Consider the following 55,984-nt stretch of genomic DNA (forward strand, 5'->3'; position numbering starts at 1 on the left):
CCGAACGGGCAAGCGCGTATGTTGTGCGTGAGCACGACCCAGTCGCCATGGCGTCACGCTACCTGGCGCTGTACCAGGAAGTGCTGGATAGAAAATAAGTACAGCGAACTAAGCACCAAGCCGTTGAAAGACGAGTGCGGCACGCCAGAAAGGCTACCCGCGCACGCATAATTATGCCCCTGAAGGGCTGATCACCGTGCGCGTATCGAACTTTGCCCTGTGTACCGAAAAAAACGTTCGCACATTGCGGACATTGGCCTGTGACGTAAACACCCTGTGCGCCACAGCATGATAAGCAGGCATGTCGCGCACCTGCATAATCACGATAAAGTCAGGCCCAGGCGAAACCCGATAGCACTGAGTGACTTCGGCCACGCTGGCAATGCTGGCTTCAAAGGCATCCAGCTGCTCGGCGGTCTGCACATCAAGCGTAATTTCAATAATGGCCGTCAGGCTGTTGCCAACTTTGACGGGGTTGAGCACGGCAACCTGTTTTTCGATGACACCCTCTTGCACCAGCCGGCGTACACGCCGCAGGCAAGTTGGCGCCGAAGCATGCACCCTGCTGGCAAGCTCTTGGTTGGTGAGGCTGCTGTCGGCCTGCATTTGTTCGAGTATGCGCAGATCAAGGTCGTCAAGAGCAGGTAAAACAGATAAAGGTTGTGACATTTATATTAACAACTTCATTTTTAAATGAAATAATATTTCATGACTATATAGCGATGGAATAAATTACCATAATAAGGTTAATTTAGAAATCTAATTTCTTAGTATATTGCGCACAATAAAGCCTGTATTGAAACTTCACTAGGGCTTCTACATTATGTGTGGCATTGTCGGCGCTGTGGCGCAACGTAACATCACCCCTATTTTGCTCGAAGGCCTCAAACGCCTTGAGTACCGCGGCTATGACTCCTGCGGCATTGCTGTTCACGCCGGCGGCGAATTGCTTCGCGCCCGTAGTACTAAACGCGTAGCTGACTTGCAGCAGCAAGTCGACCAGGCTGGCATCGAAGGCTTTACCGGCATTGCACATACCCGCTGGGCCACCCACGGTGCCCCCGCCACCCATAATGCGCACCCGCACTTTTCGGGGCATGGCAAAAGCAAGGCGCGCATTGCGCTGGTGCACAATGGCATCATCGAAAACTATGAAGAACTGCGCACAGAGCTACAGGCCGCAGGCTATTTTTTCGAAAGCCAAACTGACACTGAAGTTATTGCCCATCTGGTCGACCACCTGTATGCTGGCGACCTGCTTGAGGCTGTGCAACAGGCCACAAAGCGCCTGCTCGGCGCCTATGCCGTCGCCGTATTCTGTCGCGATGAACCCCACCGTGTGGTTGGTGCTCGCCAAGGTTCACCCCTGGTCGTGGGCCTGGGCGAAAACGAAAACTTTCTTGCCTCTGACGCGCTGGCACTGGCTGGCACCACCGACCAGATCATCTATCTTGAAGATGGCGATGTAGTCGACCTGCAACTGGCCCGTGTCTGGGTAATCGATGCCCAAGGGCGTGAAGTTAACCGCGAGGTGCATACCGTACAAGCGTACACCGGCGCGGCTGAGCTTGGCCCTTATCGGCACTACATGCAGAAAGAAATTTTCGAACAGCCCCGTGCCGTTAGCGATACGCTGCAAAACATCGAGAACATTTCGCCCGAACTGTTTGGCGACAAAGCCTACAAGGTTTTTCAGGACATCGACAATGTACTGATCCTCGCCTGCGGTACCAGCTATTACGCCGGCCTCACCGCACGCTACTGGATAGAATCCATTGCGCAAATACCCGTCAATGTAGAAATTGCCAGCGAGTATCGCTACCGTGACAGCGTACCCAACCCGCGCACACTGGTCGTGACTATTTCACAATCAGGCGAAACCGCCGACACGCTATCAGCCCTCAAGCATGCCCGCAAGCTGGGCATGGACCACACGCTAACCATCTGCAACGTTGCCACCAGCGCCATGGTGCGCGAATGCAAGCTGCATTACATTACACGTGCGGGCATAGAAATAGGCGTGGCCTCGACCAAGGCCTTTACTACTCAACTGACGGCGCTGTATCTGCTGGCCATGGCGTTGGCACAAACCAAAGGCCGACTCGACGAGCAAAACGAAGCTGAAATGCTCAAAGCCTTGCGTCACCTACCTGTTGCCATTAGCGCCGTGCTGGCGCTCGAGCCACAGATTATGGCCTGGGCCGACCGTTTTGCCAGCAAAGAGAACGCTCTCTTTTTGGGTCGCGGCATGCATTTTCCTATTGCCCTTGAAGGTGCGCTCAAGCTTAAAGAAATCAGCTATATCCACGCCGAAGCCTACCCTGCCGGCGAGTTAAAGCACGGCCCGCTGGCGCTGGTAACAGAAGCCATGCCTGTGGTCACTATTGCACCACGCGATGAACTGCTAGAAAAGCTTAAGTCGAATATGCAAGAGGTACACGCACGCGGCGGTGAGCTGTATGTGTTTGCTGATGCCGACACAAAAATCATTAGCAGCGATGGCATGCACGTGATCCGCATGCCTGAAAACTACGGCAAGCTGTCACCTATTCTTCATACGATCCCATTGCAACTGCTGGCGTATCACACGGCATGTGCGCGGGGGACAGATGTGGATAAGCCGCGGAACTTGGCTAAGAGTGTGACGGTGGAGTGATGGGGGGGCTGATACCGAAGTGAAGTGCAGAAATAAAGTCCGCCTTTTCTAATTTTGTCTGATACTTATCTGGCTGAGGCTAAGCTGCCCGAAATATTACGATGTCGTAAGTTATTTAATTATTCACACGCCAATCGAATACTCAAAATTGGGACGACGTTGGTCAATAAAAGGCGCTTCTCAAGCCAAGGACGGGATGGCGTTTTGACATTGAAAGGTATGTCGGATATCAGTTAGTTTTGCGTCGGGAGTGTCATTCGCTCTATGGCGATTGTTATCAATGGCAGCCTCGACCCATTGCTGACGCTCGATTTCTGCCGACTAACGTCTGCTTCGTAGCGGTTGGTGAGAATCGTGCCCTCAACGCATGCTCTAGGCTGTATTACATTCATTGGTGACAAGTAATCTCTCGGACTCGGCAATAGAGGTCAAGCGCACTTTTGATCTTGTAAAGCCTCAGAGGCTACCCAGCAACGCAAGATACTTAATATCGTAAGGCACGCTGCACAGCGCAACGCCCTTGTGCGCTTGGCACAATGGGGCTTGAGCACGGTCATGGCTTCGAGGGTTTCCATTACGGTATTTATTAGAAAGATCATTAACGTACAAGCCCTCGACGTGAAAACGTTGGGAAAGTACTGATTTATAGTAGAGTGTCAGTTATAGTCTTAAAGCTCATGTGGTCGTTATCTTATGTATTAATTTTTAAATTCGACATGCAATTATGATAATCACCTAAGTGTCTGAAGCTGAGGGCTATGGGCGAGGAAAAGAGCGGTACACCACCATCTACCAATTGCTGTGCAGAAATCTAGATACAGCCCCGACATGGCCATAATAAAGGATAGAAACAATGGGTTCAGAAAAGTTTGCGCTGGTCACCGGCGCTGGTTCGGGAATAGGAAAGTGCATTGCGTTGGCGTTAATGCATGAGGGATACTCCGTAGCATTGGCCGGACGCCGCCAGGAGCCTCTTGAGGCTACTGCGCAAGAAGGCAAGGCCTTGGGCGTGCGCACTCTGGTTGTCCCGACCAACATTAGCGACCCTATTGCCGTCAAGCATTTGTTCGCGCAAATAAAAGAACACTTCGGCCGCCTCGATCTTCTTTTCAATAATGCTGGCATCTTCATACAAGCAATGTCGCTCGAAGAGCTGGACTTCGAAAAATGGAAGGCCGCAGTAGACACCAACCAGACGGGGGCCTTCCTATGTACTCAGGAAGCTTTCCGGCTGATGAAGGATCAGCAGCCGCGTGGTGGCCGTATTATCAACAATGGCTCACTTTCGGCATATGTCCCTCGCCCCGAGTCGGTGTCATACACCGTTACCAAGCACGCGATGACCGGCCTGACTAAAGCCACATCGCTGGATGGTCGCAAATATGATATTGCTTGCGGTCAAATCGACATCGGCAACGCCGCCAGCGAAATGACGGAAGTCATCGCCGACACGGGTGTGTTGCAAGCCGACGGTTCGGTCCGGCCAGAGCCCATAATGCAAACGGAGCATGTAGCTCGTGCCGTGGTTTATATGGCCAGCCTTCCGCTTGATGCCAACGTCCAGTTCATGACAGTTATGGCCACCAAGATGCCCTACATTGGCCGCGGATGACGCTCCACCACCATGGGCATAAGGCTGTCATCATCTGAGAAGGCGTAATCGTCCAAATGCAACCCGAAGCCACGGTCCGACTGCCAGAAGAAAACATACGAGAGTTGGTTGTCAAATTTTTTCTGGCACATCATTTAAACCAGCCGCAAGCTGAGTCGATGGCGAATATGTTGACCGCGGCACAAAGAGACGGCAGCTTATCGCACGGTTTGCAAAGGCTGCCCGGCACGCTGGACACGATGGCTCATCCTCATTTCAACAAGCAAGCCGAACCGGTTGCGGAACGCATAACGAGCGTATTTACTCGGGTTGACGCGCAAAATGGTTTCTCTTGTTTAGCGGTAGAACGCGGATTACCCAATCTAACTGAATCGGCACGGGAGTTCGGGGTTGGAATTTTGGCTATCCGTAACGGGTTTCACTCCACCGCTCTCTGGCCGTTGGTCGAAAAGGCAGCAAGCCTTGGCGTTGCGGTCATGTCGATGAATCCGACGCACAGTTACGTTGTACCCACCGGTGGTTCCAAAGCGCTGTTAGGAACAAATCCAATGGCGTTTGCTTGGCCTCGCCCAAATAAACGGCCTTATGTCTTTGATTTTGCGACCTCCGCAGCCGCCCGTGCTGATATCGCTATGCGTAAAAATGCCGGGCAACAGATTCCGGTCGGTTGGGGGGTGGATAAAGACGGGCAAGCGACAACCGATCCGGCAGCGGTCTTGGCTGGCGCCATGTTGCCCTTTGGCAGCCACAAAGGCTCAGCGATCTCAACGATGATTGAATTGCTGGCAGGGCCTATGATCGGTGGCCGAACAAGTCGCGATTGCATGCAGTTTGATCAGGGAGCTGACGCAGCTCCCTGCCATGGTGAATTATTCATCGCATTTTCCCCCGAGCTGATTTCCGGGCCAGAAGCCATGCAGAGCGCTGAGAACCTCTTTAGTGGTTTTAACGAGCAAGAGGCCCGCTTGCCTGGCGACCGGCGTTATGCGATACGCGATGTCAGTGCGCGTGAAGGGATTCCTGTATCGACCTCGTTGTTAAATCGTATTCTCGCGCTGATTCCTTAATACTTTAACTATATCTGCAGCGAGCATCTCCCACTACGGTGAAGTTTACTAACTACGCTCCGGGAAGCATTCCTCCGTCGATCAACAGATTTTGTCCATTGATGTATGACGCATGAATACTACAGAGAAATGCACAAAGTGCGCCGAACTCTTCGGGCGTGCCGAGTCGCCGGGTCGGAATCATTTGCTCATCCTCCGCACGTAACTGCTCGTCAGATTTTCCTGTCCGTTTAGACGCAAATGCTCGGGCCGATGCTAACCTATCAGTATCAAATTTGCCGGGAAGAATGTTATTGATCGTCACTCCCTTGGCCGCTATGGCCGAACGAGCCAATCCGGCAGTGAACCCTGTCAGCCCACTACGAGCACCATTGGATAGCCCGAGTATATCTATAGGTGACTTAACCGCGCTCGAAGTAATATTTATAATCCTCCCAAACTCGCGTGACGCCATTCCATCAACGGTAGATTTTATGAGCTCGATAGGTGTAAGCATGTTCGCATCGAGCGCATTGATCCAAGCAGCACGATCCCAATCCCTAAAGTCCCCAGCGGGAGGCCCACCAGCATTCGTTACTATGATGTCAAAATCGTACCCAGGTCCACCTGATGCGGAGAAAACAGCAGCTCTCCCCTCGATGGTGGTGATATCAGCAGCAACGCCGATTACGCTAATTGGAGCGTCATCGGGCGCGATGCCTGTCAGTACCTGACATGCCGCCTCTAGCGGACCCGAAGTTCTGGCGTTAACCACCAAATTGACACCTGCTTGGGCTAACGCTTTGGCACAGCCAAAACCCAAACCTTTACTAGCGCCAGCTACTAATGCCCATCTTCCTTGAATACCAAGATCCATACTATTTTCCTGTAACAACGATAATGAAAAGCGAACCACCTGGGTAAAATCCCATAAGGTTGGACGCTGCGCTGCAATTTCTGTTCAATGCGAGATCAATCTTTCGGAGTTTGTCGGATTCAACTTTTCAATGTTAGTTAAGGGGTGCCTTGACGGAAATCAGTGACCGAAATCGGATAAAGACTTCGGTTTCCAAGGAAAGCACCAATTTAGAATCGAACAAACCGTAAGCCGTGGTCTGTCCCCATTTAACCTAAAAACACGTAAATTCAAGTCAGCAGACCGCGCGCCGCTAGGTTGCGATATAGCGCCCGTACGCCAAACGTCCAGGGGTCGATTGTCGTGGACAGTTGCACCGTATTGACGAGAGTGCCCAGCGACGGGCTTCTAATGGAGACGCGATCGCCCAGGTGATGGGTAAACCCGCTACCGGCTACGCCACGATCCTTGACCGGCGAAAACATGGTGCCCAAAAACAACATGAAACCGTCGGGATATTGATGGTGCGCGCCACATGTTTGCTGCACCAAGTCAAGCGGATCACGGCTTATTTCACGCATATCGCTCACGCCTTCCAGGACGAAGTCGTCGTCTTCACCTTCGATCAGCAACGAAACTTTGGCTTCGCGAACCGTATCGATGGAAAAATCGTCGTCAAACAAACGGATGAAGGGCCCAATGGCGCATGACCCATTGTTATCTTTGGCTTTGCCCAGCAACAGCGCGCTAAGGCCTTCGATGTCGCGTAGATTCACATCATTGCCCAGCGTAGCCCCTACGCTGCGGCCGTATCGATCCACAGCCAGGACGATTTCAGGCTCCGGATTATTCCAGTTTGAATCGGGAAGCAGGCCGACCTGGGCACCGAAACCCACCGCCGACATCGGTTGCGCCTTGCTGAAGACCTCGGCATAAGGCCCTATGCCCACTTCCATGTACTGCGACCAGGCATTGCGCCGCTGCAGCGCTTCCTTAAGCGCCTCGGCCTTTGCCGACCCGGGCTTGATGCGGGATAAATCGTCGCCAATCAGTTTCTGGATTTCAGCACGGATTTCGGCGGCATGCGCAGCATTGCCGTGCGCCTGCTCCTCGATCACGCGCTCGAGCATACTGACTGCAAAGGTAACACCGCAAGCCTTGATGGCCTGGACATCGCAAGGTGCCAGTAACGAAAGCCCAGTGCCATCTGGATTGGTCAGCAATGACGAAACCGAACCTAACGATACGCCCGCAGCAGAGCGAGCTACCGCGATCGCATCGGACCGATCCAGCAAGTCGGCCATGGTTGGCGCATGCGCGGTGATGTCAACGACCTCCCCTTCACGCACAGCGATAATCGAAGGCCCCGGTATCGGCCCATCGCACCACACGCGCCCGACCAGCGTGGCCCGGTTCGCATCGACTGGCAGAAGTTCACTTACAGAAAAATTTTTCATGGCAAAAGTAAGAGTCATTAAAAAAAGCCAAAAAAGCGGTTTGTATCAAACGACCGAGCCACCGCGGCGATTGCGGCGTATTGGTCGGTGAAGCGGCTCTTGAATCTGCGCTACGGGGCAGTTCTTGACTTACGCGTTTTCGAGCCTGGGTATGGCAAACGGATTGGCGTTTTGCAGGGCCGCAGGCAGGAACACATCGGGGATGTCCTGGTACGACACGGGACGCAGAAACCGGTAGATGGCGGCGGTGCCCACCGACGTGCTGCGGCTGTCCGAGGTGGCCGGGAAAGGGCCGCCATGGACCATGGCATCGCAAACCTCGACGCCGGTTGGATAGCCGTTGGCCAAAATGCGCCCGACTTTCAGTTCCAGCGCGGCAATCAATGACAAGACCAGGTCTTCATCCTGGTCGGGCGCCATTTGCAACGTAGCCGTAAGCTGGCCTTCGAGGGCCTCGGTAATGGCCAGCATTTGCTGTGCGGTGGTACATTTTATGATCAGCGAACTGGATCCGAACACTTCCACGCCCAGGCCATGAGAGTCCTTCAGGAACGCCTCGGCGCTGGTGCACAGGAGAGCCGATTGGCACTGGTTGGGGGCGTCGGAATCTTTGCCGCGCGCCAACACGGTGATGTCCGGATTCAGCACCAACTGATTCAGGCCAGTTTCGTACGCTTTATGGATGCCGGGGGTTAGCATGGTGGCCGTCGGGCTGACGACCACGGCGGCTTCGGCCGCCTTGATGAAGGCATCGAGTTCGGGCGAGTCGACCCCGATGGCCAGCCCCGGGTTGGTGCAAAATTGGCCGGCGCCCATAAGCAGCGACGCTACAAATCCCTGGGCGATTTTTTCGGCATCGGCCTTGAGCGCGCCAGGCATAAGGAACACGGGGTTGATGCTGCTCATTTCGGCATAGACTGGAATCGGTTCGGGACGGGCGGCGGCGGTTTTCATAAGCGCTAAGCCACCTGCGCGTGATCCGGTGAAGCCGACCGCCTTGATCGAGGGATGGGATACCAGTGCCTGGCCAACATCTCTTCCTGTACCGAAAATCAGCGAGAACACGCCTTCGTGCAGGCCACATTCGACCACCGCCGCACGCACGGCGCGGCCAACCATTTCAGAGGTGCCGGGGTGAGCCGAGTGCCCCTTCACAATGACGGGTGCACCTGCGGCCAGTGCCGAGGCCGTGTCGCCGCCGGCTACGGAAAAAGCCAGAGGGAAATTGCTGGCGCCAAACACAGCGACCGGGCCAAGGGGGATGTAGCGCAGACGGATGTCGCTGCGCGGCATGGGCTTGCGATCCGGCTGTGCATGGTCAATGCGGGCATCGATCCAGCGGCCGGCCCGTACTACCGAGGCAAACAGCCTCAACTGACCCACGGTTCGACCGCGTTCGCCTTCGATGCGACCCTTGGGCAGGCCTGATTCCAGGCTGGCGCGTGTGATGAGATCGTCGCCCAGCGCCATGATCTGTTCGGCGATCTGTTCAAGAAATGAAGCACGCTGTTCAAGACTGGTTTCGCGATAGCTATGGAAAGCGGTGCGCGCCAGTTCGCAGGCTTGCTCGACCTGGGCCTTAGTGCCGCCTAGGTAAGCGGGCTCTAGGAACTCGCCTGTAGCCGGGTTGATGGCCTTGATTTCCTTTGTCATACCGACGATATCATTCGCGCCGATGAGCATACTTCCGGTCAGTTTCATTAAAGTGCCTTTGCATGTAGATAGGATTGCGCGTCTCTTCTCGCAATCGGATTGCGAAGCGCGGCCCTTTTCGTTAGATGATCAAACAGCTCAGACTCACATAAAGCATGTCTTGAAAGGGCAATTGTCTCGACAATGCAGTCATTGAGCGCTTCTAGCGGGTGCCTGAAGCAAGTAACCAACCAGGGAACGGTATGAAAAACCCGAAGCCCATCCTATGAGGATGGGCTGTCTCGGTTAATGGATTAGTCTTTGGCCAGACCAACTTTTTTCATGATTTCCCCGAATTCGGCGTCCGAATCGGCCATGAATTGCCCAAAATCCTCGGAGCCACGCCACTTCATGCCGTAGCCCTGCTTCTTCATGAAGTCTTTGTACTCACTACTGTTATAAACTTTCTCCAATGCCGCTTCCAAGGTGGATCGCGCTTCTTCCGGCATCTCCTTCGGACCCACAACACCACGCCACTCATTGAGCGAATAGTCGCTGCCCGTTGCTTCCTTATAGGTTGGAACGTCCGGAAACGCCAGATTCCGTTCAGCCGATACTACTCCCAAGCTCTTGGCTTTGCCCGCCTGGATCATGGCACGTGCTTCCGGAATGGAGCAAGGGGCAATCTGTATGCCACCTGCAACCAAATCGCGCATCGCCGGCGCAGCACCATCACTGGGGATCCAGCTTACCTTCTTGGGATCAATCCCCTGATCCAGCAAAAGCCCATAGAACAAGATATGCCAGCTCCCGCCAAGACCCGTACCGGACGCTTTGAAGGTTCCAGCTGGTTTCTCCTTGATCTCGCTAATCAGGTCATTGATATTTTTATATGGTGCATCCGCGCTTACCTGTATCGAGCTCGGATCGAAGTTCATTTGAGCGATTGGCGTGAAGTCTTTATAAGTCAGTTTCGTAAGACCCAGCCAGTGCATCATGTTGACCTCGCCCGTGGCGTACCCAACGGTATAGCCATCAGGCTGCGCCTGCATCATGGCGGTATGACCGACAACGCCGCTGCCGCCTGCTCTGTTCACCACATTGACGGGCTGACCAAGTTCCTGCTGGAGGCCATGTGCAATGATGCGGGCGGTTGCATCGGTCCCACCACCAGCAGCCCACGGAACAATTATCGTGATCGGCCGTTCCGGATATGCCGCGTTGGCTATCGGTGCCACGGCAAGTGCAAGTAGACAAGCCGTTACACCGACTCTTCCCCCAAACAGGTTGCTAATTTTATTTAGTTGCATTTTATGTCTCCTGGTCGTTATGAAGTTAAAACCACGTTGTTACAACAACAAAGTAAGTACTTCTTTTTTGATAAAATTCTTTACACAGCCTGCGGTTTGTTTCGAAGAGCATGTCTCATCCAAATCTTTATAAGAAGCGGCAAGAACCAAAGGGCAATCGTCGCGACGCCCAAGCCTGCGGCAATCGGGCGCTCAAAAAATGACAAGAGATCACCATTACTCTTCAGCATGGATGACATGAAATTCCGCTCTAGAATGGGTCCCAGTACCATCCCCAGGATGATGGGCGCCAGGGGAAAATCGTTCTCTTCCAGCACATAAGCCAAGATCCCGATGACCAGCATGACGCCCACATCAAACACGCTGTTGTTGATGGCAAACGCGCCGACAATGCTGAAAATCAGTACGAGCGGCATGAGTATCTCTCTTGGTACGGCCAGCACCTTGCTTGCAGATATAATGGCAAGATAGCCAAGCGGCAACAAAAGGACATTTGCCAAGAGAAAAATAATAAATATGGCGTTGATGGTCTCGGGCTGTTGTATGAAAATCATTGGCCCCGGGTTAAGGCCCTTCATGTACAAAACGCCAATCGCAATCGCAGTAATGGAGTCCCCGGGGATCCCAAATACCAGTGCAGGAATCCAAGCGCCGCTCAGGCCAGCATTGTTGGCCGAGGTAGATGAAATGATTCCCTCAATGTGCCCCTTGCCAAACTTCTCACTTTGTTTTGATAGCTTTTTACTCACGGCGTAGCTGATCCACGCGGCGATATCAGAGCCTGCACCAGGAAGTGCCCCGATAAAAACGCCCAGAACGCTACCTTGAATATAGTTCTTCCAATACCGTTTGAAGAGTCCGGGAACTTTGCGGAACACGCTCCCGCTCTGGTGCGGTAATCGTGGCAAGCCTCCCACCACCGACATTCCCCGAATGACCTCCGATACCGCGAACAGGCCGATCATCGCCGGGATGAAGCTCACGCCACCTGTAAGATCTGCACTACCAAATGTAAAGCGTGGGTACCCTGTCATGATATCTAGCCCGACGTTGGCGATGAATAGACCAATCAGCAGCGAGATGAGTCCTTTCACGAGTGATGAAGGACTAATGAATACGGCACACGAGAGCCCCAGGAGCGAAAGCCAAAAATACTCGTACGACCCGAAACGCAACGCAACTTGCGCAAGCATCGGCGCAAAGAGGACCAGCATGAGACAACCAAATAGGCCCCCAGCGACTGAAAATGACAGGTTGGCGCCCAGACAGTAGCGGGACTTACCTTGCTTGGTGAGGGCATAGGCATCCTCCACATAAGCTGCCGACGACGGAGTACCCGGTATTCTCAGAAGCGCCCCCGGAATATCCCCCGAAAAGATCGCCATGGCTGTGGCTGTCACGATGGATGCGATGGCCGGAAGCGGATCCATGAAAAACGTGACTGGAACCAGCAAAGCCACGGCCATCGTGGCCGTAAGACCCGGAATGGCGCCAACAAAGAGGCCAAACATACCCGACAACAGTATCGTAAGGAGAACCGTTGGCGTAAATACCAGATCAACTGCCTGCAGCAAGATATCCATGATTAGAGCAACCAGGTGATTGGTTGAAAGAAACCGTAGGGTAGCGGCACAAGAAGAAATTTGGCAAAAACCACATCTATAAATAGCGTGGCAACCACCGCAATTAGAAGTGCAGAAACCCAATGAACGCGCAACCACAGCATGAAGGCGCCAAGTATGAGTAGACTTGTTATGAAGAACCCGAGATTCGCCGCAAATGCCATGTAGAAAACTATTGCTACGGGAACTAGAAGCATACTGACGATATTTCGTGGGGATCTCGCCCACTCACCAAACTGTACCCATCGCTGCCCTGACACAAGGCGAGCACGGACCCCGTTCCAGACCATCACCAAACCGGAAATCACGAAGCCGATTCCGATAATGGACGGAAAGAGCGAAGCACCATAGTCTAAGCCACCCGCATTGGGGAAGGTGCTGGCCCGAAGGAACATGGCCACGCCAAAAAGCATGACGATCAGGCCAATAACGGAATCGTTAAACTTCATTGAGAGTGCGTCCCGCCTTGGTTAGTCTAAGGAAACTCTGAACAAGTCCCCCTTCGGGGAAAATGGAGTTCATTGATCACCCCCATATTTATCGGCCGACGCCCTGACGCGCTGCAGGCGATGCTGCTCATTCACTTCATGCAGCAATGGTTTGCCCACTCGGACCCAGCTATGCCGGAGTCGCTCTACGACGTCTCGCCGTTGCGCCATTTCGGCCATATGAAAGTGCGCTATCGCGGGCTGACCAAGAACACGGCTCAATTGTTTACGCTGTTTGGGCTGAGTAACCTGTGGATGGCGCGGCGTCGATTGTTGGCGCAAACGGGAGAAAGGCGTCCATGAGGGGCGAAAAGGCCCATACAGGGGTTCGTCCAGCACCTCCGAGCCCAAATAACAGGTTTTTTGCGCAATATGGACGTCATTTTCTCTCGTCATAATTTTCTTATAATTGAAATATCCATTGCTCTGCCGTCCTTAGTTAATCGCTAAGAATTAGAGCGACTCTTTGAGCAAGCGGCGATAGTCGTCGCGACTTGCGTCCAAGGGATTGGTGTTGTGGCTGTGATCAGCCAAGGCACCCTCAATTATGCGGTCAAATAGTTCTTCACCTACGTCGATCTGGCTCAGGCGGGTAGGTAGCCCCAGACGCGCAGTCATGTCGTATACGGCCTGGGCGACATCGGTATCAGCGGGCAGTCCCATTGCCTGCGCCATGCGAGCCAGTTTATTTTCACTGACCATGGTGTCGGCGCTTGCGTTGAAGCGAATCACTGCAGGCAGCAAGATCGCATTCAGGGTTCCGTGGTGCAGGACCGGGTTGATACCACCCAGAGCGTGGCTCAGGCTGTGCACGCAACCCAAGCCTTTCTGGAAAGCCAAGGCACCCTGCATAGAGGCGCTCATCATGTTCAGGCGAGCGTCACGGTTACCAGGTTCCAGTGTGGCGATTTCAATGTGTGCCCAAGCGCGACGCAGACCATCCAATGCAATACCATCTGCGGGCGGATTGAATGCAGGGGCCATGAAAGTTTCCATGCAGTGTGCAATAGCGTCCATGCCGGTTGCTGCCGTCATGCCGGCGGGTAGTCCCAAGGTTAGTTCTGGATCACAAATGGCAACCCTGGGCACGACAAAGGGAGATATCACACCGACCTTGCGGCCATCATCCAGAATCAAGATGGCGCCGCGCCCTACTTCACTGCCTGTGCCCGCCGTGGTGGGGATCGCGATGACCGGGGCCGTTGCGGCAGTGATACGTTTTAAGCCATCCTCAATAACGGCGAATTCGCGCAGAGGCCCCGGATGGGTTGCGCAGACGGCAACCCCTTTAGCCAGATCAATAGATGAACCGCCACCGAGTGCAATAACGCCGTCACAATTCTTTTCTTGATACAGCGCGACGGCAGCACGTACTACACTTTCACTGGGGTTCGGGGGCGTCTGGTCGAATACCACTGCCGGTAAATCTAGGTATTGCTGGACCTGATCTAACAATCCGGCTTTTCGTATGCCCGCGTCTGTAACAATCAGCGGACGGTTTATCCCCAGTTTGACACACTCATCTCTTAATAAACGAACGCTTCCGAAGCCGAACTGCACCTGAGTAATATAATTGATAAGCGCCATATTTGTTACTGCCTATATAGTATTAGTAGTGAGATGTCACACTGATTACCAACTATAACGATATGTGCTCGCTTGGCCTAATGACAACTACTGATGCGCTCATAACTAACGCTTATGCCGGGTTTACCCTCCCTCAGCTCCATTATTACTCGATTTGCGCATGCGCCAACTGCGCCTGCTGATTTCCCTGCATGAGCTTGGTACCGTGCAGAAAGCGGCTGATGCGGTAGGTTTATCCCAGCCCGATGCAACCAAAGCACTAAACTAAATTGAAGCCACGCTGGGAGTGCAACTGTTTCTTCGGACTAATCGAGGGTTGGAAATCACCGCTATGGGCTTGTGTGCCGTGCGTTATTCGCGACTGATCCACACTAATTTGGCGGCTTTTCATGAAGAAATTTGAGACATACTGAAAGGTCATGGCGGGCGGCTATCTGTGATGGCCGTCGATGCCGCCGGCCCTTTCTGCGACGCAGCAGCGTAAACGACATGGAATGGCTCACATAAGTATATGAGGCGGCGACTTTATTCTATTTGAACCGTATATAGATAACTTTAGCCTTTCTTATTCAAGCCATCGCCTCAATGTGTGTTTATCGGACGCATACCGATGAGGCACAGGCTTGTCCATTACTGACCGAGATGTATCATTAGCAATAACCCAGTCTCCACTCTGCTGTGTGTAGATAAGCCTGCCAGTCTAAATAAGAAGTTACGGGCTTCAAGAATTTAACGAGAGCTAGGAGTACAAATACCCCTGAGCCGCACATGATGGCCCGCTGCCTGATTTGTCCCGCTGGGTTGGAAGGGGCGGATTACCCTTGGCTGCCTGTTACTGTTACCGTATGGGCATTCTCATATAAAACCTTATAAGGCCCGTTTTAGGGTTAAGCCAGCCTTCTCCCGATCCCAAGTGTCTGCGGTCAACCCTTCTGTGCGAAGTTTGTGCTTTTGTAGTTTCCCACTAGCAGTTTTCGGTAATTCATTAACTATTCTTATATAACGAGGAACCATATAATGTGGCAACCTCTCTGCCAGAAATACGACTAACTTCGCAAGATCTAGTGAGGCGCCCGCAATCGGTGTGATGACGGCGAGTACCTCTTCTTCGCTGTATTCACTCGGCACGGCAATGGCCACTGCTTCCTGGATTCCAGGATAACTACATATCTCGCCTTCAAGTTCAAACGAAGAAATATTTTCACCACGCCGTCGGATAATATCTTTGAAGCGATCGACGAAATAGAAATTATTATCTTGGTCTTCTTTGAATGCATCCCCAGTGTGGAACCACCCATTTCGAGTTGCTTGTACAGTCGCTTCAGCATCATTAAAATATCCCGAAAAGAGCGCCCATGGTCGATGTGATCGAACCAATAATTCACCAACTTCCCCGGGAGAAACTGCTTGATCTTGCGCGTCAGCTACACGCAACTCGAACCAGGGGCGTGCCTGCCCGCACAGCCCAGATTTGGAGATTCCCGGACCAGCACTAAGTGGGCTTGCGATTTCCGTCATGTTATATACGGTGTATAGGTCAACGTGAAATCGATCACGAAACTTGACTGCCTCATCGCCAAAAGGAACGATAAACACCTTTTTTAATGGATGCTGAGTATCTTGATCAGAAGGTGGCTGTTTCAATAAAAAATTAGCCATGACACCCAGCAGCAAAACCACTGTGCTTTTCGTTTCGCGTATTGCATCCCAAAATTCTGCGGTCTGAAACGCCTTCATCATCGCAATGGATCCGCCACAGGCCAGCATCGCGTACACGTACAGCGTGCTTCCACAATGAAAGATGGGGCCTGCGATCATGCAGCGGTCTGCTTCTACGATGCAGTCGAAAGCATCTGGTCCCATTGTATAAAGCTGCACGTACGAGGATACAACTCCCTTTGGAAAGCCGGTTGTGCCAGACGTGTACATGATTGCTTGAGTATCCCAAGGCTCAATGGGCTTTTCTGTCGAGAGAGCGTCGACGTCAACATCCCTGACGTCGATTAACTGTTCACAGGAGAAATCTGGAATAGTTTTAGGAGGCTCACCATCGACAGTGAGTATGCGTTGCAAATCACCGTGGTCGATACCCTCTAGACGACCGACCAGTGAGGCTTGTGCAACCATCAATGTTGCTTTGACGTTATTGAGTATGCGTCCCAAGGGCTTTCCTTTGGATGCTGTATTCAAGGGCACGTAGACGGCACCAATATAGTTAATAGCGAACCAGGTAACTAGTAGTTCGGGGCCGTTGCCGAGCCAGCATAGAACCCTGTCGCCTTGGCGTACATGTTCGGCGAGCAAAGTGGCTGCCCGTGCCTGAACCATTTGCAACGTTTTCGCGTACGTCCAGCTCGGACCACCATGAAATACTACAAAAATCTTATCCGGTGTATTTTGCGCATGTGATTCCAGCATGTAGCGTAATACGCATGTCTCACGGCTTGGGATCACCGTATTGTGTTCTGTCTTCATGGGCTGTCTCCAGAATGATATCTACGCAGATCTGTATAAGTAAGCTGTGTTGAACTTTCAGGCCTTCGCTACCTCCTCGAACGCAACCGCCTGGCTAAACGCCCTGCAAGCATGTGGAAAGTATGCGGATTAGCTTGCACGAGCTATGGGATCGTTTTGTGCCTGATACGCGCTTGAAGACCTACAGGCTGGCAGCGATTGGAGCAAACCAGTAACGTTCGGGCTTCCTTTCCCATCTCAGGAAAGATTTTAAAAAACTCGGTGACATCTTTGCCTATTACGCCAGATCTACTAAGTTACTCGGATGGCCCACTGTGTTATTCAGGTGCTCGGACGAACATTTCGCTTGCCAACCTAGAGGTTAATCGTTGACAATAAACAAACATACTAGGTAGTACGTAACTGCCTGCTAGTATATTCTAGACCGTAGAAAAAGAGGTGAAGTACATGCCTCGTTTCGAAGAGGTTTCAGACATAATGCTACGAATTGAACATAATGGCGTTGTTGCAACGGTGAGTTTCGACAGGGGCAAGAAAGCCAATGCATTAGATCTGGTCTCGATTCGCGCCCCCACTGAGGCTGCACGTCAACTCGAAAGAGACGATACGTTACGCGTAGCAGTGTTAACCGGAACTGCGAAAATGTTTTGCGCAGGCATTGATCTCTCTGATCGCGCGCTATGGGCAAATAACGAACCGTTGATCATGCAGCGGACGTTTGCCGAAGGGCAATCTATGTGCCGAGCGTGGGCGAGCCTTCCTCAACTGACAATCGCTGCGATTGACGCCCAAGTATTTCCTATCGACCTAGCACATGCTCAGTGTGATCAATTTTTACGATGCCGGCAACTGTCGACAACCCATATTGAATAATTCAATCTTTAAATAAGCGTTAGCCGGTTGGGCCATGTTGTGGAAGCTGTGTTTTAGAGCATTACTCGTTATAAATAGATCTGCTATATGCAGACGTTCTGTTAATTGGAGGAGTTTTATGAGCCGTTTACTTACCGTATTATTCACACTTTCGGTACTCACAGTATCAATGCAAGCTAAGGCGATCGATCCGATACGTATCGGTGTGTTGACTGATCTATCAGGAATGAATGCTGACCTGTCTGGCAAAGGCTCTGTTGAGGCTGCCAAAATGGCTGTAGATGATTTTGGTGGCAAAGTTTTGGGACGCACTATAGAAGTCATATCAGCGGACCACCAGAACAAGACAGATATTGGTTCTGCAATTGTACGCAAATGGATAGACCAAGAAAACGTCAAAGCAGTAGTCGATGTTCCGACTTCCTCTGTGGCGCTGGCTGTACAGGACCTCACGCGTCAAGCCAATATCGCCTTCCTAATTTCAACGGGTGGGTCCTCTGATCTCACTGGTAAGCATTGCTCTCCCTCGACAGTGCAATGGACCTATGACACTTATGCGCTTGCTAATGGTACGGGACGAGCGTTGACCGAATCTGGTGAGAAAACCTGGTATTTTTTGACTGCTAATTATGCATTTGGCTCTGCTTTGCAACGCGATACTACGGCCGCAATTGAAGCGACTGGCGGTAAAGTCTTAGGCTCCGTGCGTCATCCACTGGGAACAATCGATTTCTCTTCTTTTTTACTGCAGGCGCAGTCATCAAAAGCACAAATGATAGCTTTAGCGAATTCTTCGGGAGATACGACTGCGGCAATCAAGCAAGCGAATGAATTTGGCCTGATTACGGGTGGCCAAAAACTGGCTTCTTTGCTAATGTTTATTTCCGATGTCGACGGCCTCGGGCTGGATAAGGCTCAGGGCTTGCTGCTTACGACCGGTTTTTACTGGGATATGGATGAAAAAACCAGAGCATGGTCCAAGAGGTTTGCGCCTCACAACGATGGAAAAATGCCGACGATGGCACAGGCTGGCGTTTATTCGGTCGTGCTGAATTTTCTGAAAGGTGTGGAGGCCAGTGGTAGCCTCGAAGGAGAGGCGGTGGTTGGGCAAATGCGCGACATGAAGATCGATGATATGTTTGCACGCAATGCCTATCTACGTGTTGACGGTCGTCTTGTGCACGATATGTACCTGGCACAGGTAAAAACGCCGTCTGAATCAAAAGGCCGTTGGGATTACTACAAAATACTACGGACAATTCCAGGTGACAAGGCGTTTCGACCGTTAGCCGAAGGTGGATGCCCTCTGGTTGATTCAAAATAGTTCTGATGTTGATGGGAACAACTCTCGTGTTTTAGCCTATCACCAGGCAAATTCAAAAAAACCAAGTCTTTTCCAATTTGTTGATGAGTCGGAAGGGATGCCTGAATTCAGAAGTCAGGCATCCTTCAGACTTATTTCATATTGACTGGCCAAAATATTGTCTACTGTTTGTTCAGCGGGAATTAACTTGGCCGGCCAAGATAGTTGACGCGCGACACCTGTCCCTTTTCCGTTCGATAAGAACCGATAAACAGCTTTTGTGTTTGCCCAATCCTGACACGCAAATGGCAGACTGTTACCGACGCCATTTCACAAGTGTTTCATCAGACGTTCAATGCGATTATCCAACCGCTTATCACCGAATCGGCTAAATAGCCAATTGATTAGCTAGCCATCGGACAGTTTGCTATTAACTATAGAAAATAAAATCCTGGTTGGGCGAGGCATGAACTTACTCCTCACAGCTACAAACCTTTGTGAGATATTTATATAAATTTGTGTATAAATGCAAGGTTCATCGTGCGCTTACATACATGAACGCCTGGAGGGAAACAGCTACTCTAAGGTCGAGAATACTAAACCCGAGTACTCAAACCGTTCATCAGACTTTCAACAAGCTTGTCGGCCAAAATGAGCCGATCATGGTGCGTTTCATTTGGGCGCGGACGGTACCATACAACAAGCCAACTTATGGAGCCGAGGGCAGCCTTGATCGCGATCGACACGTCGGATATCTGCAGCGAACCGTCCTGGACGCCATCGAGTGCAACAGTTTTGAACAACGATTCAAAATCGTTCCGAATTGCCATTAGCTCGGCCAAGACGCACCGTTGTGCGGGTGTTGTGGCAATTATCCGGTACATGTGCACGCCCTGAACTACCACCGTCTCGAAAGGAAGGTTCTCCATCATGGAGAGCGCATATTGCTTCAACATCAGTGAGAGGCGTTGTGCTCCCGTTCCTTCTTGTGCCATGGCGGGTGCGATCGCCGCGAAGTTTCGACGCATCCCTTCGCGGTGCACATCGAAAAATAAATCTACTTTTGAACAGTAATAGTGATATATCCGGCCTTTGGTAGAACTGATCCGGCGCGCCACGTCGTCAATACTGCTCGCGTGGAACCCACGTTCCATGAAACTCTCTGCGGCAGCAGTCAAAACCTCCATGTTGCCGCTACCATCGTTGCGAGGTCGATTTCTGTCAAGGTTTGTTGATACCTGATTCATACAGCCCCTAAAGTTTCTTGGTCGTGGATAAGATCTTGGTTCTTGTTGGAATTAAGCTAGACCTTACTCACCAGTTGCGTGTCTTTTGAGACCGTCAAGACCAGGGCGCATTATTACAGGATCTATTTATTATCACCCGTGTGGCGCTGTGTATATGTATTCTACAAGCCCACAACAGTGGTCGTTGACAGTATTTGCAGATTTTAATCAAGTACTCAGGGTACGCATTATTGCCAAGCGTACAGAGACAACATTGCGTGAAGCCAGCCGCTAATCGCTAAATTTTATCATGAATAGTTGACCCATTAACAACAGACAAGTTGACGCCATTCCAAATGCCAGCTGAAGCACCTCGGGTTTTATCTGCCCCCTAAGACTTGGGCAATTAAACAGACTCTACATGATTTTGTACCCAACTTTGGAGGCAGGTCGCTGGCATCAAGACCCTGCCGACGATGGCTGTTTATGCTGACCTCAAGAACGCCGTCAGAGCGACCTCCGAAGGTCTGCGACAAGAAGCGGGAGCGAACCTGCGTGTGACCGTCATCTCTGGCGCGCTTACTCGAACGTACAAAGTTCATCATCAATATTGTCAACTGGAAACATGTCTTGAGTTGCTAATTCGACAGACTTTATTACTCCGTTTTACACCCTACCCTCAACAAGAATGGCCAGCACGGAACTTAACGTTTTGTCCAGCAAAAGTTGACCCCACCAAAGATGATTAACGAGCAAGCGCATCCACGTCGAAGCTGGATGCGCGAATGAATACGATGTAAGCAGAAACCACGTTGTTCTCCTTTATCCATGGCACGTAAATATAACGATTACGTGGAAAGCAATTTAGGCTAGAAGACCAAACGCCCGTAGTGCGTCCTCGGCGGCTTCATGATCCTGCGCCGATGTGCCGCCTGAGACACCAAGGCCACCTTCAAGTTTGCCATCCAAGACAATTGGCACACCGCCACCCACGGCCATGAGCCGCGGATGCTGAGCCAACGGCGCCACCATTGGGTCGCTCATGTACTGATTCCACTGGTAAGTAGACAAACCAAACGATGCTGCTGTCCATGCTTTATCTATGGCAACTTCAGCCGTCAAAAAGGGAGCGCTGTCGGCACGCTCAAAAGCGCGCAAGTGGCCCCCCGCATCGGTAATAGCAATCGTAGCGGCAAACCCACGTAAAGAGCATGCCTGGCGGGCATGTGCGAGCAGTTCATGGGCCTGTTCCAGGCTCAGAGTATTGGTGTGTGAATTCATGGCTATTCCTGATGTTGATAAATTATTGAGCGGCAACGACGACTTTACCGATCATGTTGCCCGCCTCTACCAGCGCATGGGCCTGCACGAGGCTCGCGGCATCAAGGCCATCAATACGGCGGGTGAGCGTGTGCACGACATCACCCCTGTCTACCAGCTCGGCCATGCGGCGAAGCAACGCGTGCTGCCGGGAAAGGGTACGCGTAGTGAATATCGGGCGCGTGTACATCAGCTCCCAATGAATTGAAATTGACTTGGTTTTGAATGGTCCAATATCGAGATCTTTCGGGTCGTCGATCAGCGCGAATTTGCCTTCCGGTCGCATGATCGCTGCGATCTGAGGTACGTAGCTGGCGCTTTCGTTGAGGCCAGAAACAAAATCAACCTCCTTGATGCCCAGCTCCAACAACTGCGGCGCCCAGGGCTCGCGATGATTGATAACGTAGTGGGCGCCATGCGCCAGAACCCAATCTCGTGTTTGCTTGCGTGAGGCAGTTCCGATGATGGTAATGCCGGTCAAGCGGCGCGCGAGCTGAGTAAGAATGGACCCCACACCACCTGCAGCGCCCGTAACCAAGAGGACGGCGCTTTCGGTGGGATCGGCCTCATGGACCCGCAGGCGGTCGAAGAGAATCTCCCATGCAGTGATTGCTGTCAGCGGCAAGGACGCTGCCTGCGCAAAGTCCAGCGACTGAGGCATCGGGCCCACGATGCGCTCGTCGACAGCATGCAGTTCGCTATTACTACCTGGTCGAGTAATGTCACCCGCATACCAAACTTTCTCGCCAGGCTTGAAACGCGTGACCAACGGCCCCGTCGCCCGAACAATCCCTGCGGCATCCCAACCCAAAATGCGTGGGGCCCCGTTTGGTACATCTCCATGAGCCCGAATTTTGGTGTCCGCTGGGTTCACGGAGACTGCTCTCACCTCCACAAGAAGGTCGTGGTCGCGCAACTCAGGAGTACTGACATCAATGTCTTGCAGAGCCTCGGAATGGTCAATCGGATGGTTTTGGTAAAAGCCAACAGCTTTCATAAGTGTGCTCCATGTTTGGTCTAAGGCTTACATTATGTCTATCCTCTTCTTTCGGAAACATGGGCTAATATCAGGAACACTTATCGTTTTTTAAAGAAAATGATCCGACTCGATGACATCCATATCTTTGTACAGGCGGTCGATGCGGGAAGTTTTTCCGAGGCAGCTCGCCAGCTCAATATCGCCCCTGGCCTCGCGAGTGCCGCAGTGCAGCGGCTTGAGAAGGCGCTGAGCACCCGGCTATTCGTTCGATCAACACGAAGCATGCAATTATCAGCGGAGGGGGAGCGGTATCTGCCCTTTGCGCGCACAATGCTTGAGGCGCGTTCGCAAGGCCAACGCGCCGTAGCCAGCGATCAAAGCACCCTGTCTGGAAGTCTTCGCCTCTCGGTTCCTTCGGACTTCGGACGAAACCTGTTATTGGGATGGCTCGATGAGTTCCAGCATCAGCATCCGGCATTGTCTTTACACGTGCGCATGAGTGACCGGGCCGCCGCGTTGACGCGAGATCCTCTGGATGCTGCCGTGCGCTACGGCGCACTATCAGACTCATCATTGGTGGCCATGCCACTCATCGAAAATAACCGGCGCGCGCTATGCGCGGCACCTTCTTACCTGGAACGTGCTGGTACGCCAAGCGGTGTAGATGACCTTAGAAATCACAACTGCCTGCGTTTCGTCTGGAGCGAGCAACTTCATGAGCGGTGGTGTTTCACGCTTCCGAAAGGTAACCAGACTGTAGCCGTGTCCGGCGACCGTATCAGCGACGACGCGGAGGTCGTCCGCCGGTGGGCTGTTGCGGGCGAAGGGCTTATTTACAAATCGCGTCTGGACCTTATTCCGGATCTGCGCGCTGGCCGGTTAGTCGAGATCTTCCCGCCAATGCATTGCGAACCCTCACCGCTCAATCTTATTTGTGCGGACCGCTCACGGCTGACACCGACAATCACTCAACTAAAGTACTTTCTTCAGGCTCGTTGCACGGCGCTGCTTGAGGATTATTGGCAGTATGTAAAGATCAGCGCTGTAGCACGCCTTCCATAACAGCATCACCCGCTTAATGCCTTTTCCCAGTCTTCTTGGCACGGCACCAATACATGATATGGCCCTCGCAATTAAGCGGATGACAAGCCAGCGCACCCTTGCGTACCAAGCGGCAATTCTGACTCCGGCAGTTTGAGCACCTGAAAGACGAACAGGGCTTCGGGCGGCCGAACCCAACGACTTTCCGCTCGAATGTGAATACAATATTTCTCTGGCACACCCAACACATACAAGCTCAAACTTATCCTACAATTCTTTAGATGCAAGTTACCACTACTAACGTCACTCCGCAGGCAAGTAAAACAGCACAGTCTCCCCAGGAGAAGCGTTTTGATCAGGCCTGGCACCGGGTGACCAACCAGCAGAAGGAAAATGATGGGTTCCGTGAGGATGCCCAAGCATTTGCCCAGGCTACACGCGCACGCATTCGGGACAAGGAAAAGGCTTACATGGACGTCATGTACGGTCTCTGTCTTCATCTGCTTTCTTTTTTCAGCAGAAAGTCTCTGGCGCGGTGGCAACGCGAAACGCTGCTGGAATGGGTGGGTCAATATCTGCAGATTATGCAAAACAACCCTTTTGGCTCACATCTGAACATGGAGCCCATTCATCAGGGTCTGGAAGATGCGTTGGCTGTCACCTATCCCGATTCGGAATATGCTGCAGACCCCAGCGACGAGGAAGATCTCCTTAGCGAGGAGCTGTTTGAGGAATTGTTTGCCAAGTTTGAGCAAGCCGGCAAGACAAGTGGCTCAGGGCAAAACGCAGATGAAGCAGATGCCGACGGGGCATACTTCGAGCATGAGCGGGCTCATGATCAGCAGCGCTATGACGAAAGCTTGGCATTGAAACGCCTTATGAAGTCTTCTTCAATGAATAAGTTGTTTCGCAAAGTCGCTGGTATTTTGCATCCGGACAAAGAGCCTGATGAAACAGAACGCCAGAATAAGAACCGTTTAATGGGCGAACTAATTCAGGCTCGAAACACCAATGACATTCCACGTATATTTTCTTTTTACATCGAGTATGTAGGCCAGTCGCCATTGCAAGAGCTGGGAGAGGATCTTGATGGTGCCACCCAATTGCTTGAACGGCAATATCGGCACCTATGCGATGAGAAAGAACGCATTCTGCACGAAGACCCAATAACTGGCGCTTTATATCGACGGTTTCACAAGGAGACGCCTGCCGCGACACAACGCGCTATTACCAGGCATCTGAAAGAAACCCAGACCCAAACCACCGCCTTGCAAGCCCTGCTAGAAGAGACTACCAGCCTGAAGAAGCTTAAGCCTTACCTGGAATTGCATTATGAGATGCTTCTGTAGCATCAGGCCTCTGCAGCAAATGTTGCCCGCTTGAATGAGCCCTGTGCCGTTGCAATAACCTCACCATCCTCATTTCGCAATTCTGCGGAAGAAAAATAAATCTTCCGCCCTTTCCCCATCAATTTGCCTATGGCTTCGACGCGACCCTCGCGTACTTTGCCAATGTAACTTATCGTCAAAGCAATCGTAGCAGCATGCTGTTGTGTTTCACTGGGTGCGGAGTAAAGGCCAGCGTATCCGCAGGCAGCGTCCAGCAATGTGGCGACAACACCCCCCTGCAGGTTCCTCTGACGATTAAGGTGTCGCGCGTCAATATCCAGGATAAATCGGCACTCCTTAAGCTCCCAATGCGCGAGTCGTATTCCTAGTCCTTGTAGAAAAGGGTTGTCCATCAAATGCCCATCATTTTCCGCAGCGCTCATATTAATCATCCATTCCGATATAAATTCGCATCGACTTTACGGTAAAGCCGGTATCCTCTTTTACGTTCTTTGCCAGAATAGACTATACGCACTGACGCGGACAGGATTGACGCGTAATATTGTCGGCACAAATCGGGGGGAAGACTTGGGTGGCTCACCCAAGCTCCGGTGCGGAGAAATTACCATTTACAAAGCCTACGCGCTTCTTGCTTTGACCACGCTCTTCTGGGCGGGTAATTCGATTGCCGGCAAGTTGGCAGTCGGTCACGCCTCGCCCATGGTTCTTGTTACGGCGCGTTGGGCGAGCGTAATGGCGGTGCTATATGTGTTCAATCGGGGGCATATTGCCACAGACTGGCAGGTGATCCGGTCACGATTACGCTATCTGCTGCTGTTGGGAGCGCTTGGTTTTACCGTCTTTAGCGTCGCGCTTTATTACGCACTTGTCTACACCACCGCCATCAATTCCAGCATTCTGCAGGGGGGCATGCCCCTTTTCGTATTCGCGGCGAGTTTCATTTTATTTTCCAGCCGTATAGGTGTAGAGCAAGCAGTCGGTTTTGTATTCTCTTTCATAGGCGTGATCATCATCGCCATGCGGGGCGATCTGGCCAATCTGATTGAGCTAGACGTCAATGTTGGCGATGCGCTCATGCTGGTCGCCATCATTGCGTACGGTGTATATACTGCGGCACTACGCAGTAAGCCTCAGATGCACTGGACGAGCCTAATATTCACCTTGTGCCTTGGGGCTACACTGGCGTCCCTTCCTTTGCTGGCCGTCGAGGCCGTTCAGGGTGAGACCATGCTTCCGGATATGCGTGGTTGGGCGATCATCAGCTATATCGTTATCTTCCCCTCATTGCTGGCCCAGGTCTTTTATATTCGGGCGGTTGAACTCATCGGCGCCAACCGGGCTGGCCTGTTTATCAACTTGCTACCTGTTTGGGGAACCCTGTTGGCGGTGACTATCCTCAAGGAGGCATTTAACTTTTATCATGCGGCGGCTTTGATCATGATTCTGGCGGGAATCAGCCTGGCCGAATATGGTGGGCGAAAGCTAAGTAAACACGCGTAGTTGGTTCGCAACGAATGGGCGTTACTGATGCAAGGTTATAGCGAACTTAAGTCAGGTACTGCACGTGCACACTCAGCCCCAAGGATCAATGACCTCGATGCCGCAAGCGCAAAAATCCCTGACGTTACGGGTAGCCAGGCGAGCCCCGCGAGACTTGGTAATTGCTGCAATCATGGCGTCGAACTGGCTGATAGGCTTGCCGCAGTTTTTTCGTGCTGCAGCGATCTTTGCATAGTGATCGGCTGCGTCCCTGTCAAAATCTAATACCTGGCCAGCCATATCAAGCGAAAAAATCTTCCCGATCGCGTCAAGCAGCATTGTTTTACGTTGCCCCTCAGATAACAACTGCGCCCCGTAGAGCAATTCTGCGCGCGTCACCGTGGTAGTGAATAGTACTGAGCGAGACTGTGCCGCAAACCATGACAGGGGGCGCTCATCCGGCGCAGGGCGCAAGAGTTCAGACAGCACGTTCGTGTCCAGAACGATCATGTATCAAACTCCGGCGGATTACGGATAGCTTCTCTAGGCGCCAGCACCAAGTCAACCTCACCCAAAGGGCTGACGCGCGCGCGGATAGCCTCGATGAGTGATTGACCAGACCTCGGCGAAGCAGAAAGGGCCGCTCGTAGTATGTCTCGTGCTTCATCCTCCATCGAGCGGCCATGCATCGCCGCCTGCACACGCAGACGCTTTTTTAATTGCTCGTCGATATTGCGGATGGTCATTGTTGTTGCCATATGCCACCTCCGTAAGTCAGTGACTTAATTTTAGTCAATGACTAATGATGAAGCAACCGGCAGCATACCAACCCACATCCTCAAGGAGCGTTGCGTAAATTCAGCAGAGTAAGCTTCAATATGATCATGCTCATTCTCTTGCAACCTGCATTCCCACTGAAGGGGGCGTTTGGCGGCTCTCTGGTCAACTCCATCGTCGTCGTCTTGGCCCCGCTGACCGCCCTCGTTGCGTTCCGGCTTATTTATCATTCCACCCCGACCACCTGCATAAAGACGCTCATCGGCATGATGATGCAAGACGTTCAGGACATTGCTGGTGGCCAGAGGCTGGCAACCGCCGGCCACGAGACTCGACACGCGCGGCTGTATCGCCGTCTGATAACGCTGGTTCGATGGATGAACAAGTCGAGCGATCAGAATATACCGGCACTGGGCGGTGGCCTAGCCTTGCAAAGCCTGAGCACTGTGGCGCTACGTGCTCACGTGTTACTACATATGCCAGACATTACACCTGGCACTGCACGCCGCCTGCAAACCTTACTTAAGCGTATGCGCAGCCTGAAGCATCAGCCTGAGCACGTCATTCGAGCGCTGGATCGCACCGCGACCAGGCTTACACGTGATTTCCCCGTCGAGGCCCGATTGCTTCGCGAGACGGCGCACGTCATGCAGGTGAATGCGGCTTTCTTTGATGAGGCGAGAGGCGCTAGGTAGCGCCAATCGTTTGAACTAAGCGCGAAAATACCTACTAACTGCCTGCCAAAGCGGCCGTCTTATAAACAAGGGCTTTCGACCGGTGGCACAGTACTTGCTATGGGAAAGGTGACAGACTTTGTCGCCACATAGGAGATTATTCGTATGAAAAAGCTTATTGCTATCGCTGCTTGCACAATGCCCATGGTCTTTGCGTCCACGGTTCACGCACAGGATAAAACAGCGGACACGACTAAGACCGCTCCTGCAGCCACCACGATGCCAAGCACCCCGGCCCCGAACGCCGCAACACCGGCTCCCATGAATAATGAAAAGGCAGATATGGACAAACAACACCAGAACATCTCAGGCATAAGTGTCAAAAAATCTATTATGGGCAAGGCGGTTTACAACGAAGCCGACGAAAAAGTTGGGGATATCAACGACGTAGTAATTACGACTGATGGCCAAGCTGCCTACTTTGTTGTGGGTGCAGGCGGTTTCTTGGGCATGGGCGAGCATGACGTTGCCATCCCTTACGAGAAAATCAAGCAAAATGGTGACAAGCTCGTGTTGCCAGGCTTCACTAAAGACCAGCTGAAAGCCCTTCCCAAAGTGGAAGTTAAAAAGTAAGCCTTAGTTACACCTACTGTTAGAGGCCTGCCTCCGAGAGTAACAGCGGCCGCCACAAGCCTGCACCAATGGGCTCGGCGGCCGCTTTCATTGCTTCGAGCGTGAGGTTAAGCAGGCTAATACCAACTATGCATCAGACCCGAATGCTCGTACAAGTCGTGCATTTCAAGATATTGTGAATGTGTGCTTCCGATAGACGCCCGATTTACAACGGGAGTCTGTGTAGATCTTTATAGCGATTGTATTTATTACTATTTTCTGCCCGCTCACGCTAGCAGATTGCCCCTAAATATATCAAAGGCTTTTCCTGCACTGAGCGCGCGTGCTTTGGTTTTGGCTTCTAGTATCGGAGCCGCAAGTTGCCGCAGGTCTATGCCGTTGGATATGACCTTCAAAAACACCTCTCCCTCTTCCTCCGAAACATGTTGATTGATAAATTTTTCAAGCACGGCAAATCGAGCTTGGTACAGGTCATCGCCAGGCTTCATATACTTTAATAAGGCAATTAAATCCCTCGCACTTTCCACCTGAACATTAGCTTCGTCCAAGAGGTCGTTAAACGACTCAGGATCGGCGTTTCGCAGATATGGATAAAGGTGTTTTTGTTCGATTTCTGCGTGTTCAGTAAGTGCTAAGCAGGTCTGCTGCACTATCGAATGCCTTTCGACGTCGTTGTTGGCCAACTTGAAATCTTTGAACAGCGCCTCGACCTCACAATGATCATCGATCAGCATCCCAAGTACGCTTTTATGGGTAGTAATGGCCCCAGTTATGTCTTTGGACATGTTTTCTCTCCTTGACGGTGTCACAGCCGATATACGTGGTGTTGAAGACAGCCGCAAGGCCCGTGCCTATGATTCAGAATAAAAGAACCGCGCAGAACGCGCCACTACAAACGTATTCATGCCCGGCATGCGGCGCCTTGCCACTACCGTCGCCTGATTATTAAGGTAAGAACGAGTCTGCGCGACCTGGTTACCAGCTGCGTCAATCTTCAGGCAAGAGAGCGCTTGCAGCATGAACGACTAACGGCGGCGAGTTCGCGCCAAACAAGAGCGAAGATTGACTGCACAGGTTCTCTGCGTACTCGTGACCAAACCCCCACGCGCTTCGCAACGCAGTTGCAAAGCCTCCCTCTACGCGAGAGTACGCGCGACAGCTGGTAACCACGCGCGGCCTTGAAGTCCACGCGATAGACACGCCCGCTTGTTCTAATCGGTCTACAAGCGACTGATCCTCGCCGCACGCTAGTGCATGGAATCCGCCCGATTTCTGATATACCAGAGCGCTGACCCCTAGGTTGGCGCCGTGCACGTGCCGATGACCATCCTTATCCTGATAGCTTGTTTGGAATTGTGCCTGCGCACGTTGTGCATGCCCACCGTGGCTAGACCAATCAAGCACCCCAACTGTTCCGCACACTACGGCGGCACGCAGCTCAACTTGATCATAAAGCCATGTCTCGCCGACTTGAGTGTCAGCATCGGTAAAAGCAAGCCATCGTGCACCCATGCCTATCAGATGCGCCGCACCAGCCGCGCGAGCGAGCCCGACATTGCGATACGACGTTGTCAATTGCCTGACTCTCCAAGCTGCGGCGCGCATTGCCGTTAGATCGGAGCAATGATCGAGCACTACAACAACTTCCACGGGTTCACCCGCCAGCCCAGCATACGATGCAGCCCGCGCAACCGATGCAAGACATGAATCTATACATGCTTCTTCATTATGAGCCGGTATGCACACGCCAATCATGAACGCGCTCCGGTAGCATGACGCCAAATATCTAGGCGGAACTGCTCATCATCATGAGAGACAATTCTTTGAAGTTCACTTAGCGCATTCACTTTATTATGAATTTCGTCGGTACTTCCAATGCGATCATGAAATTGAGGCTTGTAATGACACATTACCCATATCCCCTGCAACGCCAATGACGCCATGCACTGCTCGATAAAGCTAGCCAGTTCAGGTTCTGAAAAGTAGTACGCCAGCTCAGAGACTACGACCAGATCGAACGAATCATCACTACCTAAAGGCCAGGATGCGGGTAACTGAAGCACCTGAACGCTGACATTATTCGCGCCAGCTCGCCCCACGCGACGCCGGCAGATAGCCGCAGCGGTTTCTGAGGCGTCTACGGCCATAACGTGTGCGCCGACAGACGAAAGCAGATAAGTCATCTCGCCGATACCACAGCCAAGCTCCAGCACCTTGCCGAAGCGTGCACTGGGAAGTGACGCCATAAGTACTGCGCGCTTGCGGCGTTCATACCACGAGTGCCGCACAGACCAAGGATCGTCGTCTTGCTTATACATGGCGTCAAAGTCAGTCATCGAAACACCACCTCGAAAGGCCGTCGAAATCGCTCCAACGCAAAGCGCGGCAACACAGCCGCTCTACCCGTACCTGGGTCTGGCTCGGTTTGTGTCCGAAAAAATCGTATCGCCTGCTCCTTCCTATATCGCTCTTCAGGGCTAAGGGCGATCGAAACGACACGATGCCAGGGGAACTCGCGTCTATTGGGGCTGGCCCAATGCCAACCCCAAATAGGCACTTCAAAAAGACGACAGCCACGTATAGCAGATGCCTTGCATCCAGCGCGGCCAACAGCCTCATGATCGGGATGACCGTCTAACCTCCATGGAACAATCACAATGTCATTCTTATCAAGTAACGCACTTAGAGTGACCGTTAGTTCATTTTCGCTGGCAGAAACGCCTCCGTCCGCGAACTGCAACCGCGTTCTAGTGGCCTGCGGCGCCAGCATGCGGGTTGCGAGCTTAACCTCTGCTCTGCGAGCAGCAGCCAGCATTGACGCCGGCCAGCGACATGAGCCCGGATGGCTGGCTTCACCGTCAGTCACTGCCACAATCTGCACAGACACTTTCATTTGAGCAAGCTGCTGAATGATGCCGCCACATGCCAGAATTTCGTCATCTGGATGAGGAGCAATGATGTGTACAGTTTTGCTATTGGCCAGAAGTTCGACCACTGTGCCCTGGAATACATTGCGTGTTGTAAAGCTTTCCATCCATACTGACTCCGGTGTGCCCGCTCCAGCAATATGGCGTTCATTTACAGACTCCATAGCTCTGCCCCCCCATGTCTGGTAGTCGCAAATCCATGCGCGGCCAAGTCTCGCTCGGCATGGCTTTGTCTTATGAATACTGGCAGGTCGGCCATCATGCGGGCGAACCGTTCGTTCTTGCACAGAGGCCCAGCTCCCAAGGCCCGCGACGCACGTACCAAAATAGTTTCCGCTGCAGACTCTACGGCCAAGCGTGCACGACTGGCAGAGTACTCACATGATTGATAGGGATTAGCGTCAATGTCGTGTGCAGCCGTGCGCAACAGGCAGGCTGCTTGCGCCAACGCCACATCCATTGCCCCTAAATGGGCAAGGCTATGCAAGGCCTCAGGTCGGTCTTGCAGGCTCTTTTGCACGATTTCAACAATGCCAGCGGCAGCCCCATACCAGCAAGCGGCAACCCCTCCCGATCCGTGATAGAAGCCCGGCCGCGAAACATAGGCGCCCGTTTGGCCTACGCGGCGCGCCCGCGCGCCATTACACTCCACATCATGACTGGCGGTTGCCTGCATACCAACTGCGTGCCACCCTTCTGAAGTTACTTCCACTTCAGGCTGCGTCATGTCCACGGCCAGCAGGCAAGGGTCGCCAGCGTTATTCCATGCACTCATCAATGCCCAATCCACATACCGTGCACCGGAACACCACGGCTTGGTGCCATAGATTTCACCGACGCCGTCGCCACCTGTTTCTGTAAAGTTTATGCTCTGCCCAGGCGGCTCCGCGCACCATACGCCCCATACCTGTCCGGCACTATGCAAATCAGCAGACTTCAACTCGTGAAGAATCGCAAGCGCATCTGTGTGGCCTTCAAATAATTTTGCTAGACTAAGGTCAAAATGGCCCACCTGCGCCAACAAACGCCACCTGTCCAACGTATGGCCTGACCCCGGAAGAGGCAAACCCCCGGCGCTTGAGTTAACAAGATAATGAAGCGACTGCCCGATATTCCAGCCTGGATCTATTCCATCCAGTAGGCTTTGCAACGACTTACAGTTGTCGTGCGGCAAAGGATTTAGCGATTTATTCTGCATGGCGGCTCACTTACACCCAATACGATCTAGAAATAGATCAAGACTCAATGTGTATGTTTGAGCAATTAGTGTGCCGTTGCGGGAAGGGTTGTCGTAAACAGGCTGCAAATTCTACTAAGATTTGACAACATGCTTCTCCCAACCGACAGAGTCGCCTACTATCAGCGAAACAAAAATATCGGTATAGCCAACTTGTAAACTGGGTGCAAGATGAGAAACAAACTCTATACGCTGCTCGAAGAACGCCTGAATGGTAAAGAGTATGCTGAAATAAAAATCTCAGAACTGGAAACCATTGCGGGCGAAGATTGGCTAATGGAGGTAAGCGAGCAGGCAGCCAAGCTGAATGCTGTCGCAGAGCTTCATCCCAAGGATCGCTTGGTGGTGCTTGTAGCTCGGTCCATAAATTAAAGCTTTTATCGCCCTTCTTAACCCGTACTGCGCTATGGGGTTTGCCTGATTATTGAGTACCACGCATAGCTCGATAGCGGGCACGCCACTTGCTTAACGGAACACAAGCTCTGAATTGATGGCACTTCAAAACATCGCAATTCAGAACGAGCAGGCAAGAGGACCAGTCGGGCCGTTCAGGCCTGGCGAGGCGATTAGTAAACAATTGAGAAAAGGATGAGATTATGAGCTTCAAATTAGTCCAACGAACCGCACTGATCGGTGCCGCATCAGTGCTCATGGCGTTCTCCAGTTTCGCAGGTGCGGCGCAGGTGCAGACACCAGACCAGATCAGCACGCAATACGATGCCGCGATGGAACAATGCAAAAGTCTTAAGGGCAATGACAAGGACGTTTGTAAAAAAGAGGCTGAAGCGCAGCGCGATTCCGCCAAAGCGGATGCCAAAGCAGGCAAAAAAGAAGCTGAAGCACGCCACGATGCCACTGAAGAAAAACGAGACGCGGCGTATGACGTAGCAAAAGAAAAATGCGATGCCATGTCAGGCGATGCCAAAGATCAGTGTGTTGCCAACGCCAAAACGAAATACGGCAAATAATTAGAAGGGCAACCAAGATAGCGCGCTTGCTGTGCAAACGGGCTCACAGCAAAGCGCTCAGCACAAGCGCTAGCTAAAGGCAATCCTTTAAAAACCCGCCAGAAGCCGCATGCTAAAAGCCGGACATCAATCCGACCTTTGGGTTGAGAGGGTTTAACCTGAATACGAAGTTAAACATTCTTATTTAACTTCGTATCCAGCTTTTTTCTATCTCTGCATGGGGCGCCGTTTAGATGCCGGGTTTCTTAAGCATGCGCCGAACACATGAAGAACGGGAGAATGACGCGCGATGGCGGCACCATGAAGCCGGTGCGCCTGATGGGCTTATAGCTTTGACGGCGCTGACACCGTTGCCCCTGACAAGCTTTGAGTGCGCTGCGTGCCCAGGTATGTGCCCAGCACAATACCCAGTAAGCCCACCAGGTGCCACAGGGTGAACGACTCACCAAGCAGCCAAAGGGCGAAGCCCACACCAAAGACGGGTATCCAGTACTGGAACACAGACGTACGTGCCACGCCCAATTCGGCGATGGCGCGATTCCAGTACATATTACAAATGGCGGTGGCGACGATGCCCGAAAATATCATTAACACCCATGGCCAAATGCCAGGGTGCGACATGCTTTGACGCGTCAGATTAATTGAATCGTCAATGACCAGGTGCAGGCACAGAAGACACGCCCCCAAGGTGTAGATAATGCTACTGATCACGAGTGCATTAAATCTTCTGGCCAAGTCTTGTATGAGCATGCCGCCCGCCACGAAACTGAACATAGCGCCGAAGATTTTCAGGTCGCCCAACCCTGGACCAGATAAAGATGCCCCTGGACTGCTGAACACAACGGCGAACACACCACCAAAGCCAAGCGCAACACCTAGCAAGCGCATGCGGGTCAGTGGCTCGCGGAAGATGATGGCCGCCAAAATTGATGCTACCAAAGGGCTCAGGGCCATGATCAACGATGAATTAGAGGCACTTGCGCTCTGCATGCCAGTCGTAAAAAAGATCTGGTTTAAATAGACCATAAGTACGGCACACAGAAAGAAGCGTAGCCATTGCCACCGCGATATGTTCAATAGCTTTATTGGTTGGCGCGACCATATCAATGTGAAGTTAATGACGATAGCCGCCAGTACCATGCGCACGCACGCAATAATGAGAGGGTCCAGGTAGGTGGTGAGCACCTTGATGGCCGAGATGTTCAGCCCCCAGATGGCCATGGTGCCAATCAACAGCAATTGCATTCGTGTCGGTTTCATTGGGGTGCTGGATCATTATGCGAGTCGTATGACAAGCATATCAGCAAGTGCGCAGCTTAGGTGCGTCTTAACGGACGCCAGCCAGCAAACTGGATAAGGCGATCACCACGATGAACAGTATTTGCTAGAAATTATTTGCCGCCCGCTGCGTGGGGCGGCGGGCGGCAATGGTTTTGAGGTTTACGAATGGGTGATGGTCGTACCCAAAACTTTCAGACATTCGCGCATAAAAGCAGCCAGGCCTGTCCAGCCCTTGGCCGACACCATGGTGCCGTCGACATAGGCCTCATGTGGCTTCACATCAATATAGGTGCCGCCCGCCAAGATAACCTCGGGTTCACAAGCACCCAGAGCCGCCACTTTCTTTCCACGTATTACGCCGTCTACTGCAACCAGGATCTGCACGCCGTGACATATGGTAAAAATCGGTTTTTGCTTCTCGTGAAAGTGCCGGACCATGGCCTGAATTCGTTTGTCGGTGCGAATATATTCCGGTCCGCGACCGCCGGCGCAGTAAACCGCGTCATATTCGTCCAGATTCACCTCGGAAAACGTTTTATTGATCTCGACCAGATGCCCGAACCGTTCGATATAAGTCTGGTGACCTTCGAAATCATGTAGCGAGGTCTGGATCATCTCCCCCGCCTTTTTGTCGGGACAGATGACATGGACAGTATGGCCTACGGCCTCCATGCCCTGCTGGAAAACAAAAATTTCATATTCCTCGGTAAACTCACCGCAGAGCATTAGAATTTTTTTGCCGCTCATGTTGTCCTCCTAATCAGTTGTTAGAGTGGCCGGGTTGTAACCCGGCCGGCTATCGTCAGAATGGGCTGTCCGGAAAATAGAACTGGTCAGCGTTTTCAGGGGTAATTAACGGCGCATCCAACTTAAAGTTGCCCCGCATCGGCGCTTGCCCGGTAAATTGCGCGGCCGTCATATAGATAGCTGACTTAATCATCGACGGTGGATAAGGGGTGGAGATCGGCGTCATCGGGTTTTTCGCCTTCACCAGTTCAATCACCTCTTTCATCCCATTTCCGCCAAGCGCATATTTGATCTCGGTACGCTTAGATTCCTTGATCGCCTGCAATACGCCCAACAGCATGTCGTCATCATTAGCCCAAACCGCGTCGATTTTTGGATACTTGGCCAGATAGTCCTGCATCAGCGTGAAGGCCTGATCTTGGTTCCAATTAGCATACTGAATGTCGAGGATTTTGATGTCTGTTTTTTTCATCACATCGGTGAAACCCTTGATCCGCTCATCATCGATAACAGTCGGAATGCCGCGTAGCACGACGATTTCACCTTTATTGCCCAACTTTTCCGCCATCCACTTCGCGGTATTGGCCCCCACAGCGATATTATCGCCCGCGACATATAGATCTTGAATTGCCGGGTCGGTCAAGCCGCGGTCCACGACCGTGATAAATGTGCCCCCTGCCTTAACCTGTTCAACGGGGCCGGTCAGCTCTTCCGATGTGAAAGGCAGTATCACCAGCGCGTCAAGTTTCTGATTTGCCGCCAAGTCTTCCAACGCTGAAACCTGCGCTGGCGCTGAGGGTGAGGTCTTCACCACCACGTCGATATTCGGAAACGCAGCCTTGATCTCTTTCGCGGCCTGTTCTGCATGGTATACGACACCTCCAGTCCAGCCGTGCGTGGCAGCGGGAATGGATACGGCGATCGTCTTCTTGTCCTGCGCCAAAGCGCCGGTGGTCGTTAGCACGGCGAGGCTGACTGCAGACAGTAGGCCAAGTGCACGTTTGGTTATAGGTGTCATTTCTCTCTCCTGGTTATGGTGGTCATTTCTTTCTCCTTTGGATAAAACCCGCCTCTTATTGCGGCGGTTACTTCGTAAAGCGATGCGCCAGCATGGCGAGGATGATGATCACCCCCTGCACTGCGGCGACAAGATATTCTGAAACCATGTTGGACAACACCATCAGGTTCGCGATCAGTTCCAGAATCAGCGCACCGGCGATGGTTCCCCATATGCGCGCCCGGCCACCGCGCAGCAGGGTTCCACCGATGACCACGGCGGTAATTACCTGCAATTCCCACAACTGGCCTGTTGTCGGGGTTGCGGCACCAAGCCGGGGGATGTAGCAAATCGCGGCAATGGCGACACAAAGCCCCTGTATTACAAAGGCGATGGTGCGCACCTTAATGACTGAGACGCCCGAAAAACGAGCCACATCAGCATTTGACCCGACCGCCATACAACGGCGGCCGTACTTGGTGCGATACAAGATGAAGGCACCGACCAAGGCGACGGCTAAAGTGATGGCCACCGGCACCGGGACACCCAACACATCGCCGAAATAGACTGGACGATAAGGTTCACGCAGCGCCCGTGCCATTGGAATCGATCCACCATCAGACATCCATGTGATCAGCGCACGAAAAATCCCCATCGTACCGAGTGTGGCGATGAAGGGCTCGATCTTGCCGACGGTAACGATCAACCCGTTGAGTAAACCGCAGGCGGCACCGACCAGCAGCCCCACGAAAGCACCGACAAAGATCGCGTTCGCACCCATCGAGGGCTCGAGCCGGTTCATTGTCAAGATCATGATCCCAGTGACAAACGCCATCATCGACCCGACCGACAAGTCGAGGCAACGAGACGAAATCACAAAGGTTGCCCCCACCGCGATGATTGCGATAAATGCCGACCGCGTAACCACGTTCGTCAGGTTGGTTGCGGTCGCAAAGTTCGAATTCAGCATGGTGCCGATCAAAAGCACCATCGCCAAGGCGATGAACGGGCCCATGGCGGCCCAACTAATACGCCGTGGCGCGTCAGCTATCGCGATACTTGTCGTCGCGCTTGTCATTTTTGTCTCCTGTATTATTTTTCGTCAGATTATCTTGCGGATCGGCCATATACGCGTCGCCACTGGTGGCCGCATAGACAACGTTCTGCTCTGTTATTTGATTGCCCGTCAGTTCGGCCACAATGCGCCCTCCGCGCATCACCAGAACCCGATCGGCAAGTCCGACGAGTTCGGGAAGTTCTGACGATATGACGATGCAGGCTCGACCCGATCGAACCAACTTGTCGATGAAGTCGTAGATCTGGCTTTTATTGCCTATATCGATACCCCGTGTCGGTTCATCAATAATGACAACCAAAGGGGCAGTCATCATCATCTTTGCCAGTAGCAGTTTCTGCTGATTTCCTCCCGACAGTTGGCCAGCATTGATATGCACTGAACCGACGCGAATGTCGTATTCAATGACAGCCTTCTTAAGTGCTGCACTCTCTTTGCGATGATCCAGCTTAAGGTGCGGATGAACGCGATCCAACGCGTGAAGGGTCAGATTGGGTGCGAGCGACTCGTCTAGTAACAGCCCCTTCCCTTTGCGATCTTCAGTCAGGTATACAAGACCTTGTTCTCGCCAATTTTTTACCGAACGAGGCTGGACACTGTGGCCAGCTAGTTCGACCTTGCCAGCCTCAGCGGGCCGCAGACCCATCAAACCTTCAAACAGTTCTGTCCGGCCGGAGCCAATCATGCCTCCGATACCAAGCACTTCGCCGGGTCGAACCATTAGACTGGCCTCGACTGCCCCATGATCGACTGTCAGCCCCTCAACCACCAATAGTGGATCACCCGAAGGATGCGGCCGCTTCGGCGGATACAGCACGTCTAATTGGCGGCCGACCATCAGCTCGGCCATTTGCCGCTTCGATAGATCAGCAGCGGGCCATGTACCGATCATCTTCCCGTCGCGCAGAACGGTAATACGATCAGCCAACGCCTCAACCTCGTCCAGGCGATGCGAAATATACAAGACCGCCACCTGTTGTTCTTTGAGCCCTCGGACCACATCTAGAAGTGCAGACACCTCGTCATTGGCCAGTACGGCAGTGGGCTCGTCAAAGATGACCACCTTGCGCGGTTCTAGCAGTGCCCGGCCGATTTGTACCAGCTGCCGCTGCGCCAGAGACAAGTCGTTCACTAGATCGCAAGGGCCGCAACGCGCACCGATAGAGGCCAGAACATCGGCAGCACGGCGGTTCATGGCACGATCATCGACCATAATGCCGCGCGACAGTTCGCGGCCCAGAAAAAAGTTTTCAGCGACTGTCAGGTCTGGCGCGAGGAGAATCTCCTGATGCACCAACACCACGTTCGCGGATTCCGCCGCCGCAGCATCGGCGAATTCAACAGACTGTCCAGCCATGAGTAGATGGCCCGCCGTGGGGCGTACGTAGCCGGACAACAGTTTCATCAGCGTTGATTTGCCCGCACCATTCTCGCCGATGATGGCGTGAACTTCTCCAGCGCGGAAATCTAACGTTATGTCGGAAAGAACCGTAATTGGGCCATAGGCCTTGGTCAACCCCACTGCCGCAAGTGTCGGCAGATCGGAGAGCCCGCCTACCGCCGCTGACGGCAGAACCGATGGGGAAGAGGTTGCGTGCATGGTCATTCAAAGGCCAGCATCAGGCGATCACGAGAACGCTGGATGTGCTTGTACATCGCTGCTTGCGCAGCCTCAGAATCGTGTGCACGAAAGGCCGCCAGTAGATCCTCGTGTTCTTCTAACGCTTCTTGCGTCACGCGGCTGTGAAACATCAGACGGAACAAATGCAGGTGGACGTGCTGATTAAATAGTGTGGACCGAATAACCTCATTCCCGGCAATCCGCAAGATTTCATCGTGGAAATGTGCGTCGATGCGGGCAAAGCGTGAATAACGACTGGTGCGATCCAGCGGCGTGGCACCATGAGCCATGTCGAGGGCGATTTCTTCAAGATGATTGAGTGCCGCCGGGGTCATATTTAATGCGGCTAAACGCGCGCCTTCCGGCTCCACCAACAGACGAAAATTGAACAGATCCTCAAATTGCTTACGGTCTAGCTGCGGCGCGGCGCTGTAACCGATGAGATGTGCTTTATGAACCAGACCTTCGCGCTCCAGCCGCGAAAGCGCTTCGCGTACCGGCGTCTGCGACACATTGAGATCACGCGCAATCTCGTCGATTGGGATGCGGGCACCCGGGGCTATCGTCAAAGACATAAGTCGTTCGTAGATACTGTCATAGACGCCATCTACTACGCTTACCGGCCGCACGGATACAGCTTCCTGATTTTCTCGTTGTGGTGTCATTTCCGAGGAGATACTCCGTAAGTTGCTCTTGACATGGAGCCATAATGGCAAATAGCATATCAAATGTCAAATACAATATCGTATATGATTTGATATAGGATAATGAATGAGGGTGTGTAAAGCACGGCTTCAGAACCTGGCTACTCGGCTTCTCGAAGATCATGGCGCCCCGTCTGAAATTGCGGGCCTTCAGGCAGCAATACTGATCGAGGCAGAGCTGCGCGACCTTCCCTCGCATGGATTGATGCGTTTGCCACGCCTGCTTGAGCGCATCAACAATGGCATGGCCGATCCCGCCGCATCAGGGCTTCACTTCTGGCGAGGGTCATCGCTGCTCGAAGTTGACGGGCAGCGTGCCCTTGGTCCTGTTGCAATGATGTCTGCACTAGAAACGATGCTGCCACGACTACAGGCTACGGGTATTACGCTGGCCGCGATTCGCAACGCCAATCATATCGGGATGCTTGCCTATTATGCAGAGCAAGCGGCTGCGCGTAACGCAATCAGCATCGTGCTATCAACAAGTGAAGCGCTGGTCCATCCATTCGGCGGTACACGGGCAATGCTCGGCACCAATCCAATTGCCATCGGTATCCCGACCTCCGATCAGCCTTTCGTTCTAGATCTTGCAACCAGTCTCGTCTCCATGGGTAAGGTCCATAGCCATGCCCTGCGTGGGGAGCCATTGTCAAACGGCTGGGCAGTCGATTCGTCGGGCCATCCGACCCTAAATGCCGAGGCCGCCAAGCACGGTGCCATCGCGCCGTTCGGTGAAGCAAAGGGTTACGGCCTTGGTCTTGCCGTCGAGCTGTTGGTAGCGGCGCTTGCAGGGTCGCAACTCGCACCCGAAATACACGGCACGCTGGACGCAACTGAGCCTGCGAATAAGGGAGACCTACTCATCTTGATCGACCCTGGTGCGTCTAACGGCGTGGCCGCGCGACTATCGAATTACCTGAACGCCATACGTGCCTCACGTCCGCTATACCCCGGACGGCCAGTAGCCGTTCCGGGAGACGGCACGCGTAAGCGACGGGAGGCCGCATTACGTGACGGAATCAACATTCCAACGACACTTCTAGACGAGCTGCAACGTTTGGACGACAAACAAGAACGTATATAACGAGGAGAAAGACAGTGGAACATTTCGGAACGCTTAGATCACCGCGCGAGCTGATAGTAGGCTGCGGGCAACGTCGGGCACTTGGCCTTGTGGCAAAAGGACTTGGTCAGCGTGCTCTTGTGGTTACAGATGAACGGCTGGCGGCAGACGCAAACTGCCACGCAATGATCGCCGATCTTGAAGACAATGGTGTAACGGTGCAAGTTCAAGGTGGAACCTTGCCAGACGTACCGGAGGAAAGCGCCTTTATCGCCGCGGAGGCCGCTCGCAGCTTCGCACCAGACGTCGTGATCGGCATCGGTGGCGGATCCTGTCTGGACATGGCGAAATGCGTGGCGCTGTTGCTGACCCATGGAGGCCGACCAGATGATTACTACGGCGAGTTGAAGGTGCCTGGTCCAATCCTGCCGCTAATCGCCATTCCTACAACCGCCGGCACAGGGTCCGAAGTCACTCCGGTCGCCGTCCTGTCCGACAGCAAGCGCAGCTTGAAAGTGGGTATCTCAAGCCCGCACCTAATTCCAACGGTAGCAATCTGTGACCCTGAACTAACGTTAACTTGTCCTGCTACGCTGACAGCCATCGCCGGCGCTGATGCCTTGACGCATGCTATAGAGGCGTTTACTGCAACCCGCCGCCCTGCCACCGCTGGGTTAACTCAGGAAAGGGTATTCGTTGGCAAGAATGTCTTGTCTGACCATTTCGCACTAATCGCTATCTCGTTGCTATGGCAGGGGCTCGAAGCTGCGTGTACCGAGGGCAATAATCTCGCCGCACGAGCACAGGTAATGCAGGGGGCCACCTTCGCAGGGCTGGCCTTCGGCGTCGCCGGGACAGCAGCCGCCCATGCAATCCAGTATCCAGTCGGTGCACTCACTCACACGGCACATGGTGCGGGCGTCGCTTCTTTGATGCCTTGGGTCATGGAATGGAATCGACCAATGATTGGCTCCGAACTAGAACAAATGGCCTCCGTGATGGGCGTTGCCGACGGCACAGCGGTAATTCCTGCCATCTCTGCGCTGTTCGCCCGCATCGGAATTCCGCCAACCTTGAAAGCCCTGGGCTTGGCAGAAGATAAGCTGGACTGGGTGGCAGACCAATCCTGCGGCATTGAACGGCTCATCCAGAACAATCCCCGTCCAATTAATCGCAGCGACATGCGCACGCTTCTAGAAGCCGCATTTTGGGGCGACGTTAGTCTCATTCAACAAAACAGAAAGGCCAACACATGACAATGGATACTATCCTTGGCGGTAACTATGCTGACCCCGCCTTTCATGCGCAAGGTCTTTATATTGGTGGCGCATGGCTGCCCGGCACAGGTATTCCGGTGATCAACCCTGCCAACGCCAATACACTGGCCGAGGTTCCCGATGCATCTGCGGCGGATGCGTTGCGCGCCGTCGATGCCGCCGATGCAGCTGCAGCAAACTGGCGTACTACCCCCGCCCGTCAACGTGCCGAGATTCTGCACCGCTGGTTCCAGCTGGTCACTGAGCATGCAGACGAATTGGCGCACCTAATCTCTCTGGAAAATGGCAAGGCTCTGCAGGATGCACGTGGCGAGGTCGCCTACGCCGCCGAGTTCTTTCGCTGGTATGCCGAAGAGGCGGTGCGCATACCCGGCGAGTTTCGCCATGCTCCTTCAGGTGCAAATCATATTCTTGTAGATCATGAGCCGATAGGGGTCGCGGTGCTGATTACGCCGTGGAACTTCCCTGCCGCGATGGCCACGCGCAAGATCGGTCCCGCGCTGGCCGCTGGTTGCACAGTGATCCTAAAGCCAGCGTCTGAAACCCCGTTGACCGCCTATGCATTGGCACGACTGGGCGCGGAAGCGGGTGTACCACCGGGGGTGGTGAACGTGCTGACCACCACGCAACCCGCCGTCATCACCAACGCCATGCTGGCTGATCCGCGGGTGCGCAAGCTGTCCTTCACCGGATCCACCGCAGTCGGTCGGTTACTTTTGGCCGAGGCTGCAAAGACAGTGGTTTCCTGCGCGATGGAGCTGGGCGGCAATGCGGCTTTCCTGGTGTTCGATGATGCGGACCTGGAAGCGGCGCTGGACGGCGCAATGATCGCCAAGATGCGTAATGCGGGCGAAGCCTGCACGGCCGCAAATCGGTTTTATGTGCAATCAGGCATACATGACGCCTTTGTTGCCGGCCTGACTAAACGGATGGCCGCGCTGAAAATCGGTCCTGGCACTGATGAGCAAACCCAAGTCGGGCCGATGATCTCCAGCGCTGCCGTCACGAAAATAGATCGTCTGGTCTCCAACGCCGTCGCCCAAGGTGCACGCCTGCATACGGGCGGCGCACCGCTACCCGGTGACGGCTATTTCTACCCACCCACAGTGCTGGACAACGTGCCCCTCGACGCCGGGATCGCGCATGTGGAGATTTTTGGTCCCGTCGCCCCCGTCTATCGCTTCGACACGGAGGAGACCGTCATCAGAATGGCGAATAATACGGAATACGGATTGGCTGCCTATGTTTATTCGGGTGATCTGACGCGCGCACTACGGGTTGGAAAAGGCATTGAAAGCGGCATGATTGCGATAAACCGTGGCCTCATGTCCGACCCCGCCGCGCCTTTTGGCGGCGTCAAGCAAAGCGGCCTTGGGCGCGAGGGTGGCGTCACCGGTATCCTTGAATTCATGGAACCAAAGTACTTTGCGGTAGACTTCTGAACATGACGCAAGACCCTTATCGCAATCGCGACTTCATCCCAGATTTCGACGAGATCATCGCCGAGACGGCTGCCCGGTCGCGCGAATTCGCGGCGCGGGCCAATGTGCGACCCGACATACCTTACGGCCCCAGCGCGCGTGAACGAATGGACGTCATCTTCCCGCCGCGCCTGGCCAAAGGTGCTCCGCTACACATATTCATCCACGGCGGATACTGGCGTTCGGGCAGCAAAGAGGCTCACTGGGTGGTCGCAGCCCCTGTACTAGCTGCAGGAGGCATCGCTGCATTTATCACCTACGACCTCATGCCAGTCACAAGGCTGGGCACCCTCGTCGGGCAAGCCCGGGCAGCCGTCCGGCATTTAGTTGCGATGAGCCCAGATTTGGGTGCGGATGCTACCCGGCTGACAATCAGCGGCCACTCAGCAGGCGCACACTTGGCTAGCTATCTCGCCGCGACTGGCCCGGAAGAAACGGCTCCGCCTGACCTTCCGTCGCTTCGCGGCCTGCTACTGGTCAGCGGCATCTACGACTTGACAGACATTCCTGACAGCTTCCTCAAACACGAAGCGAAGATGACCCATGCTGAAGCCTCAGCATGGTCACCCCTGACCTCCCATCAACTGCATGGCCCTCGTCGCATCGTGATGGTGGCAGAGATGGACACCCCGCCGTTTCACGTTCAAGGCCAAAAGTTTGCATCTTTGCTGCAACGAAACGCTCTTGATGCAGAGTTCCGGATCGAGGCAGGTCTCAACCATCTATCAATTGTGCTTGCACTCAGCGATCCAAAAAGCGATGCGGGACGTTGTATCTCAGAATTGGTGATCGGCTAAGTCTTGTGATTATGTCGTAGGCTCACTCGTCCATCCGCAATCCGAAACCCCCAAGTGTTCTGATCATTCACTCGGGGTATAAACACACAAACAATCCATTAGCGATTTACAGAGGCTGAGATCCGCACCAAGGCTTCTATTTACCTTGAGACTGGCGGCACGCCGTTATGCACCGCATAATGACCACGACCGACTTCGTCTTCGCGGCGCTGCGCGGCAGATGTGCGAAATACAAAAGCGCTGACGTCATCCAGCACCGGTAAATAGGATCGCAGCAAAGGCGCAAAGGCGCCTACCAGCAGACCATGGCCTACGCCATCCAGGACGACGGTTTGCACAGGCACATGCACAGCACGAAGGGCGGCAGCCAGGCCGGCTGAGTTGCGCACCGGGTTCACCACCTTGTCTGCACTACCCGAAATCAGCAAGCTGGGCGGCGCGGCCGCCGTGACATGCCTTATGGGTTGCGAGTCAGCGGGTGTATTCGGATAAAGAAATGCTGGCTTGATGGATGGGGCAACAATGGGCAGAAAATCATACGGGCCGGCTATGCCTACCCACCCTTGCAATGCAGCAGGGCTCTCGCCATATTTTGCCAGCCAGCGCGGATCCAGTGCCACCATTGCTGCGTTGTATGCGCCTGCGCTATGGCCAGCTACAAACACCTTGCTGGCGTTGCCTCCGTACTCGCCTATATGCTTTAGCGTCCATGCCACAGCTTGCGCCGCGTCTTCGACAAAGGCGGGGTAAGTCACTTGCGGAGACAGGCGATAATCCGCAACCACCGTCATAATGCCGCGCGAAGCCAGTGCCTTGCCGACAAAACCATACTGCTTGCGCGAGCCGCTGTTCCAGTTTCCTCCATAAAAAAACACGACCACATCGGGCGGTACTTCGGTGTGTGTGGGGCTGTAAATATCAAGCTTTTGGCGCGTGTCATTGCCATAAGACAGATTTTTTATTGTGACGCTTTCTGTGTCGCTCCATGCAAGCGCATTAAGGAGTGTGAGCGGAGAAAATACCGCCAGCGCTGCCAGAAACAACAAGGCCACCAGGGCTGCATAAATGATGAGGCGAAATGAGGTCAATTTAGCAACCATAGTGAAAGATTCAATATCGAGGCAAAGGCTACCCAGGCCAGGTAGGGCAACATTAAATACCCCGCCACGCGATCACGACGCATAAACGAAATCGTCGTCAGCGCAATAAGGACAAGCAAGACACCAATGTCGATCAACCCCAATCCGGTGCGGTGCAGACCAAAGAAGAACCAGGACCAAAGACCGTTAAGCACCAGTTGTATTGCCCACAGCACAATGGCAGTGTCACCGCCGCAACGACGCCATATTCGCCAGGCAGCGACCGCGATCATAATGTACAGAATCGACCATACCGGCGCGAAAACCCAGTTGGGTGGGTTAAAGAACGGCTTTTCAAGCGCGGCGTACCACGCTCCGGGCAGAAACTGGCTACCCACCAGGGCGGCTGCCCCCGTCAAGACGAGAAAGACGATCAACGATTTGTATTGCTGCATGGTCGCTTACCACAGGTAAAAGAGTTCAACATCTACTGACCGCCAGCCACAATGGACGGTAAAGGGATTAGGGATCATCGGCTCCCCATCATCCGCACCAGGGCGGCAAGACGCAAGCGATAAGGAAGCAGGCTCAACGCTTTAAGCAATAGCGTAAATCGCTTGGGAAAATGAATCTCGAACTTTCCTTTTTCGATCCCGTACAGTATCTCTCTAGCAGCTTCATCAGTAGAAATAAGAGCAGGCATGGGAAACGTATTGCCCGCCGTCAGCTTGGTTTTCACAAAACCCGGGTTTACCAGATAAACGCCTAAACCTTTGGGATGCAGTTCGGCATAGAGTAATTCTGCCAGGTTAATGAGGGCGGCTTTGGTGGGCCCATACACCGTTGCATTGGGCAGCCCCAGGTAACCCGCTACGCTGGCAACCAGGACGATGGAGCCGTTTCTTTGCGAGATCAGGCCGGGCAGAATTACCTCAAGACCGTAAAACACGCTGGCAAGATTGGTTTGTATCGTTGCATGAACGCGGTCGGCATGCAGCTCCCATGAGCGTATCTGCTCATATTGCGCTGCGCAGAATATCACCAGATCCACCCCACCCCACACTTGCGTCAAACGCTGATGCGCAGAATGCCACGCCGAGGGGTCGGTCACATCCATGGGCAAAACACAAGCCGATACCGAACCAGCTGCCACTGCCATGAGGGCATCCCGTCTGCGAGCGCTCAGTGCAACACGCGCCCCCTGCTTTAACAGATCGCGGGCAATGGCTGCACCGATCCCGCTCGATGCACCGATCAGCCACACCCGTTTTCCCTGCCAGTCTGACCAGCGCGGATTAAGTGGCGTCAGAAACATGGTGATCTCGATTTGCCTGCGGCCAATTATTGGTCACGGCGAAAAAACACTGTGACTTGCCCGACCTCGAAACCAAACTTGGTCACACTGGCGCGGTTGACAACGGTTTGTTCGTCAATCTTGAACATCCAATCATCAAACTTAACCTTGTATACGGAATCGCCAACAGGCAGCTTGAGGGTGTAGCGCATGCGAAAAGCATTGCCAGACGCATGGCCTATGGCCACACCCACCACATCGTGCGCCCTGCCGTGCAGCGACCCATCTGGCTGCGGGGAGAAGGTCCACTCACGTTCATCGTCAGTTCCGTCGTTATAAAAGAAGTGCTCTTTGAGTATGAAGTTGTCACCCTCGTTATGCCCTTCCATTTTGATATGGAATCGCTTAACGACCTCGCCACTGCGCTTCTGAAACATACCCCAGGCCTCGGTCTTGCCCTGGAAGTACTGGGTGACATCGAGCTTGGGTTCTTCTTGCGCGTAGTGAGCCACATCCGGCATGGCACATGCTGTCAATGCCAGCACACTTCCTAAGATCAGCAATGTTCTCATGTTGTTGTTTCTCCAGTTGAATCGTCAAGAAAATGCAGCCGCCACATGGCCAGAAGCTTCAGCAAACAGGGCAGCCCACCGTAGGTCCACGCGAGCGCGTGCCCGCCACTGCCCGAAGCACCTGGCTGATAACCAAGAACTGCAAGCCATGGCAAGGCAAGGCCCGACAGCGCGAGCGTGAGTTTTCCTAATAGGCTCCATACGCCGTAATAGGCTGCAGGGGACTCACGTTCGGGTATAAGACGAGCCAGCAACACAGGTGGCAACACCAGATCTGCTCCCAGTGAGAGCCCCGCTGCCACGCAGATAATCAGATAGGGGTAGCGGTCTCCGGGACCCAGAGTGGCCGCCCATACAAAGGTGATAACCGCCAGCACCATGCCCAGACGCCACGCGGCTACGGGACCGAGGCGCGATGCAAGTACCATCCATACAGGCATGCCAACCGCCCCAGCCAGAAAATAAATGCCAAGAAAGTACCCAGACCATTGCGGTTCAACCAGTACATCTGCAATAAAAAAGAGAGCAAGCGTCGCAGGGATGGACACAGACAGCGCGTTCAGAAAGTATGGGAGTAACAGACTTCTGACCCGTCTGTTCTGCAGGCAGGCGTGCCACGAAACATTATCTGGCGTATCTGAAGCGTGCGCCCAAGCGGGGGCCCTGTAGAGCAAGGTACCCACGCCTAACACGAGCAGCAGGGCAAACACGATTGAATAGACGGCCATGCTCTGCTGCGGACTCTTGCTTGTGGCATTTATTAGCCAGATCGGTAGCGTACTGGCGAGCATCACGCCCAAAAGACCAAACACTTCGCGCCAGCCCGAGGCCAGTGTCAACCCGGCTGTATCAGGTGCCAATCGCGCCCCCCACGCCAGATAAGCAATGTTAAGCACACTGTGAGCCGTGTAAACAACGATGAGCGCCACAGCCAGCCACACCGCCAACATCAGGCCAGAAACAGGTGCAAGCCACAGCCCAGCAAAGGCCAGGATCAAAACGATGCTCGCACCCCATAGCGCTCGCCCAAGGCGCGACTGACGCGCAAGACTATCAACCCATTGCCCTATCCAGGGGTCTTGAACCGTATCAACAATGCGTGCTGCAAACAGCACAAACCCAGCTAGCGATAGCGACAGGCCGAGCTGGCTGGTGTAGTAAATAGGCACCTGAATGTAGACGGGCAAAGCTGCCATGGCCAGGGGCATACCAAGCAGGCCATAGGACGCAAAGGAAGCAGCGCCCCGTCTCATGGCTGTGTTCGCAGAAGATTTTTACGCAATTCTGGCGCTTGTGTATCGGGGTCAAGCCAGATGCGGAAAAACGTACGGGCAAACTCAGCATCCTGAATGTCGGCCGTAAGCTGTGCCCCCATAAAAAACCTGACGCCAGTGTCAGGCATATATAAGCCGGTAAGGCTGTCCCCCGGTTTGACGTCGACAAACGCTTGTTCCAACAAAGCGCGCCACTGCTCAAGCGTCGCCTGGGATACCGGCGATATGGACAGGCGCTTCATCTCGTGCAGACTGCTTTCGACAATTTTGCGGCGTGAGATCGCGCGATGATAAGTGAGCTGGAGAGCAAACGCCGCGTTCAGAGGTGCCGATGCACACGCCCCCCACAGTTGTGCCTCATAAATGTCAAAGCCATACTTGCGAAACTCACCCTGCCCGCACAGTTGTGCATCAGGCAGCGCAACTCTCCAGTCAGCCCATGAGTGGGCACTAAATAGGCTCAGCGCGAGAGCAAGCAAACAGGTTCGCATGCTATTCGGGCCTGGTGAACACAAACTGAACAACGTCGGTGCGTCGTTCTTCAAAACCGGCTTCGCAATAGGCAAGATAAAGTCGCCACGTGCGTATGAACCTTTCGTCAAAACCCTGTCTGCGAATGTCTGAAAGATGCTGCTCAAACGCCTGACGCCAACGTCTGAGGGTTTCGGCATAATCCTTGCCGAAACGCAGGGTGACATGGCCTTCAAGGCCGGCGGTGCGACCCACCTTAAGCAAGCGCTCTGGGCTGGGCAGCATGCCACCAGGAAAGATGGATTGTCTGATGAAATCGCTGCTGCGACGGTACTGTTCGAACCGCGACTCGTCGATGGTAATGGACTGCAGCAGCGCACGTGCACCAGGCTTAAGCCTGTGGCGAAGAATTTTTCCGAACCCCGGCCAGAATTTTTCACCTACCGCTTCGAACATCTCGATGGATACGACCGCGTCGTATTGACCAACAATATCTCGGTAGTCACGCAGCTCGACCTTGGCCAGGTCATCTAGCCCCGCCTCTGCGATACGTTTTTGCGCCAGTTCACACTGTGCCTGAGAAATGGTCACGCCGTGCACGTGTATGCCTCGACGGGCAGCATGCAGTGCAAAGCCACCCCATCCACAACCTATTTCCAGCACACGCATACCCGGCCGCAACCCCAATGACTGCACAATAAGCTGGTATTTATCGTCTTGGGCCAGCTCCAGGCTTTTGCCGTTATTGCGTGCAAAAAGTGCGCTCGAATATCCCATACCCGCATCTAGCCACTGCGCGTAAAACGCATTGCCAATGTCATAGTGGGCGTGGATATTGCGTTTGCTTCCCGCCCGGCTGTTCACGCGCAAACGATGCAGCAGCCCGTACCACAACCGCGAGATCAATTTGCCTCCAATCGCCTCGGGAAAGACGGCTTCATTGCGAATGGCAAACTGCAGCAGCAAGGTCAGATCAGGGGTATCAAGCCAGCCATCCTGGTAGGCGTCTGCAAAACCGATATCACCATTTCTCAATATGCGTGAGCAGCTACGCCAATCATTAATCTGCAAGGTGGCGCCAGGCAAGGCCACCGGCGATCCGAACATTTTCCGTTCACCTGTTGGCGTTACAAGAACCAGATGTCCCACCCTGATGCGCTCGAGCAGCGAGAGGAACAAACGGGCTGCAGCAGGGGTGCGATAAATGACGGCGTCAGAGGTGGATTGTGATGTCATAATTTCTTATCTATTGGGTCACGTTCGGAGACCACTGTGCTGGACACCGTATCTTCGCGTGAAGGCTTGGAGAAAAAGGGGACTTTGCGCAGCCAAAGACGTAGCGCCTGCCAGTAAATGCGGGCAATGACAGAGAACGTCATAAAAGGCTGACGCGCGACGGCATGTAGGGCCGATCGGCGATTGAGTTCACGGTTACGTCCACCTACCGACGTGCGCAGCAGCAGACCCTCGATATCGAAGTAGTCGATAGCTATAAATGAGGTGTCAACCGTGTCTCGCAGGCGAAACTGATAACGCCCCTCGACCTGGCAAAAGGGCGATACGTGCAACTGCTTGCGGCATTCGAGAACGGTATTGCCCGTGATGGGTTCTTCATTGGGCCCCGTCAGCAAATAACTGTGCCGCTCTCCAAAGGTGCTTGTTACCTCGGCAAGCAAAGCGCGCAGATTTCCGGCTCGGTCATGGCAATACCAAAAACTGACAGGGTTGAACACATAGCCCAACACACGCGGAAACGTCTGCAACCAGATATCGCCGTCGGCCTGCACGCCCGCGTCAGCCAGCTGACCGCGCACCCATGCGGCCAGATCAGTGCCATCACATGCCCCGTAGTCGCGTGTGCGAATGCCCATAAGGCCCCGGCGATCAACGCCAAACCACCAGCTATTGAACTGCGCAAGTTGATCAAGATTGAGGCGAACGCAAAATATCGGGTACACGAACCGATTGCGCACCGGACGCAGCCGCTCATGCATGACGCGTCCCGAAATGAGCACGGCGGATTGGGTTGGTGCCGAATTGGAAGACGAGATATTCACACTGTGGCCCACTCAGGCGATACGCCAAAACTTCTGGCCACACGCAGCGCTGACTTCAGCCCATCTTCGTGAAAGCCGTAACCCGTCCAGGCGCCAGCGTGCCAGGTATGCCGAACTCCCTGCAGCGACGCGAGCTCGCCCTGTGCTTTGATCGCAGGCAGATCAAGAATGGGGTGCTCATACTCCATGGACAACAGTCTTGTTTCTGGTGCTGGCAGGGTAATGGGGTTGAGCGTGACCACGACAGGCGTTTCAAACGGAAGGGGCTGAAGCTGATTAAGCAGGTAGCTTACGCACACAGGACGCCCTCCATCGACTGCGTTGGCGCCCAGATAATTCCAGGCAGACCACACGCCACGGCGCTGCGGCAAAAGCGAGACATCAGTATGCAGCATTGCCAGATTCTTCTGGTAGCGCACCGCGGCCAGTGTGGCTCGCTCTTGCTCGCTGGGGTCTTGCAGCATATGAAGGGTTTGCGGTGCATGCGTGGCCATGACGATGGCGTCGAATGGCTCGACACCCGACGCAGTACGCAAATTGATTCCATTGTTGTCGCGCGAAACACCTAATACGGGGGTATTTAGACGCAAATCTGGAATGCTGCCAATCAATCGACGCACATACTCACGTGAGCCACCTACAACAGTTCTCCATTGGGGACGGTCACGCACCTGTAAAAGACCATGATTGGCGCAAAAGCGAAGAAAAGTCTTGGCCGGAAAATTAAGAATGTCTGACGCGGCGCTAGACCAAATCGCCGACGCCATGGGAAGAAGGTAGTTATTCTGAAACGTAGCGCCATAACTGCCCTGCACCAGCAGTTCGCGCAGCGAACACCCACTGGCCTCCGCCATAGCGAGGTGACGCGGCGCCGCCTTGTTGAACCGCATGATGTCGCGCAACATACCCATAAAACTGGGCGAGAAAAGATTGCGTCGCTGTGCAAATACCGTGTTCAGGTCGCTGCCCGCCCACTCAAGCCGACCATTGTCGAGCGAAACGGAAAAGCTCATATTGCTGGGGTGCGTCTTTACTTGAAGCTCTTCAAATAAGCTGATCAGGTTGGGATAGGTGCGATCGTTGAATACCAGAAACCCAGTATCAACGGGGTGCGTCACACCATCAAGCGTTACATCAACCGTATTCGAGTGCCCCCCAGGGTACCCTGCTGCCTCAAACAGGGTGACTTGATAACGCCTGCCCAAAAAATAGGCGCTAGCCAGCCCGCTGATGCCCGCCCCAACCACGGCGATGCGAGCGCCAAAATTAGGTGCGCTAGGCATGTGGTATGCAGAAAAAATCTGCCCCTTTTGCGCATTGGCCACGTTCGCGACATGGTGCCAGCGAACTACCGGATGCGTACGACGCGGAACAGGCGATTTGAAACATGGTGCGCACCCTCAACATTCAGTGATAAGATTGAATCTACTTTAGTGTTAAAACCTATTACTAATCAGTAGCCTTATTTACTAATGAGTATTCTAAATCGATCTAGCTTTAAAGACAAGGCGTTCAAGATGCGTGAAGACGCAATTCTTGACGCCACCACCATCACGCTTGGCGTCAAGGGTTTTGACCTGATGACGATGGACGACATCGCTGCCGAGGTGGGCATCTCTAAACCAAGCCTCTACAAGCACTTCAAGTCGAAGGAAGATCTGGTCGGTGAGGCCATGATCCGTCTGATGGACGGCGCGCTGGAGCGGCTTGAAGCAATGCCAAAAACAGCAACACCTGTGGAGCGATTAAAGTTGTTGCTCGAGTGGGCGTTGCGAGTGCGACTAACAGGGGGGCTGCCGTTTCTGCCTTCCACAAGCCCACACGTTCGCAAAATGCTGACGCGCAACTTCAGATACGTTACCCGTGTGCTCAAACTGCATCAACGGCTCAAGAAAATCGTCAGCCAAGCCAAGGCTAACGGGGAGCTCAGCACCAGTCTGCCCGATGATGTGATCCTGTTTGCGTTCTATGCTCGCACCTGCGACCCTTCCGTGGAGTATCTTCAGCTTTACAGCAAGCTGGACGAAGATGCCATCGTGCAGCACATGCTGCAGGTGTGCTTTCAGGGCTTGCAATAAGGCGGTTGCGCAAACTTCGGGCAATGAAGGGGGCACCATCGGCCACGTGAACGTTCAACGCCCCCCCCTTTCAAAACAAGATTGCCTCCAGCATCTGCAATATGCCCCATATGCTTGCTATGTAAACCAGCGTACGCAAGTAGGGTATGCCGGCGATATAAATAGGCAGGTAAAGCACCCGTGCAATCAGATAAATCTCGGCCCCAAGTGCAGTTTGCGTGCCGGTTCGATCAGCAACAACTACTGCCAGCGTGGCGGCAGCAAAAAAGGGAAAGGTTTCGAGGAAATTGCGGCTTGCCCGGTTAGCACGTTGGGCGTGCTTGCCCAAAGGCTGTACGGCGTCATCACGATTGCCGGTATTCCATTTCAGCCCGCGCTGCCAAGTAGCGAAACCGATGGCCACGAATACATACACGAATCCGAGAGCCGTGGCCCAGCCAAGCATTTGCAATTCAATTGTCATTGTTGTTACTCCCTAAAGGTAGTGACTGACGGGCCAAGTTGTCGCTGTACGTCAACATGATTGAAGGTTGCACATCAGCGGCACCACCGATAAACGCAGCGACGGTGAATCTAACAGCGAAATACCACGAACAACTTGATCGATTCTGGTACATGAGTGACGTCGAAACTGACGTTATATTACTACTTAGAAAATAAAACTACTAATCAGTATTCTTTTTAACCGACTGGTGTTAGACTTAATTCTGACTTTTAGATAAAGGTCAGATTTATCCTCAGAAAGTTTCTTCAGTAGTTTTTCTCGCACCTAAAATTTGTTCGGAGACCCGCATGAAACGCCTTCTATCTGTTATTGCACTTTCGACTGCATTCATCGTCCCTTCTGCCTGGGCCGCTAGCGACATCGTCGACACTGCCATCAGTGCCGGTTCATTCAACACCTTAGTCACCGCCATCAAGGCGGCCGGCTTGGTGGAAACACTTAAAGGCCCCGGTCCATTCACTGTTTTCGCTCCAACAGATGAGGCCTTTGCAAAGATTCCTAAGGCAGATCTGGATGCCTTATTGGCCAACAAAAAAGAACTGACTAAAGTGCTGACATACCATGTCGTCCCCGGCGCCGTGATGGCCGCAGACGTCAAGCCTGGCATGGTCAAAACCGTGGAAGGTAGCGACCTGAAGATCAGTGTGGCTGATGGCAAGGTCATGGTAAATAACGCCCATGTCATCAAAACTGACATCAAGGCAAGCAATGGCGTGATTCACGTTATTGATACCGTGTTAATGCCCAAGTAATGCGAACAGGCCCGGTCTTTAACGAAAAAGCCCGGGCCATGGCGTGTTGCGAATAAACTTGATGGAAGATGGTCATGGCCACTGAAGAACCCAAATTTAAACAACTGGCTCACGATGACAAGTTTGAAGTTCGCGAATACAACGCAGTGGTTGTTGCTGAAACTGTGGTGCAAGGCGACATGGACACGGCATCGCGCGATGGGTTCAAGCTAATAGCCAATTACATTTTTGGCGATAACCATAAGGGCGAGGGTCTTGGGCAAGGCGCATCAGAAAAAATAGCCATGACCGCGCCCGTTATCGCTGAACCTGAAACAGGCTCCCACACTATCTCTATGACGGCACCCTTAACGACTGAAGCGGTCGGCATCACTCAGACGATGACGTTCGCCAAGTGTTGGCGTATTCAATTTTTCATGCCTGGGCAATATACCGTAGCAAGCTTACCTCAACCCAATAATGAAGCGGTAGTCTTGCGCGAAATACCCTCTTCACGTTATGCCGTTGTTCGTTTTTCAGGCATGGCTTCTACATCAAGCATTGAGACAAAAACAGAAGAGCTATTGCACTGGATGAACGTGAACCGCTTGATTCCTGCCGGCGCTCCAAAGCTGGCGCGCTATGATCCGCCATGGACGCTGCCTGGATTAAGGCGAAACGAGATACAAATTCAAATAACGTCTTCTTAGACGTGTAAAGTGCTAGAACACATACGTAGCACGTGATTTTTGAATCTTCAGTGGTATGGTACCAAAAAAGGCGGCGTCAGATGGACGTCTGTCGGGCTGGAAGACAGTCAACAAGAATCAAATTTGATCAAGGATTTATGCGCTGATGCCAGCAACCACAGAAATCTCAGACAAGCAGGCACAGCGCGTACTAATAGCCGGTTGTGGGGACGTGGGCGCTCGCGTAGCTCAGCTATTACACAGCTCTGGTGACGAGGTCTGGGGTTTGCGGCGTTCAGATGCCCCCCTTCCGGCTGGCGTTACCTTGCTGCAAGCCGATCTAACCAATGCTGACAGTCTGCAGCAGTTGCCCGAACGTATCGACCAAGTGGTGTATTTGCCTACGCCCGATGCACGCGATCACCTAGCCTATCGCCAAGTGTTTGTGCAAGGCTTGCAAAGTCTGCTGAAAGTACTGGATAAGCGAGGATTACAGCGCATTGTGTTTGTTTCTTCCAGCGCGGTTTACGGCGAGCACAACGGCGACTGGGTCGATGAAAATACACCTGCGTCGCCGCTTGGGTTCAATGGCGAGGTGCTGCTCGAAGCCGAACAGTGGCTAGCCGGCAGCGGTTGCCCAGCCACGGTCTTGCGTCTGGCTGGG

The 55,984-nt window shown here is 53.3% G+C and carries 58 protein-coding genes and 3 pseudogenes (2 of these 61 only partly in view); 24 read left to right on the forward strand and 37 right to left on the reverse strand.

Annotation, left to right across the window (positions count from 1 at the left end; translation table 11 throughout):
• On the forward strand, positions 1–98 hold the end of the coding sequence (locus FQ179_RS14025; RefSeq protein ID WP_149397937.1) for a glycosyltransferase family 4 protein. Its footprint begins 964 nt before the window's first position; only the last 98 of its 1,062 coding nucleotides appear in the window; its start codon lies beyond the left edge, outside the window; its stop codon occupies positions 96–98.
• Between the two features lie 73 nt (positions 99–171).
• Here FQ179_RS14025 and FQ179_RS14030 read toward each other — a convergent pair whose 3' ends face one another.
• Positions 172–669: an Lrp/AsnC family transcriptional regulator gene (locus FQ179_RS14030; protein WP_149397938.1), complete on the reverse strand. Its 498-nt coding sequence runs from the start codon at positions 667–669 to the stop codon at positions 172–174.
• Positions 670–823: 154 nt separating this feature from the next.
• On the opposite strand from FQ179_RS14030, the gene glmS reads away from it, so the two are divergent.
• The 3 genes from glmS (at position 824) to FQ179_RS14045 (ending at position 5,335) form a co-directional block, all read left to right on the forward strand.
• Positions 824–2,656, forward strand: a complete 1,833-nt coding sequence (gene glmS / locus FQ179_RS14035) for a glutamine--fructose-6-phosphate transaminase (isomerizing) (RefSeq protein ID WP_149397939.1) — start codon at positions 824–826, stop codon at positions 2,654–2,656.
• 853 nt (positions 2,657–3,509) lie between these two features.
• On the forward strand, positions 3,510–4,268 hold the full coding sequence (locus tag FQ179_RS14040) for an SDR family oxidoreductase (RefSeq protein ID WP_149397940.1): 759 nt from the start codon (positions 3,510–3,512) through the stop codon (positions 4,266–4,268).
• 56 nt (positions 4,269–4,324) lie between these two features.
• Positions 4,325–5,335, forward strand: a complete 1,011-nt coding sequence (locus FQ179_RS14045; RefSeq protein ID WP_149397941.1) for an Ldh family oxidoreductase — start codon at positions 4,325–4,327, stop codon at positions 5,333–5,335.
• 52 nt (positions 5,336–5,387) lie between these two features.
• Here FQ179_RS14045 and FQ179_RS14050 read toward each other — a convergent pair whose 3' ends face one another.
• The 6 genes from FQ179_RS14050 to FQ179_RS14075 form a co-directional block, all read right to left on the reverse strand.
• A complete protein-coding gene (locus FQ179_RS14050; RefSeq protein WP_149397942.1) occupies positions 5,388–6,191 on the reverse strand; it encodes an SDR family oxidoreductase in 804 nt (267 codons plus the stop codon).
• A gap of 269 nt (positions 6,192–6,460) precedes the next feature.
• Complete coding sequence (locus FQ179_RS14055) at positions 6,461–7,627, reverse strand: fumarylacetoacetate hydrolase family protein (RefSeq protein ID WP_149398344.1); 1,167 nt, start codon at positions 7,625–7,627, stop codon at positions 6,461–6,463.
• A 129-nt stretch (positions 7,628–7,756) separates the two neighbouring features.
• Positions 7,757–9,328, reverse strand: a complete 1,572-nt coding sequence (locus tag FQ179_RS14060) for an aldehyde dehydrogenase (NADP(+)) (protein WP_149397943.1) — start codon at positions 9,326–9,328, stop codon at positions 7,757–7,759.
• Positions 9,329–9,573: 245 nt separating this feature from the next.
• Entirely contained in the window at positions 9,574–10,569 is a 996-nt protein-coding gene (locus FQ179_RS14065; protein WP_149397944.1) for a tripartite tricarboxylate transporter substrate binding protein, read from the reverse strand.
• An 80-nt stretch (positions 10,570–10,649) separates the two neighbouring features.
• Positions 10,650–12,152: a tripartite tricarboxylate transporter permease gene (locus FQ179_RS14070; protein WP_149397945.1), complete on the reverse strand. Its 1,503-nt coding sequence runs from the start codon at positions 12,150–12,152 to the stop codon at positions 10,650–10,652.
• A gap of 2 nt (positions 12,153–12,154) precedes the next feature.
• Positions 12,155–12,640, reverse strand: coding sequence for a tripartite tricarboxylate transporter TctB family protein (locus FQ179_RS14075; RefSeq protein WP_149397946.1), 486 nt, complete (start codon positions 12,638–12,640; stop codon positions 12,155–12,157).
• A 93-nt stretch (positions 12,641–12,733) separates the two neighbouring features.
• Between FQ179_RS14075 and FQ179_RS22940 the strand changes: the two are divergent.
• Both FQ179_RS22940 and FQ179_RS14080 read left to right on the forward strand, forming a co-directional pair.
• A pseudogene (locus tag FQ179_RS22940) lies at positions 12,734–12,839 on the forward strand (IS5/IS1182 family transposase); the annotation flags it as partial.
• Between the two features lie 5 nt (positions 12,840–12,844).
• Positions 12,845–12,982, forward strand: a pseudogene (locus FQ179_RS14080) (IS5/IS1182 family transposase); the annotation flags it as partial.
• A gap of 150 nt (positions 12,983–13,132) precedes the next feature.
• On the opposite strand, the gene FQ179_RS14085 reads toward FQ179_RS14080, so the two are convergent.
• Entirely contained in the window at positions 13,133–14,266 is a 1,134-nt protein-coding gene (locus FQ179_RS14085; RefSeq protein WP_149397947.1) for an iron-containing alcohol dehydrogenase, read from the reverse strand.
• Positions 14,267–14,426: 160 nt separating this feature from the next.
• Here FQ179_RS14085 and FQ179_RS22740 point away from each other — a divergent pair, with 160 nt between their 5' ends.
• Positions 14,427–14,534: a LysR family transcriptional regulator gene (locus tag FQ179_RS22740; protein WP_255474995.1), complete on the forward strand. Its 108-nt coding sequence runs from the start codon at positions 14,427–14,429 to the stop codon at positions 14,532–14,534.
• A 599-nt stretch (positions 14,535–15,133) separates the two neighbouring features.
• Here the strand turns inward: FQ179_RS22740 and FQ179_RS14095 are convergent.
• A complete protein-coding gene (locus FQ179_RS14095; RefSeq protein WP_149397948.1) occupies positions 15,134–16,741 on the reverse strand; it encodes an AMP-binding protein in 1,608 nt (535 codons plus the stop codon).
• A 447-nt stretch (positions 16,742–17,188) separates the two neighbouring features.
• Here FQ179_RS14095 and FQ179_RS14100 point away from each other — a divergent pair, with 447 nt between their 5' ends.
• Positions 17,189–17,614: an enoyl-CoA hydratase/isomerase family protein gene (locus FQ179_RS14100; RefSeq protein WP_149397949.1), complete on the forward strand. Its 426-nt coding sequence runs from the start codon at positions 17,189–17,191 to the stop codon at positions 17,612–17,614.
• A gap of 118 nt (positions 17,615–17,732) precedes the next feature.
• Positions 17,733–18,938, forward strand: a complete 1,206-nt coding sequence (locus tag FQ179_RS14105) for an ABC transporter substrate-binding protein (protein ID WP_149397950.1) — start codon at positions 17,733–17,735, stop codon at positions 18,936–18,938.
• A gap of 114 nt (positions 18,939–19,052) precedes the next feature.
• On the opposite strand, the pseudogene FQ179_RS22945 reads toward FQ179_RS14105, so the two are convergent.
• The 4 genes and pseudogenes from FQ179_RS22945 to FQ179_RS14130 all read right to left on the reverse strand — a co-directional run.
• Positions 19,053–19,232 (reverse strand): annotated as a pseudogene (locus tag FQ179_RS22945) (transposase DNA-binding-containing protein); the annotation flags it as partial.
• A 281-nt stretch (positions 19,233–19,513) separates the two neighbouring features.
• On the reverse strand, positions 19,514–20,164 hold the full coding sequence (locus FQ179_RS14115) for a TetR/AcrR family transcriptional regulator (RefSeq protein ID WP_149397951.1): 651 nt from the start codon (positions 20,162–20,164) through the stop codon (positions 19,514–19,516).
• Positions 20,165–21,007: 843 nt separating this feature from the next.
• Positions 21,008–21,424, reverse strand: coding sequence for a heme-binding protein (locus FQ179_RS14125; protein WP_149397952.1), 417 nt, complete (start codon positions 21,422–21,424; stop codon positions 21,008–21,010).
• A 22-nt stretch (positions 21,425–21,446) separates the two neighbouring features.
• Positions 21,447–22,460 carry a zinc-binding alcohol dehydrogenase family protein gene (locus tag FQ179_RS14130; RefSeq protein WP_149397953.1) on the reverse strand — a complete coding sequence of 338 codons (1,014 nt, stop codon included), beginning with the start codon at positions 22,458–22,460 and terminating at the stop codon, positions 21,447–21,449.
• Positions 22,461–22,559: 99 nt separating this feature from the next.
• Between FQ179_RS14130 and FQ179_RS14135 the strand changes: the two genes are divergently transcribed.
• Both FQ179_RS14135 and FQ179_RS14140 read left to right on the forward strand, forming a co-directional pair.
• A complete protein-coding gene (locus FQ179_RS14135; protein ID WP_149397954.1) occupies positions 22,560–23,504 on the forward strand; it encodes a LysR family transcriptional regulator in 945 nt (314 codons plus the stop codon).
• A 260-nt stretch (positions 23,505–23,764) separates the two neighbouring features.
• Positions 23,765–24,832, forward strand: coding sequence for a hypothetical protein (locus tag FQ179_RS14140; RefSeq protein ID WP_149397955.1), 1,068 nt, complete (start codon positions 23,765–23,767; stop codon positions 24,830–24,832).
• Between the two features lie 2 nt (positions 24,833–24,834).
• On the opposite strand, the gene FQ179_RS14145 is transcribed toward FQ179_RS14140, so the two are convergent.
• Entirely contained in the window at positions 24,835–25,254 is a 420-nt protein-coding gene (locus tag FQ179_RS14145; RefSeq protein ID WP_149397956.1) for a PaaI family thioesterase, read from the reverse strand.
• Between the two features lie 106 nt (positions 25,255–25,360).
• On the opposite strand from FQ179_RS14145, the gene FQ179_RS14150 reads away from it, so the two are divergent.
• Positions 25,361–26,332, forward strand: a complete 972-nt coding sequence (locus FQ179_RS14150) for a DMT family transporter (RefSeq protein ID WP_255474996.1) — start codon at positions 25,361–25,363, stop codon at positions 26,330–26,332.
• A gap of 72 nt (positions 26,333–26,404) precedes the next feature.
• On the opposite strand, the gene FQ179_RS14155 is transcribed toward FQ179_RS14150, so the two are convergent.
• Positions 26,405–26,821, reverse strand: a complete 417-nt coding sequence (locus tag FQ179_RS14155; RefSeq protein ID WP_149397957.1) for a type II toxin-antitoxin system VapC family toxin — start codon at positions 26,819–26,821, stop codon at positions 26,405–26,407.
• Positions 26,818–27,069 carry a plasmid stabilization protein gene (locus FQ179_RS14160; protein WP_149397958.1) on the reverse strand — a complete coding sequence of 84 codons (252 nt, stop codon included), beginning with the start codon at positions 27,067–27,069 and terminating at the stop codon, positions 26,818–26,820. The genes FQ179_RS14155 and FQ179_RS14160 overlap by 4 nt, the downstream gene beginning before the upstream one ends.
• A 120-nt stretch (positions 27,070–27,189) precedes the next feature.
• On the opposite strand from FQ179_RS14160, the gene FQ179_RS14165 reads away from it, so the two are divergent.
• Together FQ179_RS14165 and FQ179_RS14170 are read left to right on the forward strand one after the other, a co-directional pair.
• The gene (locus tag FQ179_RS14165) at positions 27,190–27,783 is read left to right on the forward strand and encodes an FUSC family protein (RefSeq protein WP_149397959.1); all 594 of its coding nucleotides are present in this window, start codon (positions 27,190–27,192) and stop codon (positions 27,781–27,783) included.
• 144 nt (positions 27,784–27,927) lie between these two features.
• Complete coding sequence (locus FQ179_RS14170; protein WP_149397960.1) at positions 27,928–28,395, forward strand: PRC-barrel domain-containing protein; 468 nt, start codon at positions 27,928–27,930, stop codon at positions 28,393–28,395.
• 266 nt (positions 28,396–28,661) lie between these two features.
• On the opposite strand, the gene FQ179_RS14175 is transcribed toward FQ179_RS14170, so the two are convergent.
• The 5 genes from FQ179_RS14175 to FQ179_RS14195 form a co-directional block, all read right to left on the reverse strand.
• Positions 28,662–29,180 (reverse strand): hemerythrin domain-containing protein, encoded by a 519-nt coding sequence (locus tag FQ179_RS14175; protein WP_149397961.1) that lies wholly within the window; start codon positions 29,178–29,180, stop codon positions 28,662–28,664.
• 202 nt (positions 29,181–29,382) lie between these two features.
• On the reverse strand, positions 29,383–30,150 hold the full coding sequence (locus FQ179_RS14180; RefSeq protein WP_149397962.1) for a glycosyltransferase family 2 protein: 768 nt from the start codon (positions 30,148–30,150) through the stop codon (positions 29,383–29,385).
• Entirely contained in the window at positions 30,147–30,731 is a 585-nt protein-coding gene (locus FQ179_RS14185; RefSeq protein WP_149397963.1) for a class I SAM-dependent methyltransferase, read from the reverse strand. The genes FQ179_RS14180 and FQ179_RS14185 overlap by 4 nt, the downstream gene beginning before the upstream one ends.
• The gene (locus tag FQ179_RS14190; RefSeq protein ID WP_149397964.1) at positions 30,728–31,486 is read right to left on the reverse strand and encodes a PIG-L deacetylase family protein; all 759 of its coding nucleotides are present in this window, start codon (positions 31,484–31,486) and stop codon (positions 30,728–30,730) included. Before FQ179_RS14190 ends, FQ179_RS14185 begins: the two co-directional genes overlap by 4 nt.
• Entirely contained in the window at positions 31,474–32,520 is a 1,047-nt protein-coding gene (locus tag FQ179_RS14195) for an acyl-CoA dehydrogenase family protein (RefSeq protein WP_149397965.1), read from the reverse strand. Before FQ179_RS14195 ends, FQ179_RS14190 begins: the two co-directional genes overlap by 13 nt.
• A gap of 210 nt (positions 32,521–32,730) precedes the next feature.
• Here FQ179_RS14195 and FQ179_RS14200 point away from each other — a divergent pair, with 210 nt between their 5' ends.
• Together FQ179_RS14200 and FQ179_RS14205 are read left to right on the forward strand one after the other, a co-directional pair.
• The gene (locus FQ179_RS14200; RefSeq protein ID WP_149397966.1) at positions 32,731–32,931 is read left to right on the forward strand and encodes a hypothetical protein; all 201 of its coding nucleotides are present in this window, start codon (positions 32,731–32,733) and stop codon (positions 32,929–32,931) included.
• A gap of 224 nt (positions 32,932–33,155) precedes the next feature.
• The gene (locus tag FQ179_RS14205; RefSeq protein WP_149397967.1) at positions 33,156–33,527 is read left to right on the forward strand and encodes a hypothetical protein; all 372 of its coding nucleotides are present in this window, start codon (positions 33,156–33,158) and stop codon (positions 33,525–33,527) included.
• A gap of 324 nt (positions 33,528–33,851) precedes the next feature.
• On the opposite strand, the gene FQ179_RS14210 is transcribed toward FQ179_RS14205, so the two are convergent.
• From FQ179_RS14210 to FQ179_RS14235, 6 genes are all read right to left on the reverse strand, one after another.
• Positions 33,852–34,787 carry a DMT family transporter gene (locus tag FQ179_RS14210; protein WP_149397968.1) on the reverse strand — a complete coding sequence of 312 codons (936 nt, stop codon included), beginning with the start codon at positions 34,785–34,787 and terminating at the stop codon, positions 33,852–33,854.
• Positions 34,788–34,967: 180 nt separating this feature from the next.
• Positions 34,968–35,555: a DJ-1/PfpI family protein gene (locus FQ179_RS14215; protein ID WP_149397969.1), complete on the reverse strand. Its 588-nt coding sequence runs from the start codon at positions 35,553–35,555 to the stop codon at positions 34,968–34,970.
• Positions 35,556–35,610: 55 nt separating this feature from the next.
• Positions 35,611–36,573 (reverse strand): substrate-binding domain-containing protein, encoded by a 963-nt coding sequence (locus FQ179_RS14220; RefSeq protein WP_149397970.1) that lies wholly within the window; start codon positions 36,571–36,573, stop codon positions 35,611–35,613.
• Between the two features lie 67 nt (positions 36,574–36,640).
• Positions 36,641–37,630 (reverse strand): ABC transporter permease, encoded by a 990-nt coding sequence (locus FQ179_RS14225; protein ID WP_149397971.1) that lies wholly within the window; start codon positions 37,628–37,630, stop codon positions 36,641–36,643.
• On the reverse strand, positions 37,596–39,227 hold the full coding sequence (locus FQ179_RS14230) for a sugar ABC transporter ATP-binding protein (RefSeq protein WP_149397972.1): 1,632 nt from the start codon (positions 39,225–39,227) through the stop codon (positions 37,596–37,598). Before FQ179_RS14230 ends, FQ179_RS14225 begins: the two co-directional genes overlap by 35 nt.
• A 2-nt stretch (positions 39,228–39,229) precedes the next feature.
• Positions 39,230–39,913, reverse strand: a complete 684-nt coding sequence (locus FQ179_RS14235) for a GntR family transcriptional regulator (RefSeq protein ID WP_149397973.1) — start codon at positions 39,911–39,913, stop codon at positions 39,230–39,232.
• Between the two features lie 106 nt (positions 39,914–40,019).
• Between FQ179_RS14235 and FQ179_RS14240 the strand changes: the two genes are divergently transcribed.
• Genes FQ179_RS14240 through FQ179_RS14255 form a run of 4 tightly spaced genes read left to right on the forward strand, consistent with a single transcriptional unit; the run spans position 40,020 to position 44,570 of the window.
• A complete protein-coding gene (locus FQ179_RS14240; protein WP_149397974.1) occupies positions 40,020–41,036 on the forward strand; it encodes an Ldh family oxidoreductase in 1,017 nt (338 codons plus the stop codon).
• Positions 41,037–41,050: 14 nt separating this feature from the next.
• On the forward strand, positions 41,051–42,271 hold the full coding sequence (locus tag FQ179_RS14245) for an iron-containing alcohol dehydrogenase (protein ID WP_149397975.1): 1,221 nt from the start codon (positions 41,051–41,053) through the stop codon (positions 42,269–42,271).
• The gene (locus tag FQ179_RS14250; protein ID WP_149397976.1) at positions 42,268–43,734 is read left to right on the forward strand and encodes an NAD-dependent succinate-semialdehyde dehydrogenase; all 1,467 of its coding nucleotides are present in this window, start codon (positions 42,268–42,270) and stop codon (positions 43,732–43,734) included. The genes FQ179_RS14245 and FQ179_RS14250 overlap by 4 nt, the downstream gene beginning before the upstream one ends.
• Before the next feature lie 2 nt (positions 43,735–43,736).
• Complete coding sequence (locus FQ179_RS14255; protein ID WP_149397977.1) at positions 43,737–44,570, forward strand: alpha/beta hydrolase; 834 nt, start codon at positions 43,737–43,739, stop codon at positions 44,568–44,570.
• 140 nt (positions 44,571–44,710) lie between these two features.
• Here FQ179_RS14255 and FQ179_RS14260 read toward each other — a convergent pair whose 3' ends face one another.
• The 9 genes from FQ179_RS14260 to FQ179_RS14300 form a co-directional block, all read right to left on the reverse strand.
• Positions 44,711–45,670: an alpha/beta hydrolase gene (locus FQ179_RS14260; protein WP_149397978.1), complete on the reverse strand. Its 960-nt coding sequence runs from the start codon at positions 45,668–45,670 to the stop codon at positions 44,711–44,713.
• Positions 45,655–46,104 carry a TspO/MBR family protein gene (locus FQ179_RS14265; RefSeq protein WP_149397979.1) on the reverse strand — a complete coding sequence of 150 codons (450 nt, stop codon included), beginning with the start codon at positions 46,102–46,104 and terminating at the stop codon, positions 45,655–45,657. Before FQ179_RS14265 ends, FQ179_RS14260 begins: the two co-directional genes overlap by 16 nt.
• A 74-nt stretch (positions 46,105–46,178) precedes the next feature.
• Positions 46,179–46,964 (reverse strand): SDR family NAD(P)-dependent oxidoreductase, encoded by a 786-nt coding sequence (locus FQ179_RS14270; RefSeq protein ID WP_149397980.1) that lies wholly within the window; start codon positions 46,962–46,964, stop codon positions 46,179–46,181.
• A 26-nt stretch (positions 46,965–46,990) separates the two neighbouring features.
• Positions 46,991–47,515 (reverse strand): DUF3833 domain-containing protein, encoded by a 525-nt coding sequence (locus FQ179_RS14275; protein WP_149397981.1) that lies wholly within the window; start codon positions 47,513–47,515, stop codon positions 46,991–46,993.
• Entirely contained in the window at positions 47,512–48,768 is a 1,257-nt protein-coding gene (locus FQ179_RS14280; RefSeq protein ID WP_149397982.1) for an MFS transporter, read from the reverse strand. Before FQ179_RS14280 ends, FQ179_RS14275 begins: the two co-directional genes overlap by 4 nt.
• Positions 48,765–49,280 carry a chalcone isomerase family protein gene (locus FQ179_RS14285; protein WP_149397983.1) on the reverse strand — a complete coding sequence of 172 codons (516 nt, stop codon included), beginning with the start codon at positions 49,278–49,280 and terminating at the stop codon, positions 48,765–48,767. Before FQ179_RS14285 ends, FQ179_RS14280 begins: the two co-directional genes overlap by 4 nt.
• A 1-nt stretch (position 49,281) precedes the next feature.
• A complete protein-coding gene (locus tag FQ179_RS14290; RefSeq protein WP_149397984.1) occupies positions 49,282–50,496 on the reverse strand; it encodes a cyclopropane-fatty-acyl-phospholipid synthase family protein in 1,215 nt (404 codons plus the stop codon).
• A complete protein-coding gene (locus FQ179_RS14295) occupies positions 50,493–51,317 on the reverse strand; it encodes a DUF1365 domain-containing protein (RefSeq protein WP_255474997.1) in 825 nt (274 codons plus the stop codon). The genes FQ179_RS14290 and FQ179_RS14295 overlap by 4 nt, the downstream gene beginning before the upstream one ends.
• Positions 51,314–52,600, reverse strand: a complete 1,287-nt coding sequence (locus tag FQ179_RS14300) for an NAD(P)/FAD-dependent oxidoreductase (protein WP_149397985.1) — start codon at positions 52,598–52,600, stop codon at positions 51,314–51,316. The genes FQ179_RS14295 and FQ179_RS14300 overlap by 4 nt, the downstream gene beginning before the upstream one ends.
• A gap of 189 nt (positions 52,601–52,789) precedes the next feature.
• On the opposite strand from FQ179_RS14300, the gene FQ179_RS14305 reads away from it, so the two are divergent.
• Positions 52,790–53,395, forward strand: coding sequence for a TetR/AcrR family transcriptional regulator (locus FQ179_RS14305; protein ID WP_149397986.1), 606 nt, complete (start codon positions 52,790–52,792; stop codon positions 53,393–53,395).
• Between the two features lie 70 nt (positions 53,396–53,465).
• Here FQ179_RS14305 and FQ179_RS14310 read toward each other — a convergent pair whose 3' ends face one another.
• A complete protein-coding gene (locus tag FQ179_RS14310; protein ID WP_149397987.1) occupies positions 53,466–53,858 on the reverse strand; it encodes an MAPEG family protein in 393 nt (130 codons plus the stop codon).
• A gap of 329 nt (positions 53,859–54,187) precedes the next feature.
• On the opposite strand from FQ179_RS14310, the gene FQ179_RS14315 reads away from it, so the two are divergent.
• The 3 genes from FQ179_RS14315 to FQ179_RS14325 form a co-directional block, all read left to right on the forward strand.
• Positions 54,188–54,652, forward strand: coding sequence for a fasciclin domain-containing protein (locus tag FQ179_RS14315; RefSeq protein WP_149397988.1), 465 nt, complete (start codon positions 54,188–54,190; stop codon positions 54,650–54,652).
• 74 nt (positions 54,653–54,726) lie between these two features.
• Entirely contained in the window at positions 54,727–55,341 is a 615-nt protein-coding gene (locus tag FQ179_RS14320) for a heme-binding protein (RefSeq protein ID WP_149397989.1), read from the forward strand.
• Between the two features lie 145 nt (positions 55,342–55,486).
• Positions 55,487–55,984 carry the 5' portion of an SDR family oxidoreductase gene (locus tag FQ179_RS14325; protein WP_149397990.1) on the forward strand. 363 nt of this gene lie beyond the right edge of the window, so only the first 498 of its 861 coding nucleotides appear in the window; it begins with the start codon at positions 55,487–55,489; its stop codon lies off the right edge, out of view.

This window comes from Pusillimonas sp. ANT_WB101, from assembly GCF_008369125.1.
GTDB lineage: Bacteria > Pseudomonadota > Gammaproteobacteria > Burkholderiales > Burkholderiaceae_B > Allopusillimonas.

Coding starts and splice junctions, on each gene's coding strand:
- FQ179_RS14195 (WP_149397965.1), bottom strand. CDS start 32,520: ATGCAGAATAAATCGCTAAATCCTTTGCCGCACGACAACTGTAAGTCG.
- FQ179_RS14125 (WP_149397952.1), bottom strand. CDS start 21,424: ATGAATTCACACACCAATACTCTGAGCCTGGAACAGGCCCATGAACTG.
- FQ179_RS14225 (WP_149397971.1), bottom strand. CDS start 37,630: ATGACAAGCGCGACGACAAGTATCGCGATAGCTGACGCGCCACGGCGT.
- FQ179_RS14315 (WP_149397988.1), top strand. CDS start 54,188: ATGAAACGCCTTCTATCTGTTATTGCACTTTCGACTGCATTCATCGTC.
- FQ179_RS14085 (WP_149397947.1), bottom strand. CDS start 14,266: ATGGCGCTTATCAATTATATTACTCAGGTGCAGTTCGGCTTCGGAAGC.
- FQ179_RS14305 (WP_149397986.1), top strand. CDS start 52,790: ATGAGTATTCTAAATCGATCTAGCTTTAAAGACAAGGCGTTCAAGATG.
- FQ179_RS14165 (WP_149397959.1), top strand. CDS start 27,190: ATGATCATGCTCATTCTCTTGCAACCTGCATTCCCACTGAAGGGGGCG.
- FQ179_RS14050 (WP_149397942.1), bottom strand. CDS start 6,191: ATGGATCTTGGTATTCAAGGAAGATGGGCATTAGTAGCTGGCGCTAGT.
- FQ179_RS14270 (WP_149397980.1), bottom strand. CDS start 46,964: ATGTTTCTGACGCCACTTAATCCGCGCTGGTCAGACTGGCAGGGAAAA.
- FQ179_RS14185 (WP_149397963.1), bottom strand. CDS start 30,731: ATGACTGACTTTGACGCCATGTATAAGCAAGACGACGATCCTTGGTCT.
- FQ179_RS14155 (WP_149397957.1), bottom strand. CDS start 26,821: ATGATCGTTCTGGACACGAACGTGCTGTCTGAACTCTTGCGCCCTGCG.
- FQ179_RS14140 (WP_149397955.1), top strand. CDS start 23,765: ATGCAAGTTACCACTACTAACGTCACTCCGCAGGCAAGTAAAACAGCA.
- FQ179_RS14070 (WP_149397945.1), bottom strand. CDS start 12,152: ATGGATATCTTGCTGCAGGCAGTTGATCTGGTATTTACGCCAACGGTT.
- FQ179_RS14215 (WP_149397969.1), bottom strand. CDS start 35,555: ATGAGCGGCAAAAAAATTCTAATGCTCTGCGGTGAGTTTACCGAGGAA.
- FQ179_RS14310 (WP_149397987.1), bottom strand. CDS start 53,858: ATGACAATTGAATTGCAAATGCTTGGCTGGGCCACGGCTCTCGGATTC.
- FQ179_RS14280 (WP_149397982.1), bottom strand. CDS start 48,768: ATGAGACGGGGCGCTGCTTCCTTTGCGTCCTATGGCCTGCTTGGTATG.
- FQ179_RS14290 (WP_149397984.1), bottom strand. CDS start 50,496: ATGACATCACAATCCACCTCTGACGCCGTCATTTATCGCACCCCTGCT.
- FQ179_RS14230 (WP_149397972.1), bottom strand. CDS start 39,227: ATGCACGCAACCTCTTCCCCATCGGTTCTGCCGTCAGCGGCGGTAGGC.
- FQ179_RS14115 (WP_149397951.1), bottom strand. CDS start 20,164: ATGAATCAGGTATCAACAAACCTTGACAGAAATCGACCTCGCAACGAT.
- FQ179_RS14045 (WP_149397941.1), top strand. CDS start 4,325: ATGCAACCCGAAGCCACGGTCCGACTGCCAGAAGAAAACATACGAGAG.
- FQ179_RS14100 (WP_149397949.1), top strand. CDS start 17,189: ATGCCTCGTTTCGAAGAGGTTTCAGACATAATGCTACGAATTGAACAT.
- FQ179_RS14130 (WP_149397953.1), bottom strand. CDS start 22,460: ATGAAAGCTGTTGGCTTTTACCAAAACCATCCGATTGACCATTCCGAG.
- FQ179_RS14030 (WP_149397938.1), bottom strand. CDS start 669: ATGTCACAACCTTTATCTGTTTTACCTGCTCTTGACGACCTTGATCTG.
- FQ179_RS14220 (WP_149397970.1), bottom strand. CDS start 36,573: ATGACACCTATAACCAAACGTGCACTTGGCCTACTGTCTGCAGTCAGC.
- FQ179_RS14255 (WP_149397977.1), top strand. CDS start 43,737: ATGACGCAAGACCCTTATCGCAATCGCGACTTCATCCCAGATTTCGAC.
- FQ179_RS14300 (WP_149397985.1), bottom strand. CDS start 52,600: ATGCCTAGCGCACCTAATTTTGGCGCTCGCATCGCCGTGGTTGGGGCG.
- FQ179_RS14135 (WP_149397954.1), top strand. CDS start 22,560: ATGATCCGACTCGATGACATCCATATCTTTGTACAGGCGGTCGATGCG.
- FQ179_RS14160 (WP_149397958.1), bottom strand. CDS start 27,069: ATGGCAACAACAATGACCATCCGCAATATCGACGAGCAATTAAAAAAG.
- FQ179_RS14200 (WP_149397966.1), top strand. CDS start 32,731: ATGAGAAACAAACTCTATACGCTGCTCGAAGAACGCCTGAATGGTAAA.
- FQ179_RS14250 (WP_149397976.1), top strand. CDS start 42,268: ATGACAATGGATACTATCCTTGGCGGTAACTATGCTGACCCCGCCTTT.
- FQ179_RS14095 (WP_149397948.1), bottom strand. CDS start 16,741: ATGAAGACAGAACACAATACGGTGATCCCAAGCCGTGAGACATGCGTA.
- FQ179_RS14285 (WP_149397983.1), bottom strand. CDS start 49,280: ATGCGAACCTGTTTGCTTGCTCTCGCGCTGAGCCTATTTAGTGCCCAC.
- FQ179_RS14260 (WP_149397978.1), bottom strand. CDS start 45,670: ATGGTTGCTAAATTGACCTCATTTCGCCTCATCATTTATGCAGCCCTG.
- FQ179_RS14190 (WP_149397964.1), bottom strand. CDS start 31,486: ATGGAGTCTGTAAATGAACGCCATATTGCTGGAGCGGGCACACCGGAG.
- FQ179_RS14210 (WP_149397968.1), bottom strand. CDS start 34,787: ATGAAACCGACACGAATGCAATTGCTGTTGATTGGCACCATGGCCATC.
- glmS (WP_149397939.1), top strand. CDS start 824: ATGTGTGGCATTGTCGGCGCTGTGGCGCAACGTAACATCACCCCTATT.
- FQ179_RS14060 (WP_149397943.1), bottom strand. CDS start 9,328: ATGAAACTGACCGGAAGTATGCTCATCGGCGCGAATGATATCGTCGGT.
- FQ179_RS14180 (WP_149397962.1), bottom strand. CDS start 30,150: ATGATTGGCGTGTGCATACCGGCTCATAATGAAGAAGCATGTATAGAT.
- FQ179_RS14065 (WP_149397944.1), bottom strand. CDS start 10,569: ATGCAACTAAATAAAATTAGCAACCTGTTTGGGGGAAGAGTCGGTGTA.
- FQ179_RS14205 (WP_149397967.1), top strand. CDS start 33,156: ATGAGCTTCAAATTAGTCCAACGAACCGCACTGATCGGTGCCGCATCA.
- FQ179_RS14275 (WP_149397981.1), bottom strand. CDS start 47,515: ATGAGAACATTGCTGATCTTAGGAAGTGTGCTGGCATTGACAGCATGT.
- FQ179_RS22740 (WP_255474995.1), top strand. CDS start 14,427: ATGCGCCAACTGCGCCTGCTGATTTCCCTGCATGAGCTTGGTACCGTG.
- FQ179_RS14105 (WP_149397950.1), top strand. CDS start 17,733: ATGAGCCGTTTACTTACCGTATTATTCACACTTTCGGTACTCACAGTA.
- FQ179_RS14235 (WP_149397973.1), bottom strand. CDS start 39,913: ATGACACCACAACGAGAAAATCAGGAAGCTGTATCCGTGCGGCCGGTA.
- FQ179_RS14170 (WP_149397960.1), top strand. CDS start 27,928: ATGAAAAAGCTTATTGCTATCGCTGCTTGCACAATGCCCATGGTCTTT.
- FQ179_RS14145 (WP_149397956.1), bottom strand. CDS start 25,254: ATGAGCGCTGCGGAAAATGATGGGCATTTGATGGACAACCCTTTTCTA.
- FQ179_RS14055 (WP_149398344.1), bottom strand. CDS start 7,627: ATGAAAAATTTTTCTGTAAGTGAACTTCTGCCAGTCGATGCGAACCGG.
- FQ179_RS14320 (WP_149397989.1), top strand. CDS start 54,727: ATGGCCACTGAAGAACCCAAATTTAAACAACTGGCTCACGATGACAAG.
- FQ179_RS14040 (WP_149397940.1), top strand. CDS start 3,510: ATGGGTTCAGAAAAGTTTGCGCTGGTCACCGGCGCTGGTTCGGGAATA.
- FQ179_RS14265 (WP_149397979.1), bottom strand. CDS start 46,104: ATGCAGCAATACAAATCGTTGATCGTCTTTCTCGTCTTGACGGGGGCA.
- FQ179_RS14175 (WP_149397961.1), bottom strand. CDS start 29,180: ATGTCCAAAGACATAACTGGGGCCATTACTACCCATAAAAGCGTACTT.
- FQ179_RS14240 (WP_149397974.1), top strand. CDS start 40,020: ATGAGGGTGTGTAAAGCACGGCTTCAGAACCTGGCTACTCGGCTTCTC.
- FQ179_RS14075 (WP_149397946.1), bottom strand. CDS start 12,640: ATGAAGTTTAACGATTCCGTTATTGGCCTGATCGTCATGCTTTTTGGC.